Annotated in this window: 52 protein-coding genes and 3 pseudogenes (2 of these 55 cut by a window edge); 29 read left to right on the top strand and 26 right to left on the bottom strand. The window is 71.8% G+C overall.

Annotated features, from left to right (window positions below; genetic code table 11):
* Positions 1-1,043: the 5' portion of a hypothetical protein gene (locus tag ACFYO9_RS30165; protein WP_358776454.1), read on the bottom strand. 67 nt of this gene lie to the left of the window's left edge; only the first 1,043 of its 1,110 coding nucleotides appear in the window; it begins with the start codon at positions 1,041-1,043; its stop codon lies off the left edge, out of view.
* On the bottom strand, positions 1,040-2,098 hold the full coding sequence (locus ACFYO9_RS30160) for a hypothetical protein (RefSeq protein ID WP_358776452.1): 1,059 nt from the start codon (positions 2,096-2,098) through the stop codon (positions 1,040-1,042). Before ACFYO9_RS30160 ends, ACFYO9_RS30165 begins: the two co-directional genes overlap by 4 nt.
* Before the next feature lie 201 nt (positions 2,099-2,299).
* Between ACFYO9_RS30160 and ACFYO9_RS30155 the strand changes: the two genes are divergently transcribed.
* Positions 2,300-2,773, top strand: coding sequence for an ATP-binding protein (locus tag ACFYO9_RS30155; RefSeq protein WP_388666704.1), 474 nt, complete (start codon positions 2,300-2,302; stop codon positions 2,771-2,773).
* A gap of 61 nt (positions 2,774-2,834) precedes the next feature.
* Here the strand turns inward: ACFYO9_RS30155 and ACFYO9_RS30150 are convergent, their stop codons facing one another.
* Positions 2,835-3,347 (bottom strand): helix-turn-helix domain-containing protein, encoded by a 513-nt coding sequence (locus ACFYO9_RS30150; protein ID WP_358776576.1) that lies wholly within the window; start codon positions 3,345-3,347, stop codon positions 2,835-2,837.
* A gap of 326 nt (positions 3,348-3,673) precedes the next feature.
* Here ACFYO9_RS30150 and ACFYO9_RS30145 point away from each other — a divergent pair, with 326 nt between their 5' ends.
* Complete coding sequence (locus ACFYO9_RS30145; RefSeq protein ID WP_355815508.1) at positions 3,674-4,633, top strand: chlorophyllase; 960 nt, start codon at positions 3,674-3,676, stop codon at positions 4,631-4,633.
* 55 nt (positions 4,634-4,688) lie between these two features.
* Here the strand turns inward: ACFYO9_RS30145 and ACFYO9_RS30140 are convergent, their stop codons facing one another.
* A complete protein-coding gene (locus ACFYO9_RS30140) occupies positions 4,689-5,885 on the bottom strand; it encodes a fused response regulator/phosphatase (RefSeq protein ID WP_355815511.1) in 1,197 nt (398 codons plus the stop codon).
* Positions 5,882-7,492 carry an ATP-binding protein gene (locus tag ACFYO9_RS30135; protein WP_355815514.1) on the bottom strand — a complete coding sequence of 537 codons (1,611 nt, stop codon included), beginning with the start codon at positions 7,490-7,492 and terminating at the stop codon, positions 5,882-5,884. Before ACFYO9_RS30135 ends, ACFYO9_RS30140 begins: the two co-directional genes overlap by 4 nt.
* A gap of 108 nt (positions 7,493-7,600) precedes the next feature.
* On the opposite strand from ACFYO9_RS30135, the gene ACFYO9_RS30130 reads away from it, so the two are divergent.
* Positions 7,601-8,371: a response regulator gene (locus tag ACFYO9_RS30130; protein WP_355815517.1), complete on the top strand. Its 771-nt coding sequence runs from the start codon at positions 7,601-7,603 to the stop codon at positions 8,369-8,371.
* Positions 8,372-8,469: 98 nt separating this feature from the next.
* Here the strand turns inward: ACFYO9_RS30130 and ACFYO9_RS30125 are convergent, their stop codons facing one another.
* The 4 genes and pseudogenes from ACFYO9_RS30125 to ACFYO9_RS30110 all read right to left on the bottom strand — a co-directional run bounded on the left by ACFYO9_RS30125 (position 8,470) and on the right by ACFYO9_RS30110 (position 12,162).
* Complete coding sequence (locus ACFYO9_RS30125) at positions 8,470-8,841, bottom strand: hypothetical protein (protein WP_355815520.1); 372 nt, start codon at positions 8,839-8,841, stop codon at positions 8,470-8,472.
* 40 nt (positions 8,842-8,881) lie between these two features.
* Positions 8,882-9,732, bottom strand: a pseudogene (locus ACFYO9_RS30120) (aldo/keto reductase).
* Between the two features lie 175 nt (positions 9,733-9,907).
* Positions 9,908-11,149, bottom strand: coding sequence for a serine hydrolase domain-containing protein (locus ACFYO9_RS30115; protein WP_355815527.1), 1,242 nt, complete (start codon positions 11,147-11,149; stop codon positions 9,908-9,910).
* A gap of 200 nt (positions 11,150-11,349) precedes the next feature.
* Positions 11,350-12,162: a maleylpyruvate isomerase family mycothiol-dependent enzyme gene (locus ACFYO9_RS30110; protein WP_355815530.1), complete on the bottom strand. Its 813-nt coding sequence runs from the start codon at positions 12,160-12,162 to the stop codon at positions 11,350-11,352.
* A gap of 174 nt (positions 12,163-12,336) precedes the next feature.
* Between ACFYO9_RS30110 and ACFYO9_RS30105 the strand changes: the two genes are divergently transcribed.
* Positions 12,337-13,257 carry a LysR family transcriptional regulator gene (locus ACFYO9_RS30105; RefSeq protein WP_358776449.1) on the top strand — a complete coding sequence of 307 codons (921 nt, stop codon included), beginning with the start codon at positions 12,337-12,339 and terminating at the stop codon, positions 13,255-13,257.
* Positions 13,258-13,416: 159 nt separating this feature from the next.
* On the opposite strand, the gene ACFYO9_RS30100 is transcribed toward ACFYO9_RS30105, so the two are convergent.
* Entirely contained in the window at positions 13,417-14,205 is a 789-nt protein-coding gene (locus ACFYO9_RS30100) for an SDR family oxidoreductase (RefSeq protein ID WP_358776447.1), read from the bottom strand.
* A gap of 124 nt (positions 14,206-14,329) precedes the next feature.
* Positions 14,330-15,658 (bottom strand): ROK family protein, encoded by a 1,329-nt coding sequence (locus tag ACFYO9_RS30095; protein WP_358776445.1) that lies wholly within the window; start codon positions 15,656-15,658, stop codon positions 14,330-14,332.
* Positions 15,659-15,829: 171 nt separating this feature from the next.
* Between ACFYO9_RS30095 and ACFYO9_RS30090 the strand changes: the two genes are divergently transcribed.
* The 6 genes from ACFYO9_RS30090 (at position 15,830) to ACFYO9_RS30065 (ending at position 21,658) form a co-directional block, all read left to right on the top strand.
* Positions 15,830-17,152: a sugar ABC transporter substrate-binding protein gene (locus ACFYO9_RS30090; RefSeq protein ID WP_358776443.1), complete on the top strand. Its 1,323-nt coding sequence runs from the start codon at positions 15,830-15,832 to the stop codon at positions 17,150-17,152.
* 10 nt (positions 17,153-17,162) lie between these two features.
* Positions 17,163-18,158, top strand: coding sequence for a sugar ABC transporter permease (locus ACFYO9_RS30085; protein WP_358776441.1), 996 nt, complete (start codon positions 17,163-17,165; stop codon positions 18,156-18,158).
* Complete coding sequence (locus ACFYO9_RS30080) at positions 18,151-19,008, top strand: carbohydrate ABC transporter permease (RefSeq protein ID WP_355815547.1); 858 nt, start codon at positions 18,151-18,153, stop codon at positions 19,006-19,008. Before ACFYO9_RS30085 ends, ACFYO9_RS30080 begins: the two co-directional genes overlap by 8 nt.
* A 20-nt stretch (positions 19,009-19,028) precedes the next feature.
* Complete coding sequence (locus ACFYO9_RS30075; protein WP_358776439.1) at positions 19,029-20,417, top strand: GH1 family beta-glucosidase; 1,389 nt, start codon at positions 19,029-19,031, stop codon at positions 20,415-20,417.
* 198 nt (positions 20,418-20,615) lie between these two features.
* Complete coding sequence (locus tag ACFYO9_RS30070) at positions 20,616-21,206, top strand: hypothetical protein (RefSeq protein ID WP_358776438.1); 591 nt, start codon at positions 20,616-20,618, stop codon at positions 21,204-21,206.
* Positions 21,203-21,658 carry a hypothetical protein gene (locus ACFYO9_RS30065; protein WP_355815556.1) on the top strand — a complete coding sequence of 152 codons (456 nt, stop codon included), beginning with the start codon at positions 21,203-21,205 and terminating at the stop codon, positions 21,656-21,658. The genes ACFYO9_RS30070 and ACFYO9_RS30065 overlap by 4 nt, the downstream gene beginning before the upstream one ends.
* Positions 21,659-21,686: 28 nt before the next feature.
* Here the strand turns inward: ACFYO9_RS30065 and ACFYO9_RS30060 are convergent, their stop codons facing one another.
* On the bottom strand, positions 21,687-22,298 hold the full coding sequence (locus ACFYO9_RS30060; protein ID WP_358776436.1) for a helix-turn-helix domain-containing protein: 612 nt from the start codon (positions 22,296-22,298) through the stop codon (positions 21,687-21,689).
* Between the two features lie 108 nt (positions 22,299-22,406).
* Here ACFYO9_RS30060 and ACFYO9_RS30055 point away from each other — a divergent pair, with 108 nt between their 5' ends.
* From ACFYO9_RS30055 to ACFYO9_RS30045, 3 genes are all read left to right on the top strand, one after another.
* Positions 22,407-23,909 (top strand): cytochrome P450, encoded by a 1,503-nt coding sequence (locus ACFYO9_RS30055; RefSeq protein WP_358776434.1) that lies wholly within the window; start codon positions 22,407-22,409, stop codon positions 23,907-23,909.
* A gap of 86 nt (positions 23,910-23,995) precedes the next feature.
* Positions 23,996-24,304: a hypothetical protein gene (locus tag ACFYO9_RS30050; RefSeq protein WP_358776432.1), complete on the top strand. Its 309-nt coding sequence runs from the start codon at positions 23,996-23,998 to the stop codon at positions 24,302-24,304.
* Positions 24,301-25,323 carry a glutathione S-transferase C-terminal domain-containing protein gene (locus ACFYO9_RS30045; protein WP_358776430.1) on the top strand — a complete coding sequence of 341 codons (1,023 nt, stop codon included), beginning with the start codon at positions 24,301-24,303 and terminating at the stop codon, positions 25,321-25,323. The genes ACFYO9_RS30050 and ACFYO9_RS30045 overlap by 4 nt, the downstream gene beginning before the upstream one ends.
* A gap of 83 nt (positions 25,324-25,406) precedes the next feature.
* Here ACFYO9_RS30045 and ACFYO9_RS30040 read toward each other — a convergent pair whose 3' ends face one another.
* On the bottom strand, positions 25,407-25,727 hold the full coding sequence (locus ACFYO9_RS30040) for a hypothetical protein (protein WP_358776428.1): 321 nt from the start codon (positions 25,725-25,727) through the stop codon (positions 25,407-25,409).
* A 56-nt stretch (positions 25,728-25,783) separates the two neighbouring features.
* Positions 25,784-26,365 carry a TetR/AcrR family transcriptional regulator gene (locus tag ACFYO9_RS30035; protein WP_355815804.1) on the bottom strand — a complete coding sequence of 194 codons (582 nt, stop codon included), beginning with the start codon at positions 26,363-26,365 and terminating at the stop codon, positions 25,784-25,786.
* Positions 26,366-26,568: 203 nt separating this feature from the next.
* Here ACFYO9_RS30035 and ACFYO9_RS30030 point away from each other — a divergent pair, with 203 nt between their 5' ends.
* Positions 26,569-27,990, top strand: coding sequence for a cytosine permease (locus tag ACFYO9_RS30030; RefSeq protein WP_355815570.1), 1,422 nt, complete (start codon positions 26,569-26,571; stop codon positions 27,988-27,990).
* A gap of 99 nt (positions 27,991-28,089) precedes the next feature.
* Complete coding sequence (locus ACFYO9_RS30025) at positions 28,090-29,757, top strand: amidohydrolase (protein ID WP_355815573.1); 1,668 nt, start codon at positions 28,090-28,092, stop codon at positions 29,755-29,757.
* Between the two features lie 56 nt (positions 29,758-29,813).
* On the opposite strand, the gene ACFYO9_RS30020 is transcribed toward ACFYO9_RS30025, so the two are convergent.
* Complete coding sequence (locus ACFYO9_RS30020) at positions 29,814-30,743, bottom strand: LysR family transcriptional regulator (protein ID WP_355815576.1); 930 nt, start codon at positions 30,741-30,743, stop codon at positions 29,814-29,816.
* Between the two features lie 164 nt (positions 30,744-30,907).
* Between ACFYO9_RS30020 and ACFYO9_RS30015 the strand changes: the two genes are divergently transcribed.
* Complete coding sequence (locus ACFYO9_RS30015) at positions 30,908-32,164, top strand: MFS transporter (RefSeq protein WP_358776425.1); 1,257 nt, start codon at positions 30,908-30,910, stop codon at positions 32,162-32,164.
* Between the two features lie 300 nt (positions 32,165-32,464).
* On the opposite strand, the gene ACFYO9_RS30010 is transcribed toward ACFYO9_RS30015, so the two are convergent.
* Positions 32,465-33,895: a glycosyltransferase family 39 protein gene (locus tag ACFYO9_RS30010; protein ID WP_358776423.1), complete on the bottom strand. Its 1,431-nt coding sequence runs from the start codon at positions 33,893-33,895 to the stop codon at positions 32,465-32,467.
* Between the two features lie 259 nt (positions 33,896-34,154).
* Between ACFYO9_RS30010 and ACFYO9_RS30005 the strand changes: the two are divergent.
* Positions 34,155-34,894 (top strand): annotated as a pseudogene (locus ACFYO9_RS30005) (IS5 family transposase).
* A 5-nt stretch (positions 34,895-34,899) separates the two neighbouring features.
* On the opposite strand, the gene ACFYO9_RS30000 reads toward ACFYO9_RS30005, so the two are convergent.
* The 5 genes and pseudogenes from ACFYO9_RS30000 to ACFYO9_RS29980 form a co-directional block, all read right to left on the bottom strand.
* Positions 34,900-36,111, bottom strand: a complete 1,212-nt coding sequence (locus ACFYO9_RS30000) for a glycosyltransferase (protein WP_358776421.1) — start codon at positions 36,109-36,111, stop codon at positions 34,900-34,902.
* Between the two features lie 239 nt (positions 36,112-36,350).
* Positions 36,351-37,121: pseudogene (locus ACFYO9_RS29995) on the bottom strand (MerR family transcriptional regulator); the annotation flags it as partial.
* A 70-nt stretch (positions 37,122-37,191) separates the two neighbouring features.
* Entirely contained in the window at positions 37,192-37,425 is a 234-nt protein-coding gene (locus ACFYO9_RS29990) for a hypothetical protein (protein ID WP_355815586.1), read from the bottom strand.
* 45 nt (positions 37,426-37,470) lie between these two features.
* Positions 37,471-38,166, bottom strand: coding sequence for a TNT domain-containing protein (locus ACFYO9_RS29985; protein WP_358776575.1), 696 nt, complete (start codon positions 38,164-38,166; stop codon positions 37,471-37,473).
* Between the two features lie 286 nt (positions 38,167-38,452).
* Positions 38,453-38,971, bottom strand: a complete 519-nt coding sequence (locus ACFYO9_RS29980; protein WP_358776420.1) for a hypothetical protein — start codon at positions 38,969-38,971, stop codon at positions 38,453-38,455.
* 141 nt (positions 38,972-39,112) lie between these two features.
* On the opposite strand from ACFYO9_RS29980, the gene ACFYO9_RS29975 reads away from it, so the two are divergent.
* The 3 genes from ACFYO9_RS29975 (at position 39,113) to ACFYO9_RS29965 (ending at position 42,951) form a co-directional block, all read left to right on the top strand.
* Complete coding sequence (locus tag ACFYO9_RS29975; protein ID WP_358776418.1) at positions 39,113-40,192, top strand: hypothetical protein; 1,080 nt, start codon at positions 39,113-39,115, stop codon at positions 40,190-40,192.
* Positions 40,193-40,300: 108 nt separating this feature from the next.
* Entirely contained in the window at positions 40,301-41,368 is a 1,068-nt protein-coding gene (locus ACFYO9_RS29970) for a hypothetical protein (RefSeq protein ID WP_355815594.1), read from the top strand.
* Between the two features lie 338 nt (positions 41,369-41,706).
* Complete coding sequence (locus ACFYO9_RS29965) at positions 41,707-42,951, top strand: lactonase family protein (protein WP_358776417.1); 1,245 nt, start codon at positions 41,707-41,709, stop codon at positions 42,949-42,951.
* Positions 42,952-42,972: 21 nt separating this feature from the next.
* On the opposite strand, the gene ACFYO9_RS29960 is transcribed toward ACFYO9_RS29965, so the two are convergent.
* Positions 42,973-43,746 carry a glucose 1-dehydrogenase gene (locus tag ACFYO9_RS29960; RefSeq protein ID WP_358776415.1) on the bottom strand — a complete coding sequence of 258 codons (774 nt, stop codon included), beginning with the start codon at positions 43,744-43,746 and terminating at the stop codon, positions 42,973-42,975.
* A gap of 166 nt (positions 43,747-43,912) precedes the next feature.
* On the opposite strand from ACFYO9_RS29960, the gene ACFYO9_RS29955 reads away from it, so the two are divergent.
* The 3 genes from ACFYO9_RS29955 (at position 43,913) to ACFYO9_RS29945 (ending at position 46,020) form a co-directional block, all read left to right on the top strand.
* Positions 43,913-44,758 (top strand): inositol monophosphatase family protein, encoded by an 846-nt coding sequence (locus tag ACFYO9_RS29955; protein WP_388666701.1) that lies wholly within the window; start codon positions 43,913-43,915, stop codon positions 44,756-44,758.
* Positions 44,755-45,642 carry an ankyrin repeat domain-containing protein gene (locus ACFYO9_RS29950; RefSeq protein ID WP_358776413.1) on the top strand — a complete coding sequence of 296 codons (888 nt, stop codon included), beginning with the start codon at positions 44,755-44,757 and terminating at the stop codon, positions 45,640-45,642. The genes ACFYO9_RS29955 and ACFYO9_RS29950 overlap by 4 nt, the downstream gene beginning before the upstream one ends.
* A gap of 90 nt (positions 45,643-45,732) precedes the next feature.
* Entirely contained in the window at positions 45,733-46,020 is a 288-nt protein-coding gene (locus ACFYO9_RS29945; RefSeq protein WP_355815606.1) for a DUF1232 domain-containing protein, read from the top strand.
* On the opposite strand, the gene ACFYO9_RS29940 is transcribed toward ACFYO9_RS29945, so the two are convergent.
* From ACFYO9_RS29940 to ACFYO9_RS29930, 3 genes are all read right to left on the bottom strand, one after another.
* A complete protein-coding gene (locus ACFYO9_RS29940) occupies positions 45,985-46,698 on the bottom strand; it encodes a DUF2470 domain-containing protein (protein ID WP_355815609.1) in 714 nt (237 codons plus the stop codon). The genes ACFYO9_RS29945 and ACFYO9_RS29940 overlap by 36 nt on opposite strands.
* 169 nt (positions 46,699-46,867) lie before the next feature.
* Positions 46,868-47,524 carry an MBL fold metallo-hydrolase gene (locus ACFYO9_RS29935; protein WP_358776411.1) on the bottom strand — a complete coding sequence of 219 codons (657 nt, stop codon included), beginning with the start codon at positions 47,522-47,524 and terminating at the stop codon, positions 46,868-46,870.
* Positions 47,524-48,609 (bottom strand): S-(hydroxymethyl)mycothiol dehydrogenase, encoded by a 1,086-nt coding sequence (locus ACFYO9_RS29930; protein ID WP_355815615.1) that lies wholly within the window; start codon positions 48,607-48,609, stop codon positions 47,524-47,526. The genes ACFYO9_RS29935 and ACFYO9_RS29930 overlap by 1 nt, the downstream gene beginning before the upstream one ends.
* 84 nt (positions 48,610-48,693) lie before the next feature.
* Between ACFYO9_RS29930 and ACFYO9_RS29925 the strand changes: the two genes are divergently transcribed.
* The 4 genes from ACFYO9_RS29925 to ACFYO9_RS29910 all read left to right on the top strand — a co-directional run bounded on the left by ACFYO9_RS29925 (position 48,694) and on the right by ACFYO9_RS29910 (position 52,493).
* A complete protein-coding gene (locus ACFYO9_RS29925) occupies positions 48,694-49,470 on the top strand; it encodes an ABC transporter permease (protein ID WP_358776409.1) in 777 nt (258 codons plus the stop codon).
* 11 nt (positions 49,471-49,481) lie between these two features.
* On the top strand, positions 49,482-49,970 hold the full coding sequence (locus tag ACFYO9_RS29920) for a glutathione peroxidase (RefSeq protein WP_355815620.1): 489 nt from the start codon (positions 49,482-49,484) through the stop codon (positions 49,968-49,970).
* A 245-nt stretch (positions 49,971-50,215) separates the two neighbouring features.
* A complete protein-coding gene (locus ACFYO9_RS29915) occupies positions 50,216-51,418 on the top strand; it encodes a serine hydrolase (protein WP_358776408.1) in 1,203 nt (400 codons plus the stop codon).
* Between the two features lie 22 nt (positions 51,419-51,440).
* Entirely contained in the window at positions 51,441-52,493 is a 1,053-nt protein-coding gene (locus tag ACFYO9_RS29910; RefSeq protein ID WP_358776407.1) for a Gfo/Idh/MocA family oxidoreductase, read from the top strand.
* Positions 52,494-52,501: 8 nt separating this feature from the next.
* Here ACFYO9_RS29910 and ACFYO9_RS29905 read toward each other — a convergent pair whose 3' ends face one another.
* Complete coding sequence (locus ACFYO9_RS29905) at positions 52,502-52,915, bottom strand: SsgA family sporulation/cell division regulator (protein ID WP_355815628.1); 414 nt, start codon at positions 52,913-52,915, stop codon at positions 52,502-52,504.
* Between the two features lie 457 nt (positions 52,916-53,372).
* On the opposite strand from ACFYO9_RS29905, the gene ACFYO9_RS29900 reads away from it, so the two are divergent.
* Positions 53,373-53,906 carry a cupin domain-containing protein gene (locus tag ACFYO9_RS29900; protein WP_358776405.1) on the top strand — a complete coding sequence of 178 codons (534 nt, stop codon included), beginning with the start codon at positions 53,373-53,375 and terminating at the stop codon, positions 53,904-53,906.
* Positions 53,907-53,970: 64 nt separating this feature from the next.
* A protein-coding gene (locus ACFYO9_RS29895; protein ID WP_358776403.1) for an ATP-dependent DNA ligase crosses the window boundary here: on the top strand, positions 53,971-54,485 show its start. Its footprint extends 1,036 nt past the window's final position; 515 of the gene's 1,551 nt are visible here — the first part of the coding sequence; it begins with the start codon at positions 53,971-53,973; its stop codon lies beyond the right edge, outside the window.

The following is a 54,485-nucleotide window of genomic DNA, read 5'->3' as shown; positions in this document are numbered from 1 at the left end:
ACCGCCTCCGTGCCCGGCACCGGTGCGAGGCGCAGGGTCGAGGACTCGCCCTCACCGGCCACCGCCGGCTCGCTGTACGGGGTGAACGACTGCCCGTCCCAGGCGAGGAAGTCCGGCCCCGGCACGATCGGCGGGAAGGTCCCGGGCGCGCCCAGCTTCTGCGAGCGGGCCACCGACACCCAGCCCAGGCCGCCGGAGGCGGCGGGAGCCAGGGAGCTGACCGAGCCGAAGTCGGTGGGCACGTCCACATGGCTCCACGACGTCCCGTCCCAGCGGACCAGCAGGGGCGGGATCGGCTTGCCCGGCGGGCCGCCGACGAAGCCTGCCGTGCCGCCCGCCCACACCTCCGTCGGCGAGACCGCGAGGACGCTGCCCACGGACGAGCGAGGGAATCCGTCCACGATCGTCTGCTGCCACGCCTGCCCGTTCCAGTGCGACACGGCGGCGCCCGACGCGGTGTCGCCCGCGGCCCACACGTCGTCCGCCGCCAGGACGTGCAGCCCGTACACGGACCCCGGCGGCACCGGCACGTCCTGCCAGCCGCCACCGGCCCGGCGCATCAGGACCTGCGCGCCGCCGCGCGAACCCATCAGCCAGGTCTCGCCGCCACCGGCGAAGACCTTGGTCAGGGTGGTACCGGCCGGTGGCCGGCTCTCGTGCCAGGCCTTGCCGTCGAAGCGGAGCAGACGGGCGGCGCCCGCCGTGTCACGGCCCGCCGCCCAGGCCGAGGTGGGTGAGGTCGCCGCGATGGAGAGCAGCTCCCCCTGCCACCGGGTGCCGGGCAGCGACTGGCGTCGCCAGTTCGTCCCGTCCCAGCGCAGCAGCAGCGGAAAGCCCGGCGCCTCGCGCCCCACCGCGTCGGTGCCCACCGCCCACGCCCCGTCCGCTCCGAACGCGACGGCCTCGTTCAGTCCGGCCTGCGGGCGCACCTGGGCCGGGACCGGAATGTGCCGCCAGGTCCGGGGTTCCGCCGCCGCCGATGCCAGGACGGTCACGACGGTCAGGGCGACGGCGAGGGCCGCGACGAGAAGTCTTCGCATCATGGTCGGCCTCCCAGCCGCTCGCTCATCAGGCTCGGCTTCGAGCCGTAGATCTCGACGGTGCCGAAGGACAGCAGGGAGCCCCCGGTCCTCGCCAGCGCGCGCGGGGCGACGTCGATCGCGTTCGTGCGCTTCGGTCCGTACGAGAAGGTGGTGCGGTCACCGTCGAGGCGCGCGTACCGGGACCGGAAGGCGCGGTCGCTGCGCACCGGCAGCCACAGGGCGCCGTCCGGGCCGCGCACCATGGCCTCCGTGTAGGTGTCGCCCAGCGGTGGGTAGCTGGTGCGCCAGGCCCGCCCGTCCCAGGTCATCAGGTACGTGCGGGCCGCCCCGTCCACGTACTGGCTGCCCCCGATCGTGGCCCGCCCCGCGGGTTCGAGCAGGATCGTGTGCACGTTGCTGTTGGACGGCAGCGGCACCTTCGCGTCCCGCCATGCCGTGCCGTCCCAGCGCAGGATCGCGGTGCCGGTGTCGGTGTCGGCCCACGCCCAGGCGTCGGTGGCGGTGCGCGCGGTGATCCCCATCAGGTACAGCACGCCGTCCGGCGTCGACTGGGTCGTCCAGCCCGAACCGTCGTAGTGCAGCACCTTCAGACCGGTGTCGTCCTCGCCGACCACCCACGCGGCGCCCGGCACCGCGGCGAAGTCCTGGTAGGTCCACAGGGTCCGCGGCAGCGGAACGGTGCTCCACACGCCGCCCGCCGACCGGCGCAGGATCTCCCCCTCGCCCGCGTGGTTGTGGAGGACCCACATCTGGTCGCCGACGAACTGCACCCTGCCGAGCCAGCCCGGCTCACCCGCCCCCGGGAAGGTCGTGTCCCGGCTCCACGCCGTGCCGTTCCACCGGTACAGCATCGGGAGCAGGCCGTCTGCGGTGTGCTCGTACCCCGTCGCCCACGCCTCGGCCGGGTCGCGGGCGGCGAGATCGGACACCGTCACGGGCGGGGCGGCCGCCGGCACCGGGAGCGCCGACCAGCCGGGGGTCGCGGCGACGGCCGGCGACACCGAAGCGGTACAGGCGAGCACGAGGCAGACGATGACCGCACGGAGACCGTTCACGAGACCCCCCAGAACGCGCCGGTACGCGAGAGTCGCACAGGCTATTGGCGTTCACGCGCGATGAACAGGGCCGCATCCGGCCGATGCGGGCGGAGGACGGGGCTCCGCGGAGGGAGCGAGAAAATCCGTGAAAATCACCTCGTGCCGAGACCACTGCCCCGACGATTTCCGGGTAGGCGGGGTCCTGTGAAACAGGAGTGCTTGGATGACAAGGCCGTCCGTGACCGGGCGGCGGGCGAGGGCGACCGGGAGTCGCTGGTGAGCGAGTTCCTATCGGTGTCTGCGGCGTTCGAGGACAGCGAGGAGATCGGTGCCGCCCGCGATCTGGCCCGCGGCTTCCTGACGGAAGTGCAGTCCGTGCACGGCCTTCCCGTGTCCGGCCGGGCGGTCGGCATGGTGGAGCTGGTGGTCAGCGAGCTGGTGACCAACGCCCGCAAGTACGCGCCGGGGCCGTCGCTGCTGACCCTGGACGTCCAGGGCGGCGCCGTCGAGGTGAGCGTGTGGGACAGCAGCACGGCTCTGCCCCTCATCCTGCCGCCGGATCCGAGCCGGGTGGGACAGCACGGGCTCGAGATCGTCATGGCCCTGTGCCAGAGCTTCGCGGTGCACCGCGAGCCCGTGGGCAAGCGGATCACCGCGGTGATCGCGCTGACGGAGAGCCCCGGCTGGTCGTAACCGGCGGCCACCGCCGCCCGGAAGAAGTACCCCCGCCGGTACGTGATGCCGCGCGCCGGCGTCAGGACGCCTGAAGCCCCCGCAGGAGAAGGGCGATCAGGCGGCGCGGATCGTAGCGGGGATCGTTGTCCCGCCCGACGCAGAGATTGCCGATCCCGCGCATCAGCTCGTAGGGCTGCGTCCCGGACCGGATGTCACCGGACTCGACCGCGGCGTCGAGCAGTTGGGCGCAGACGGGCAGCAGCCGGTCGAGGAAGTAGGCGTGCAGCGCGGCGAAGCGGTCGCTGTCGGACTGCAGCGCGTCGGCGAGCCCGTGCTTGGTGACCAGGAAGTCGACGAAGAGATCGATCCATTGGCGGAGCGCGTCGAACGGTGAGTCCGCGTCGGCCAGCAGGCTCGGACCGGCCTGCGCGCACGCCTCGATCTGATGGCGGTAGACGGCGGTGACGAGATCCGCCCGGGTCGGGAAGTGCCGGTAGATCGTCGCCATTCCGACGCCCGCGCGAGCCGCGATCTGCCGGATCGGCGCGTCCACCCCGGCGGTGACGAACACCTCCGCGGCAGCCTGGAGCACCGTCTGCCGGTTCCGCTGGGCGTCCGCCCGCTTGCCGCGGGGCGGGGTCGGTCCCGTACCGCTCTCCCCCGCACCGTCCTCCGTCGACGCACCGTCCTCCGTCACAGCTTCCGCACGGCCATCGGTGGCCACCACGCACCCCTTCTCGTCGACAGGCGTCGGTCGACATCGATCGATGTCGATTGACAAAGCGGAACAGCGCTCCGGATACTAAGTGGAGCGGCGTTCCGTTTCAGCTTAGCCGAAACGGCACCCCCTGCCCGTCGTGCCCGCCACCGGTCCAGGAGACCGGAAGGCGGCAGGCGTTACCCAAAGGGAGCCACCTCGTGAGCCCATCCACCCTTGCCGATGCCCAGGTCACGACCGTTCCGGTGCTGTCCTTCAGCCCGGTCGTCCTGCCCATAGCCGGGCGCCCCGTCGACCTCCAGCTGCGCGTCACCGCGCCCGCGACCGGAACCGGCCTGCCCGTCATCCTCCTCTCGCACGGTCACGGCCCCTCGAACCACCTCTCCTCGCTGCACGGCTACGCCCCGCTCGCCGACCGCTGGGCGGCCCTCGGGTTCGTCGTCATCCAGCCCACCCACCTGACCTCAAGGACCCTGGCCGAGCTGGTCGCCGATGCTCCCGGCGCCCCCGGCTTCTGGCGCTCGCGCGCCGCGGACATGAGCGACATCCTCGACCGGCTCGACGTCGTCGAGAACGCCGTGCCCCAGCTCGCCGGCCGTATCGACCCCGACAAGATCACCCTGGCCGGGCACTCGCTCGGCGGCTTCACCGCCTCCCTCCTCCTGGGCGCCGGTCTCACCGACCCCGAGACCGGGGACCTGGTGCGTCTCGCCGAACCCCGCATCAAGGCGGGCGTGCTGCTCGCCCCGCCCGGCAGGGGCGGCGACGTCTACAACGGACCCGCGGCCGAGCAGTGGCCGGCCATCGGGGCCGTCGACTTCACCACCATGACCACGCCCGCGCTGGTCGTCACCGGCGACAAGGACGACCCCCGGCACTTCACGGACATGGGCCCTGACTGGCACGCCGACCCCTACACGCTCGCGCCGGGCCCCAAGACCCTGCTCACCCTGTTCGACGCGGAGCACGGCCTCGGCGGGATCTCCGGGTACGACGCCGCAGAGACCACCGACGAGAACCCCGCGCGCGTGGCCGCCGTCGCCCGGCTCACCGCGGCCTACCTGCACAGCCGGCTCCACCCCGGCGCGCCGACCTGGCAGAACGCGGCCGAAGCGCTGACCACGGGACCCGACGCGGTGGGCCGGGTCGAGTCCAAGTAGCCGCGCCCCGGCGGCCGTCGGGTCACGTCACACCGGAACGGACCGGGCGGCCAGCTCATGCACGGCGGCTCGGCTGGTTCCCCCAGTCCAGGCGGAGCACCGCGAGGTCGTCGGAGTGCCGCCCCGCGTTCAGCGCGTTCGTCTCCTCGATGAGCAGGTCGACGTGGGCGGCCGGGTCCGCCGTCGGCAGGTTCCCGATCAGCGTCAGCAAGCCGTCCACGCCGAGCCGCTCGCCGGTGGCGCCGTTGTGCCCCTCGGTCAGCCCGTCCGTGTAGAGCGTCAGGGCGCCGGAGGCCGGCAGCGGGACGACCGTGGAGGGCCACTTGCGCAGCCCCGGGACGACGCCGAGGGCGATGCCGTGCGCGGCCGCCAGCTCCTGGGTCCCGTCCGGCGTGGTGAGGAGGGGCTCGTGGTGACCGGCCAGGTGGAGGGTGGCGGTGGCGGCGCCCTGGTCGAGAGTGAGGATCGTGCACGTGGCGAACAGGTTCTGGCTGCCGCGTTCCGCTATCAGGATGCGCTCCATCAGGTGCAGCAGTTCGTTGCCGCGATGCCCGCCGAGCACGAGCGAGCGCCAGGCGATGCGCAGGAAGACGCCCAGCGCCGCCGCGTCGGGGCCGTGCCCGCTGACGTCGCCGACGACGGCGTGCAGCAGTCCCTCCTCGCCCTCCACCACGTCCAGGAAGTCCCCGCCGAGCAGCGCCCACGCGGCGCCGGGAAGGTAGCGGGTGGTCACCCTCACCGTGGAGGTGTCGAGGATGGGCTGGGGCAGCAGGCCGCGTTCGAGGCGGGCGTTCTCCTCGGCCCGCAGCCGGACGGCCTGCGCCTCGGAGTTCGTCCGCTCGGTCCGGCTGCGGTAGACGGCGTAGCGCACCGTGCGGTGCAGCAGGTCCCCGTCGACCTTTCCCTTGACGAGGTAGTCCTGGGCTCCGGCGGCCATTGCGTTGGCGCCCGCCTGGGCCTCGGACAGCCCGGTCAGGACGATGACCGCGGTGTGCGGGGCCAGGCCGCGGACCGCGGTGACGGCGTCGATGCCCGACACGTCGGGCAGGTGCAGGTCGAGGAGGACGCAGTCGACCGATCCGCCGACCAGGTCGGCGCGGGCCTCGTTCAGCGTCGTACGGACGGTCAGCTCGCAACGAAGTCCGGTGTCGTGGAGGAGTTCCTCGACGAGCAGGGCGTCCCCCAGGTCGTCCTCGATCAGCAGGATCCGGTACAGCTGCCCGTCCGGAGCGGCCGGCATGACTGCGGTCATCGCGCGGGCTCCGCGTCGGTGCGGCGGGTCGCCTCCGGCAGGGTCGAGGGGCCGTGGTTCTCCGGCGGTTCGGGCGCCAGCGTGAAGGTGATGCGTGCGCCCTTCGCGTAGTCGGGGTCGACGCCGATGGTGCCGCCGTGGAACTCCACGATCTTCTTGCACATCGCGAGGCCGATGCCGCTGCCGGAGTAGGTGTCCTTGGTGTGCAGCCGCTGGAAGATCACGAAGACCTTCTCGGCGTACTCCGCTTCGATGCCGATGCCGTTGTCGGTGACGGTGAACCGCCACAACTCGCCTTCCTCGGCCGCCGTGACGTGGATCTCCGGCGCCACTCCCGGCCTGCGGAACTTGACGGCGTTGCCGATTAGGTTCTGCCAGAGCATGCCCATCTGGGTGGGGTCGGCGACCAGCGTGGGGAGCGGGTCGTGGGTGATCGTCGCCTCGGACTCCTCGATGCTCACGCTCAGCGCGGACAGCGTCCCCTCCAGCACGGTGTCGAGGTCGACGCTCTGGTGGGCGTGGTGCAGCCGGCCCACCCGGGAGAAGTCCAGCAGATCGTTGATGAGGGTCTGCATGCGGTTCGCCCCGTCGACCGCGAAGTCGATGTACTGGTCGGCCCGGCTGTCCAGTTGTCCGGCGTAACGGCGCTGCAGGAGCTGGGTGAAGCTGGAGACCTTGCGCAGCGGCTCCTGCAGGTCGTGGGAGGCCACGTAGGCGAACTGCTCCAGCTCGGCGTTGGAGCGCTGCAGATCCGCGGCCTGTGCGTCGAGGCGCAGCCGCGCCTCCTCACTGAAGGCCAGCTCCCGCACCAGGCGTCGGCGCATGAAGTCGATCTCGCCGCTGAGGTGGCGCAGGTCGGCGGGTCCCGTCGGGGTGATGGGGTGGTCGAAGTCACCGCCGGCGATGGTGCGGGCCTCGGCGCCGAGTTGTTCGAGCGGCCGGTTGATGCCGCGCCGCAGCCCCTCGAAGATGAGCGCCGTCAGCAGCAGGATGACCAGGCCGATGGCGGAGAACACCCAGTTGCGCAGGGTGATGTTGGCCATCAGGTCGTCCCTGACCTGGGCGCGCTCCGAGCGCAGCCGCTCCTGCTGGCGGTCGAGGGCCTTGCGGACGTGGTCGAAGGACTCCTTGCCCTCCGCCGCCCGGTCCATCGCCAACTGCGAGGGCGCGCCGGACGGTTCGGCGGCGACCGGCCGGGCGATCCTGTCCTGCCAGCGCGCCATGGCCTTCTGCACGGCCTTGAGGTCGTTCTCGCCCGCGGTGTCGCCGTCCAGCAGGGCCTGGAGCCGGCGGGCGTTCTCCCGCTGCTCGGCGACCCCGCGCCGGTAGGGGTCTATGAACGCGGGCGTTCCGGTGAGGCCGTAACCCCGTATGCCGGTCTCCTGGTTGAGAATGGCGGCCTCGAGGCGGATCGCGGTGGTCAACGTGGGAGAGCGCACATCCACCAGATCTTCGCTGATGGCCGCGGTACGCGCGAGAACCCATGCTCCCGTGACGCCGAGCAGCGCCAGAACCACCAGGGACGCGGCCACTCCCACGCGGAGCCACCTTCGGGTCGTCCACGTAGAGAGCGTCCGCATGCCCGGTTGCCTTTCCTCGCCGGTCATCCTGTGGACTCCTTGTTGCGAAAGCCGCGCCGGATGTGCGGCCCGCACACTCTAAGGGCTGACAACAGTTGTTGTCGCCAGCGGTCCCGGGGACCTAGAGTGCCTGACATGTCAGGCAAGCACTTCGAGTTGCGGGCGACCCCGCAAGAGACGGCCGCCATCGCGGACACGGCGGTCGGCGACGTCGCGCAGCGCCTCGCCTGGCAGTTGCTGGACGGCCCCGCACAACCCGCGTCGAACGACCCGGCGCAGGCCCTGTTGCTGCTCCACGTGCTGGACCACCTTCAGCAGGCCACCGAGCGACTCCAGCGGGAGGCGGCCGGGGCCGCCGCCCAAGCCGGTGCCGGGTACCCCCAGATCGGCGCCGCATGCGGCATGACCCGCCAAGGCGCACGACGCCGCTGGCCGGGGCTCTTCAACCACTCCCACGAGAAACGCACGGAGCGTTCCATGATGACGACCCCCGCCCGCCCCTTCGACGTCCTGCTCGTCGAGGACGACGTCGCCGACGCGATGCTCATCGAGGAAGCCCTCTCCGAGCGTGGGGCGCGCAACCTGGTCCAGGTCACCGACGGGGTCGCCGCGCTGGAGCACCTGCGCACACCGGGCGCACCGCGTCCCGACCTGATCGTCCTCGACCTGAACATGCCCCGGATGAACGGCCGGGACCTGCTGAAGGTCCTCAAGGCCGACGAGGACCTGCAGACCATTCCCGTCGTCGTCCTCACCACGTCCACCGCCCCGGAGGACGTGACCGGCGCGTACAGCAGTCACGCCAACGCGTACGTGACGAAGCCGGTCAACCTCGAGGAGTTCGAGACGGCCGTCCAGAGCATCGACGCCTTCTACCTCGACACGGCGGCGCGCCCCCGCCCCTGAACCCCGCGCGGCCCGGTCCACGGGGCCGCCAGGATCGCCGACGGGCGGCCGCGGATCCCTCCGCGGCCGCCCCGTCGGCGTGTGCTCCTCGTACCCCCCTAGTCCTCGCTCTCGTCGCTCTCGTCGCTGTCCTCGTGCTCGAAGTGCAAGGCGATGGACCGGAGCACGTCCGCGGACGACACCTCCGTGTGCCCCTCGTCGTGGACCTCGGCCAGCTGGGCGAAGGAGAGGGCGAAGGCGGAGGTGATCTGTTCGATGACGGGTCCCAGCTCCTGCCCCACCACCGCGGCCACTTCGATGGGGGTCGCGTCGGAGGGGATCTCGATGCGTGGCAGCATCTCCTCGAGCATCGCCCCCACCGCGCCGCTGTTCTCGATCTCGCCGTCCGGGTTCTCGCGGGCCTGGCGGCGCATTTCCAGCGCCTCGGTCAGGATGCCGACGACTCGTTGCATGATCTCGCGCTGCTCCATGCCTGGAAGCCTAAACGCTGGCGGAACGGCGATGGCCGGTTCAGCCGTCCATGCGTCGCCGGGCGAGTTGGGCGACCATCTCGGGGTCGTGGTGGTCGAAGAACAGCGACTCCCCGGCGTCGAGCGTGCTGATCTGGGCCATCTGGTGGTCGGAGAGTTCGAAGTCGAAGACGTCGATGTTCTCCGCCATGCGCTCCGCCCGGACCGACTTGGGGATCGCGACGATGCCCCGCTGGATCAGCCAGCGCAGGACGACCTGGGCGACGGACTTGCCGTACTGCCGGCCGATCTCCCGCAGCAGCGGGGTGGAGAACAGGTCGTTCCTGCCCTCCGCGAAGCCGCCCCACGACTGGAGCTGCACACCGTGCTCACGCATGAGGTGGTGGTCCGCGGAGCGCTGGAAGAACGGGTGGGTCTCGATCTGGTCGACCGCGGGCGTGACCTCGTTGTTGAGGATGAGGTCGAGCAGCCGGTCGGGGTAGAAGTTGGCGACGCCGATCGCCCTGACCCGGCCCTCCCGGGTGAGGGCCTCCATGGCGCGCCACTGCCCGTACACGTCACCGTAGGGCTGGTGCATCAGGTACAGGTCGAGGTGGTCGAGGCCGAGCCTGTTCAGCGAGGCGTCGAAGGCGCGCCGGGTGTTCTCCTCGGCGGGGGCGTCCTGGACCCACAGCTTGGTGGTGACGAACAGTTCCTCGCGCGGGATGCCACTGCTTCTGATCGCCCGTCCCACGGCCTCTTCGTTGCGGTAAGCCTCGGCGGTGTCGAGCAGCCGGTAGCCGGCGGCGAGCGCCTCGGTGACGCCCTCTCGGTGTCCTCCGGCGGGATCTGGTAGACACCGAATCCGAGGATCGGCATCTCGACGCCGTTGTCCAGGGTGACGTGCTGCATGCGCCTTCCTTCGGTTGCCGGGGCGGAGGCGGGCCGGCGGTTCCTCGACCGCTCATGGATCCACTGTGACCCGCGCTCCCGGCCCGCGCTCGCCCAGACGGCCGACCGGGCTGCGGACGGCTGCCTGCGGCGCTCATTGCCGCACGCTCACTTCCGCGCGCTCACTTCCGCGCGCTCACTTCCGCGCGCACAGCGCGTCGTCCACGAGCCGGTCGGTGCGGATGTCGCGGTCCTCCGACGCGAGATTGGTGGAGCGCATCACGATGACGCCGCGCCTGCCCTTGTCGACGAAGCCGTTGGAGTTCAGGTGGCCGAGGGTGGTGCCGCCGTGCCCCCAGTAGCCCCCTCCGCAGCTGAGCTGCGTCCAGAAGATGCCGAGGCCCATCCGCTGGACCAGTTTGCTGCCGTCGTCGGGGGCGGGCACGGTGTCGAGCATCTGCGCCATCTGTCGGGGCGCGAGCAGCTCGCCTCCGAGGAGAGCGCGCCAGAAGCGGGTCAGGTCGTTCGAGGTGGTGACGAGATCGCCCGCCGAGCCGCCCCAGGTCATGCTCACCTCGGTGCTGTCGACCAGCCGGCCGCCCGGCTTGAACTGCTGGTAGCCCTTGGCGTGCGGCCAGGGCAGGCCGGTGCGCGTGCCCGCGGAGAAGGTGTGCCGGAGGCCGAGGGGCTCGATGACGCGTCGGCGGACCTCGTCGCTCCAGGTGCGCCCCGTCACCTTCTCGATGATCATCCCGGCGAGTATGTAGTTGGTGTTCGAGTAGCCCCAGCCCTTGCCCGGCTCGAAGAGGGGCCGGTGCCGCAGCGCCATGTCGACGAGGTCGCGCGGCTGGACGCGGTCGAAGCGGTGCTTCTGGAACTCCTTCTCGTCGGTGAGGGGCAGGTCGTCGTCGTAGTCGGGCAGGCCGCTGGTGTGCTGGAGCAGCTGGCGTACGGTGATGCGTCCGCCGTCGTTGCCGTTGCCCTCGACCACTCCGGACAGCCACCGGTCGACGGTGTCGTCGAGCCGTATGCGCCCCTCGGCGACCAGCTGCAGCACGACGGTGGAGACGAAGGTTTTCGTGTTGCTGCCCATCCGGAAGTAGCCCTGGCGCGGCATCGGGCGGGCGGTGCCGCGTTCGGCGCTCCCGCTCCGTACCGAGGTACGGCGGCCGCCCTCCACGGCGGTCGCCTCGGCGCCGACCACTCCGTCCTTGCGGACGATGTCGTCCAGGCCCCGCTGGAGCTCCGCACGGCCATACCCTGCGCCCCGGCCCGGGTCCGACCGGGCCCAGGCGCCGGAGACCGGCATCGCCAGCGTCGCGGCGACGGCGATCACCGCGACCGATCCGAGGGCGACGCGACGCCGGGCAGAGGTGGGTCGGGGGCGGACGGCGGTGGTGCCATCGGCGTCGGGTGCGGAGCTTCGAGGCTGCGTCATGGCGGATTCCTCACATCGCTGGGGGGCGCACGGCGCCCGCCAACTCGGCTTCTGGCAGGTCGAGTTGGAGGCGCCGTACGAGCGGTCGACCGTGCGGCCACCTGACGATCATTGACCCATGCGGCAGCGGCGGACGGCCATGGAGGAACCCCCCTGAGGGGAGGTGCGGATAACCCCACCCTGTGGGGCGGGCGCCCGGGTCAGCCCCGCAGCCAGTCCCCCGCGCCCCAGACCCAGTCCGTGAACAGCTTCTCGTCCCCCAGGACTTCGATGCCGTCGGCGACGGTCGCGCTGCGGCGCCGGTAGAGGAGGAGCAGCAGGTCGGCGAGGGTGCCTCGGGCGGCGGCCGTGGCCTTGGCGTGGCCGTGGGACCAGGTGACCGGCTCCCCGGTGAGGTCGATCAGCCACTCCCCCGTCCCCTCGGGGGCGTCCGTCGCGTGCAGATGGAGCGTGCGGCCGGGGCCGAGCAGCGCGCGGTGCGCCTCCTCGGACGCGTAGGCCTGGGGCAGGGTGCTGAACTCCATCCACTCGTCGAGGCCGTCCAGCGCGACGTCCGCGTCGAGCGTGTACGGGACGCCCACCGCGGCCGTGGCGTCGAAGCGGTGCACGACGGTCTCGTACGTCATCCGGCGGGCCCAAAAGAGCGGGGTGCCGCCCGGAGCGACCGTCCACACCTTGACCTCGGGACCCGCCTCGCGCAGCGTCTGCGCGAACCGGGCGGCGCCTTCCGTGAGCCACGCGGAGAGCCCGGGGACGTCGTCGTCCGCGTCGGGCGTGACGGCGTTGACCTCCTCGTCGGGGACGGGCTCGGTGGCCCGGGTCCGCACCACCGTCTCGGCCCAGCGGTGCGCGCCGCCCACGTGGCGCATCAGGTGGGCGAGGGTCCAGCCGGGGCACCCCGGCACGGGGGCGGTGGCCTCGGCGCCGGCGACGGCGGAGGTCAACAGGGCGGTCTGGTCGATGATTCGGTCGGCGTAGCGGTCGTGGACCGCGGCGGGGCTCGGACGCGTCATGCCGTCACGGTAGACCACGGCCCTCGGCGTACCGGGCGCGTTCCAGCGGTAGTTGAGGTTGCGTGCCGCCGCTTTGAGGACGCGCCGCGCGGATGCAGGGCGCCTTCGACCTATCATGACGACGTTGGCGCAGGAACACCGCAGGTCACTGCAGCGAGAGGGGCGGGGAACCCGATGAGCCTTCGTCAGTACGAGTACGCGCTCGCCGTCGCCGAGGCGGGCTCCGTGACGGCCGCGGCCGAGCAGCTGCACGTCGCCCAGCCGTCGATGTCCCAGCAGATCCGCGGCCTGGAGCGGGAGCTCGGCGTGCAGTTGTTCGCCCGGACGCCGACGGGTCTCGTGCCCACCGTGGTCGGCCGGGCGTTCCTGCGCGAGGCGCAGGTCGCGGTGAGCGCGTCGCGCCGGGCGCGGGCCACGGCGCGGGCCGGGGCCGACGAGCTCACGGGCGAGTTGACGGTCGCGGTGCAGATGGGCTTCGGCACGCGACAGCTGCCGGGCGCGCTCGCGGCGCTGCGGCGCCGCTATCCGCGGCTGGAGGTCACCGTCTTCGAGGAGCAGAGCTCCGCCGAGCTGGACCGGCTGTGCGGCAAGGGTGTGCTGGACCTCGCTCTGATGGCGGCCTGTGAGCGGACCCTCGCCGACGCCCACCGCCTGGGTGAGGAGGAGTTCGTGGTGGTGCTGGGCGACGGGTGCGCGCAGCTGGCCGCGGACCGGGTCGAGCTGCGCGATCTTGGCGGTGAGCCGTGGGTGAGGTTCGACCGCGACAGCGCGCTCGACGGCGTCCTGCTCAGCGTGTTGCGGGAGAACGATCTGGCGCCGGTCACGGCCGCCCGTGTCTCCCAGACGGCCACCGCCGTGCGCTGGGCGGCCCACGGGCTCGGGGTGACGCTTGTCCCGGCCTCCGCGGTGCCGCAGGGGTACGAGCACCTCGTGCGTCCGGCGTCACCGGCCGTGTTCCAGCCCGTCATCGCCGTACTGCGGCAGGAGGCGGGCCCGGCGGAGACGGCGCTGCTCGAACTCCTTCGTGAGGAGAACTGGTCCGAGTCCCGCTCGCCGTCCGCTTCCGGTTCCGCTTCCTTGTCGGCGGTGTCCTGACGGCCGAAAGGTGGGCGGGCGTCGCCGAGTTCTTCGCTCTTCCGTCGAATTCCGAGTCGCCGAATTGCGAGTCTCCCATCACCACATCAGGAATGGGGATTCACTTCTGCCGACAAGAAATGCGGAGGCATACCGGCGACGCCCATCGCCCTCTCCCCGTCAGCCCCGGGGGAATTCACCCCCGTCCACCACGAGATTGCTCGCCGTCAGCCAGCTCGCCCGGTCGGACACCAGGAACAGCACCGCCTGGGCGATGTCCTCGGGCAGTCCGTCGCGTCCCAGCGGCGTGCTGTCGTCGGCCTGGGTCATGGCCGGGCCCCCGCCCGTGCGTGCGGACACCTCCGCCCACTGCTCCCGCGTCTCCACGCCGCCGGGGGTGGCGGTCCTGCCCGGAGACACCGTGTTGACCCGGATACCGAACGAGGCCAGTTCCAGGGCCAGTCCCTTGCTGTAGTTCTCCAGGGCCGCCTTCGCCGCCGTGTAGTGCAGGAACGGCCCCAGCGGGGTGAGGACCGCGGCCGAGGAGACGTGAATGATCGCCCCGGACCGCCGCTCCCGCATCCCCGGCGCGAGCAGCGCGTCAAGCCGCACCGCCGCCAGGAAGTTCAGGTCCAGCGCGTCCTGCCACTCCTCGTCCGGGATGGCCGTGACACCCTCGTACGGCCGCGCTCCGCCCGCGTTGTGCACGACGATGTCGATGCCGCCGAGCTTCTCCTCCGCGGCCGAGGCGAGCGCCTCCACGCCGCTGTGCGTCCCTACGTCGGCCTTCACAAAAGTGGCCCCCTGCGGCAGCGTGCTCGTCTCCGACCTGGCGGTCGTGAGCACCTCGGCGCCGGCGTCAAGGAGATGACGTACGACGGCGGCGCCGATTCCGCGAGTACCGCCCGTGACCAACGCCCGCTTTCCCGCGAGTTCCTGCGTACGCTCAACGCTTTCCATTGTGGTCATGCCACCGGCCCTCTCAATTCCGTATGTGTTCCCGCTGCGATGTATTGACCGTACGTCCGGGCAACAGGGCGGGACAAAGACGTAAATTCAGCAGGGGGTATAGGGACGGCCTATGGCAGCGGGCTCAGCGCGCCCCCCGGCCCTCCAGCACCGCCTGCCAGTCCGGCACCCCGGCCACCGCGGACTCCGTGCGGGCCGGAACCGTCCTCCGGCGGCCACCGCGAGCGAAGAAGTCGGCCAGCGGAAGCGTCGCCGCCCCCACGGTGACCGCGTCCGGGCCGAGTTGGCCCAGCGTGACGGTGGCGCGGGCGGCGGGGTGGCGCAGGGAGTACGCGTCGGCGTACCGCCTGATCGCGGGCAGCAGGCGTGGGCCCAGTTGGAGGCCGGCCCAGCCGCCGACGAGGACACGCTCGGGGCCGAAGAGGTTGACGAGGTCGGAGATGCCCGCGCCGAGGTATTCGGCGGTCTCGTCGAGGACGGCCGTCGCGACCGGGTCCGGCGCGGTGCCGTCCTGCGGGTGGGCCGCCGCCAGCAGGGCGCTCACGCCCGTCTCCTCGTCCGCGCCCGCCGGCATCCTGCCGCCCTCCTCCCGCCACCGCGCAAGGAGCGCCTCGGCTCCCGCGTACGCCTCCAGGCAGCCCCGCGCCCCGCAGCGGCAGCGGCGGCCGCGGACGCTGACCGTCAAGTGGCCCCACTCGGCGGGCCCGCCGCGCGCACCGCCGTGGATCACGCCGCCGGTGACGACGCAGGCGCCGACGCCGGAACCGATCAGCACGATCGCCGCGTCGTGCACCCCGCGTCCGCCGCCGAACCACATCTCCGCCTGGCCGAGGGCGCGGGCGCCGTTGTCGACGAAGTAGGCGGTGTCGGCGGGCAGTTCGATCGTCTCGCGCAGCATGCGCTCCAGCGGGACGGCGTCCCAGCCGATGGTCTGGCCGTGCACCACGGTGCCGCCCGCGTCGTCGCGGTCGACGATGCCGGGCACGCCGACGCCCACGCCGATCAGGGAGCCGTACGGGGCGTCGGGTTCGATGCCCGCCTCCGCCGCGACCTGCGCCACGCCCTCGCCGATGTGCCGGACGATGGTCGCCACGTCGTAGCCGGACTCCGTCAACGGGTGTTCGGTGCGGGCCAGTTCGGTGAGGGCCAGGTCGAACGCCTCCACGCGGACCCGGGTCTCCCCGACGTCCACGCCGATGAGGCGTCCGCTGGACGGTGCGACGCGGAGCAGGGTGCGCGGGCGTCCGCCGTCGGACTCGACGCTGCCCGCCTCCTCCAGGACGCCGTCCGCGGTGAGTTCGGCGACGACGTTGCTCACGGAACCTGAACTCAGTCCGGTGGCGGGTCCGAGCGCCTGGCGGCTCATCGGGCCGTCGAAATACAACCGTTGCAGTACCGAGGCGCGGTTGCCCACGCGCAGGTCGCGCACCGTTCTGCTGCTCCGCTCGACCATGTGGCTCCTCTCCGTTCGGCAACATACCCGTGCGCCACCTCTTGACGCGACTATCTCTCAGGTTTTAACTCACGTCCTAAATTAAGTCGTGAATCCGTTCGGACGCCGAACTCGGCGCGCTCTCATGCCCGTTCATTCCCTGTCATCCACCACGAAAGGGACGGATCCGCCATGCGCAGACTCCGAGCCGTGGCAGCCCTTGCCACCGTGACCGCTCTCACCGGTGCCGCCCTCACGGCCTGCGGCGGCGGCACCAGCGGCGGCGGCGAGGGCAGTAATGCCTCGCCCAAGACCCTCACGTACTGGGCCTCCAACCAGGGCCCGAGCGTCACCGCGGACAAGAAGATCCTCACCCCCGAGCTGAAGAAGTTCGAGGAGGAGACGGGGATCAAGGTCAAGCTGGAGGTGGTCCCCTGGTCCGACCTGCTCAACCGGATCCTGGCGGCGACCACGTCGGGCCAGGGCCCCGACGTCCTCAACATCGGCAACACCTGGTCGTCCTCGCTCCAGGCCAGCGGCGCGCTGCTGCCCTGGGACGCCGAGAACTTCAAGGCGATCGGGGGCCGGGACCGCTTCGTCGACGCCGCGCTCGGCTCGACCGGCGCCGCGGGCAAGGACCCGGCGGCGGTGCCGCTGTACTCGCTGTCGTACGCCCTCTACTACAACAAGGCGATGTTCAAGGAGGCCGGCATCAGCAAGCCGCCGGCCACCTGGGACGAGCTGGTCACCGCCGGCAAGAAGCTCTCCAAGGGCGGCAAGTGGGCGCTGGGGGCCGAGGGTTCGAACCTGGTGAACAACATCCACCAGGCCTTCGCCCTCGGCAAGCAGCACGGCGCCGACTTCTTCGACGCGCAGGGCAAGCCGACGTTCACCTCGCACGGGGCGGTGGCCGCGGTGAAGCAGTACGTCGACTTCATGGCCAAGGACAAGATCATCGCGCCGGGCAACGCCGAGTACGCGCAGAACCAGTCGCTGCGGGACTTCGCCAAGGGCAAGACGGCGATGGTGCTCTGGCAGGCCGCGGCGACCACCTTCGCGGCGCAGGGCATGAAGCCCGACGAGTGGGGTGTCGCCCCGGTCCCGGTGCCGTCGGGCAAGCCCGGCGCGGACCGGCAGGTCAACTCGATGGTCGCGGGCATCAACATGGCCGTCTTCAAGAACACCGACAACCTCGACGGCGCCCGTAAGTTCGTGAAGTTCATGACGAGCGACGCCGAGCAGGCCCTGCTCAACAAGGCGTACGGATCGATCCCGCCGGTCAAGACCGCCCAGCAGGACGCCGCCTTCGACCGGGCCGACACGGCCGTGCTGCGCGACACCCTGCGCAAGAGCGCGGCGCCGCTGCCGCAGGTGCCCAACGAGTCGCAGTTCGAGACGACGGTGGGCACCGCCATCAAGGCGCTGTTCGCCGACGCGGCGGCCGGCAGGCCGGTCACCACGGCATCCGTGACGGCCGAACTGACCAAGGCCCAGCAGCAGATGCCGAAGAGCTGAGAGCGGCTCCATGACCACGCTCACCACTCCTCCCCCGGCCAAGGAGGGCGCCGCGCCGCTCTCCGGCCGACGTCCGAAGCGCCTGCGGCTGCCCGACCGGCTGCGCCGCGTCTCGCTCCCCTACCTCCTGCTGCTCCCCGCGCTGCTCCTCGAACTCGTCGTCCATCTCGTCCCGATGGGCGTCGGCATCGTGATGAGCTTCAAGGAGCTCACCCAGTTCTTCATCCGCGACTGGGGCTCCGCGCCGTGGAGCGGCCTGGACAACTACGAGATGGCGGTGGACTTCGACGCCCCGGTCGGCGAGGCGCTGCTGCACTCGTTCTTCGTCACCGTGGCGTTCACCACCCTGTCCGTGGGCCTGTGCTGGCTGCTCGGAACGGCGGCCGCCGTCTTCATGCAGGAGAACTTCCGCGGCCGCGGCCTGTTGCGGGCCATCTTCCTCACGCCGTACGCCCTGCCCGTGTACGCCGCCGTCATCACCTGGTCGTTCATGTTCCAGCGTGACACGGGGCTGATCAACCACCTCGTGCACGACCAGTTGGGGCTCACCGACAGCCCGCCGTTCTGGCTGATCGGCGACAACAGCTTCGTCGCCCTGCTGACCGTCTCGGTGTGGAAGGGCTGGCCGTTCGCCTTCCTGATCGTCATGGCGGGGCTGCAGAACATCCCCAAGGAGCTGTACGAGGCGGCGTCGATCGACGGCGCCGGGACATGGCAGCAGGTGCGGCGCATCACGCTGCCGTCGCTGCGGCCGGTGAACCAGGTGCTCGTCCTGGTGCTGTTCCTGTGGACGTTCAACGACTTCAACACGCCGTACGTGCTGTTCGGCAAGTCGGCGCCCGAGGCGGCGGACCTCATCTCCATCCACATCTACCAGTCGTCGTTCGTCACCTGGAACTTCGGTACGGGCTCCGCCATGTCGGTCCTGCTGCTGCTCTTCCTGCTCATGGTGACGGCCTGCTACCTCCTGGTCACCTCGCGGGGAAGGAAGACCGCCGATGTCTAGCCGCTCACCGATGGCCGCGCCCCGTTCGTTCCTGTGGTCACGGCGGATCTTCCTGACCCTCCTGACCGGCTTCGTCCTGCTGCCCGTCTACGTGATGGTGAGCAGCTCCCTGAAGCCGCTGGAGGACGTGTCGGGGTCGTTCCGCTGGATGCCCAGCGGGTTCACCGTGCGGCCGTACCTCGACATCTGGAAGACGGTGCCGCTGGCGGACTACTTCGTGAACTCGCTGATCGTGGCCGGCGCGGCGACGCTGTGCTCGGTGGTCGTCGCGGTGTTCGCGGCGTACGCCGTCAGCCGGTACCGCTTCCGCGGCAAGCGGGTGTTCACGGTGACCGTCCTGTCGACGCAGATGTTCCCCGGCATCCTCTTCCTGCTGCCGCTGTTCCTCATCTACGTCAACGTCGGCGACGCCACCGGCATCGCCCTGTTCGGCTCGCGGGCCGGGCTCATCCTCACGTACCTCACGTTCTCCCTGCCGTTCTCCATCTGGATGCTGATCGGCTACTTCGACTCGGTGCCGCGGGAGTTGGACGAGGCGGCGCTGGTCGACGGCTGCGGGCCGCTGGGCGCGCTGTTCCGGGTCGTGGTGCCCGCCGCGATCCCCGGCATCGTCGCCGTCGCCGTCTACGCCTTCATGACCGCCTGGGGAGAAGTGCTCTTCGCCTCCGTCATGACCAACGAGACCACGCGCACGCTCGCCGTGGGCCTGCAGGGCTACGCCACCCAGAACGACGTGTACTGGAACCAGGTCATGGCCGCCTCGCTCGTCGTGAGCGTCCCCGTCGTCGCCGGCTTCCTGCTGCTGCAGCGCTACCTCGTCGCCGGACTCACCGCAGGAGCCGTCAAGTGACCCTCCCCGAAAGGAATTCCGTGACCGACCCCTCCTCCCTCACCGAGCCCCCGTCCCTGGACCTCTCCGCGCTGCCGCAGGACTTCGCGTGGGGCGTGGCCACCTCGGCATACCAGATCGAGGGGGCCGTCGACGAGGACGGCAGGGCGCCCTCGATCTGGGACACCTTTTCCCGTGTGCCCGGCGCCGTCGACGGCGGCGACACCGGCGACGTGGCCTGCGACCACTACCACCGCTGGCCCGAGGACATCGCGCTGATGCGGGAGCTCGGCGTCGACTCCTACCGCTTCTCCCTCGCCTGGCCGCGCGTCGTGCCGGGCGGCGACGGACCGGTCAACACGGCGGGCCTGGACTTCTACGACCGGCTCGTCGACGCGCTCCTGGCGGCGGGCATCACCCCGAGCGCGACGGTCTACCACTGGGACCTTCCGCAGGCGCTGCAGGACCGCGGGGGCTGGCCGGAGCGCGAGACCGCGGAGCACTTCGCCTCCTACGCCTCGGTGGTGGCCGAGCGGCTCGGCGACCGGGTCGGCCACTGGGCCACGCTCAACGAGCCGCTGTGCTCCGCGTGGATCGGGCACCTGGAGGGCCGCATGGCGCCGGGGCTCACCGATCTGACGGCCGCCGTGCGCGCCTCGTACCACCTGCTGCTCGGGCACGGGCTCGCCACGCAGGCGATCCGCGCGGCCGCCCCGGGAGCGCAGGTCGGCATCGTCAACAACCTCTCCCCCGTGCGGCCCGCCTCCGGCCGGCCGGAGGACATCGCCGCGGCCCGGCGCGTCGACGGGCACACCAACCGGTGGTGGCTCGACCCGCTGCACGGGCTCGGCTTCCCCGCCGACATGCGGGAGGTGTACGGCGTCGACCTGCCGGAGCGGGCGGGCGACGCGGTGACCATCGCGCAGCCCCTGGACTGGCTGGGCCTCAACTACTACTTCCCGGCCGTGGTCGCCCACGACCCGGCGGGCCCCGCACCGTTCGCCCGTCAGGTGTACCGGCCCGAGGTGCCGCACACCGGCATGGACTGGGAGATCGACGCGAGCGGCCTGGAGAGCCTGCTGATGCGGCTGACCGAGGAGTACGGCGCACGCAGGCTGTACGTCACCGAGAACGGCTCGGCCTACCCCGACGTGGTCGGCGCCGACGGCACGGTCGACGACAAGGAGCGCACCCAGTACCTGCGCGAGCACCTGGCGGCCTGTGCCCGCGCCGCCCGCCGGGGTGCCCCGCTGGCCGGGTACTTCGCGTGGTCGCTCCTGGACAACTTCGAGTGGGCGTACGGCTACGACAAGCGCTTCGGCCTGGTCCACGTCGACTACGCGACGCAGCGCCGCACGGTGAAGTCCAGCGGCCGCCACTACGCGGACCTCGTCCGGTCACACCGGCACCGCGCGGCACGGGCGGCCTGAGCGGCCGGCCCCGCCGACCGCCGCCCGGCCCCGCCTCCCCGGGCCGGGCGGCGTCCGCCGTGGCCGCACGTTCTTTGCCGAGGTCACACGGTCACCCGGACGCCCCGCTCGACACGCGCGCGGGGCCACGCCTTCCCGCCGTAACGTCCGATTCGTCCCCCGGCCGTCGTGACTCAGGCGAAGGAAGACCCCTCCCCCATGCCCTCATGTGTACCCGTGTGTGCCGGACCGCCGGCCCACCGTGCGGCCCCGCTGACCCGCTCCCTCACCCTGTTCCTTCTCGCGCTGCTCACCGCGGCGAGCGGCTTCCTCGTCGCCCCGGGACAGGCGCACGCCGCCCAGGTGCCCGCCGTGGACCGGGTGTCGACGGTCTCGGCCGCCGTCGACGAAGCCTGCACCAGCAAGGACCCGGCCGTCTGCATGATCCGGGAGATGACCCCGGAACAGCGCGAGCAGGCGCGTGAGGTCCGGATCCGCTATCACGGGCTCCTCGACGAGATGGAGCGCGTGGCCGACGAGATGCGGGCCGCGGGCGCCTCGGACGAGGAGATCGCCCGCAGACTGGTCGACATGCGCAACGACGCGAAGGACATCACCCGCGCGGGCATGTCCCCCGAGGCGGTGAAGGCCCTGGAGGAGCGGAACATGAAGAAGTACGGCAACCCGCTGGGCCCGACGGCGGACCAGCAGTTCGCCCGGTACGGCAGTTGGGGCGCGGTCATCGAGGCCGCCACCCGCAGCAGCGCGGCCGTGGACCAGGAACTCGGTCTGGCGCCCCGCGGCCGATGACCCTCGTGGCGGACTACGACCGGCACGGCCGGGTGTGGGACCTGGCCCCCGCGACGGGGCTCCTCTCCCCCGCACCCGGCGGACGCTGCCACGGGTTCGTCCACCTGCCGGGGCACGACGAGCACGCGGCCACCGCCGTGTACGCGACGGGCCCCGGCGCCGGGACGCTCTGGCTGCAGTACGGGGCGCGGCGCTGGGACGGCGCGACGGTGACCGTCCGGCAGCTCTCCCTCCCGGACGGCGGCCGCCGGTTCACCGTGACCGGGCCCGACGGCGCCACGCACTTCGAACTCCCCTACCCCGCACCGGATCCGGGCCCCTTCGACCCGGCGTACGACTGGCTCGACGCGGTCGCCGACGACTTCTTCCTGTGGGCGGCGGACCGCCTGGCCACCGAAGGGTCCCGCCGTACGCTCCTGGACCACTTCCTGACGGGCTTCGCCCCGCCGTGAGCCCGGTGCCGCCCGCCGCGGCCCGCCCTCAGCGGGTGATCGCGCCGAGCAGCGCCTTCGCGCACAGGTCCCGCACCTGCTCCCGGGTCAGCCCGGCGGGCTCCGCCAGCCACTCCAGGCAGACGGCCACCATGAACGCGAGCCAGCCCCGCACGGCCAGGCGCAGTGCGGACATGTCCTGGGTGAGGTCCGCGGCGCCCGGGTCCGCGGCGAGGGCCGCGAGGATCTGCCGCTCCTGGGCGGCGAGGCCGTTGCGGTAGACCTCGCGGACCAGCGGGTCGCCCGCCGCCTCGGCCCGGTGGAAGGCGCGGAACCCCTCGGCGTGGCTCTCCACGTAGCCGAGGAACGCGTCGAGGCCCGCGGTGATCTGCTCGTCCACCGGAAGACCGGGTTCGGCCTCGGTCAGGCGCAGCATGCGCTCGCTCTCGCGGCGCACGACGGCGGCGAAGAAGTCCCTTTTGGTGGGGAAGTAGTGGTACAGGAGTCCGCGTGAGACGCCCGCGATCTCCGCGACCCGCTCGATCCACACGTCGTCGTAGGGCTTCTGCGCGAACAACCGCGCCCCGACCGAAAGCAGCTGCTCACGGCGCTCTTCGGTGCTCAGTCTGCGGCGGGTGCGCTCCTGGGGGTTCGCGGCCATGCGGGCACTTTACTTGACGCGAATTCAATAGCGGTACCAGACTGGGATCTCCTGTTGAATCCACGTACAACAGGCCCAACGGGCCCGTCGGACAAGGGAGATGGGCAGATGGCGCAGACGACGCGGTCCGCGGCGGCACCGGGTTCCGGCGGACCGGGCGGGCAGGGGGCGCCCGCCGCCCCGGAGAAGGGGTTCCGCAGCGCCGAGCTGGGCTGGCCCGAGCTGCACCGGATCCCGCACCCGCCGCGCCGTATCCCGCTGCTCGGCGACATCCTGGGCGCCGACATCCGTACGCCCCTGCAGGATTCGATGAAGATGGCGCGTGCTCTGGGGCCCATCTTCCGGCGCAAGGCGTTCGGCAAGGAGTTCGTGTTCGTGTGGGGCGCCGAGCTCGCGGCGGACATGGCCGACGAGTCGCGGTTCGCCAAGCACGTGGGCCTCGGCGTCGCCAATCTCCGGCCGGTGGCGGGCGACGGGCTCTTCACGGCGTACAACCACGAGCCCAACTGGCAGCTGGCCCACGACATCCTCGCCCCCGGGTTCAGCCGTGAGGCGATGGCCGGGTACCACCCGCTGATGCTGGACGTGGCCCGGCAGTTGACGGCGCGCTGGGACGAGCGGGAGTCGGCGGGCCGCGCGGTGGACGTGCCGGGCGACATGACGAAGCTGACCCTGGAGACGATCGCCCGCACCGGTTTCGGGCACGACTTCGGCTCTTTCGAACGGTCCGCGCCGCACCCCTTCGTCTCGGCGATGGTCGGCACCCTCTCCTTCGCGCAGCGGCGCAACGTCGTGCCGCCCCTGCTGACCCCGCTGCTGTTGCGCGGCGCCGACCGGCGCAACGACGCCGACATGGCCTACCTCAACCGCACCGTGGACGCGGTGGTCGCCGCCCGTCGCGCGGCGGCCGGCGCGGGCGGCCACGGTGACCTGCTCGACCGCATGCTGGAGGTCGCCCACCCCGACACGGGCGAGCGGCTCACCCCGGAGAACATCCGCCGTCAGGTCATCACGTTCCTGGTCGCCGGGCACGAGACGACCTCCGGCGCCCTGTCGTTCGCGCTGCACTACTTGTCGCGCCACCCGGAGGTGCTCGCCCGCGCGCGGGCCGAGGTCGACGAGGTCTGGGGCGCCGAGGGCGAACCCGCGTACGAACAGGTGGCCAAACTGCGGTACGTACGCCGGGTGCTCGACGAGTCCTTGCGGCTGTGGCCGACGGCGCCGGCGTTCGCCCGCGAGGCGCGCGGGGACACCGTCCTCGGAGGCGTCCATCCGATGCGCCGCGGCGCGTGGGCGCTGGTGCTCGCGACGATGCTGCACCGGGACCCGGCGACCTGGGGCGAGAACGCCGAGGAGTTCGACCCCGACCGGTTCGCCCCCGCGGCGGTACGCGCCCGGCCCGCCCATGTCTTCAAGCCGTTCGGCACCGGCGCGCGCGCCTGTATCGGACGTCAGTTCGCCCTGCACGAGGCGACCTTGGTGCTCGGCCTGCTGCTGCGCCGCTACGACCTGCACGCCGAACCCGCCTACCGGCTGCGCGTCGCGGAGCGGCTCACCCTGATGCCGGACGGCCTCACGTTGCGGCTCACCCGCCGCGCCCCGGCCGCGTAGAGCGCCGTTGTCAGACCCGTGCGCGAGAGTGGTGGTGGCATCCCGCAATGCCGCACACGCCACCCAGCGCAGAGGAGTCGCACGACATGACCGGCACGACGTCCGAGGAACTGCTCGCCGCCCAGGCCTGCTTGCGTCTGCTGCACACGGCGCGCGCCGCGCTCTCCGACTCCGCGTCGGTCTCCCCCGTGACCGCGGCGACACTGCTGGCGGGCCCGATCGCGGAGGCCGACGAGGCGCTGCGCCGCGCGGGCCTCGCGGGCAACGAGGCGGTGCTGATCGACCGCATCTACGATCTGGCCCCGCCTCCGCCGTCGCGCGCCGCCGGCGAGGACACTGGTCATCAGCGGGTACCGATGACCCGGTCCTGCGCGCGAGAGGGGAGCCAGTCATGAGTCCGGAGCAGGGCAACGCCTCGTACGGGCACAAGGAGTTCAAGCGGTCCAAGAGCCATTTCGCGGACCGCGTCACCGCGGACGGCGCGGACGGCTGGCCCGTGGAGGCGGGGCGTTACCGCCTGGTGGTGAGCCGGGCCTGCCCCTGGGCGGGCCGCGCGATGGTGGCGCGCAGGCTGCTGGGCCTGGAGGACGCGCTCTCCCTCGGCGTCACCGACCCGGTGCAGGACGACCGCAGCTGGCGCTTCACGCTGGATCCGGACGACCGGGACCCGGTCCTCGGCATCCGCTTCCTCAGCGAGGCGTACGAGGCCCGTGAGACCGGGTATCCCGGCGGGGTCAGCGTCCCGGCGATCGTGGACGTGCCGAGCGGCAAGCTGGTCACCAACGACTTCCAGCAGATCACGCTGGACCTCGCCACGGAGTGGTCCGCGCTGCATCGCGAGGGGGCGCCTGATCTGTACCCCGAGCCGCTGCGCGACGAGATCGACACCGTCATGGAGGGCATCTACCGCGACGTCAACAACGGCGTGTACCGCGCGGGCTTCGCCCCCGACCAGTCGACGTACGAGTCGGCGTACCGCGATCTCTTCCGCCGCCTGGAGCTCACCTCGGAGCGTCTGGCGAGCCGCCGCTATCTGGTCGGGGACACCATCACGGAGGCGGACATCCGCCTGTTCAGCACGCTGGTGCGGTTCGACGCGGTCTACCACGGCCACTTCAAGTGCAACCGCAGGAAGCTGTCCGAGGACCCGGTCCTGTGGGCGTACGCCCGGGATCTGTTCCAGACCCCGGGGTTCGGCGACACCATCGACTTCGACCACATCAAGCGGCACTACTACCAGGTGCACACCGGCATCAACCCGACGGCCATCGTGCCGCTGGGCCCGGACCTCTCCGGGTGGCTGACGCCGCATCACCGGGAGGAGCTCGGCGGGCGGCCCTTCGGCGACGGGACGCCGCCGGGGCCGGTGCCCGCCGGTGAGGAGGTGCCGGCCACGGGGCGGCCCGGGGCCTGAGTCCTTCCGGCGGCCTCGGGCCCCGTCGCGCGGGCGGCGGCGCAGGGGCCGCCCATGGCACCCCCACGTCCGTCCCGTCGGTCTCAGCCCGTCGCGTTGCCCGGGTCCGCGAGCGGTCCCTGCACCGGGTCGACGAGCCGTTCCCGGTCCCGTTCAGGGAACGGCTCCGTGCCGGGACGCCAGGTGAACTTGTCGCCGCCCACCCACCGCACCGCGTCCGGGTCGTCGAGGTCGTGCACGGTGATGCCCGCCATCGCGGCCGCGTCCAGGACGTCCGTCACGGTCTTCGCCTTCCCGACGACCTCACCGTCGATCTCCACGATGCGGAACGGCGGGTGTCCGGGCTGGACACCGAGCACCGTGATCCGGGGTTTCGCCATGTACAGATACGCGCTTTCGGTCATGTCCTGCACTCTTCCACTCCGACCCGCGTCAGCGCCTCGTCACTCGGCCGCTCGGGCTAGGGTCTTGCGTTTGTCGCCCCTTCGGCCGCCTGTCCGAGCAGCCGGGCCGCCGCGGACCGGGCGGAGGCGAGGGCCCGCGCGCGGTCCGCGTCCCGCTGGCCGAGCACCACGCGCGTGCTCAACCCGTCGAGGAGTGCGAGGAGTTCGCCGGCGCGGTCCGCGTCCGCGTCGGGCGCGAAGACGTCCGCGGCCACGCCTTGGGCGAGGAGTGCCGTCAGGTCCTCCTGCCAGCCCCGGTCCAGTTCCTCCTGGGCCGCGCGCAGCGATGCGTTGGCCCCGGCGCGTGCCCAGAGTTCGATCCACAGCATCCAGCGGGGATCGCGCGGCCCCGTCGGCAGATACAACCGCAGAAAGCGCTCCAGCTTGCGGGCGGGTGCCGCCCGCCCGGCGAGCAGCGCGCGCCGCTCCTCGGTGAGCGCCGCCTCGCTCCAGCGCAGCGCCTCCAGGAACAGCCGGTCCTTGCTGCCGAAGTAGTACAGGATGTGGCCGCCGCTGGTGCCGAGACGGTCGGCGAGCGCCGACATGGTGAGCGCGGCGAGGCCCTGCTCCGCGATCGCCGTCATCGCCTCGTCCAGCATCCGGTCCCGCGCGACCTGGCCGTCCCGCCGTCGTGCCACGTGTGTGCTCCCGCCTCTCCCTGCATGCCGACCCTATCCCCGCGCGGCGCCGGGTCGATTTCGGCCGGGGTCTTGACGGCACCGGGGGACGTGCCGCACTTTGAATGCCGTTCTAACTCATAGAACGGCATTCAAACTCTGGATGCCGGAGAGCGAGGTCCCGCATGGCGCAACAAGCCCCGGTGTCCGCCGGGATGGGCACGGGAGTCACCAGCGACGAGGTGTTCCGGGTCGAGACGCACGGCATCGACCCGATCCCCGCGGCGGACCGGCACGGCAGCGCCAAGGACCTGTTCTGGCTCTGGTTCGGCTCCAACCTGACCTTCACGTACGTGATCAACGGCGCCCTCGCCGTCTCCTTCGGCCTCAGCTTCTGGCAGGCCACGGCCGTCGTCGTCATCGGGGGTCTGTCGTTCTTCGCCATCAGCGCGGCCGGCCTCAGCGGCGTGCGCACCGGCACCGCCACGCTGGTGATCTCGCGGGCCGCCTTCGGCATGCGCGGGAACTTCCCCGCCGGCCTGCTCAACTGGGTCGTCTCGATCGGCTACACCATCGTCAACACGGTCGTGGGCACGCTGGCCCTGGAGGCCCTCTTCGCCGACCTCGGCCTCGGCGGCGGGGACACGGCACGGGCCCTCGCCCTCGCGGTCACCCTCGCCATGACCTTCGCCGTCGCCATGTGGGGCCACGCCACGGTGCAGCTCGCCGAGCGGTGGATGGCCTACGTCCTCGCGGTGGGGTTCGGCGTCCTGCTGGTCCTGCTCCTGCCGGACGCCGACCTCGGCGCGGCCGGTGCCGGGGGCGGGGCGGGCTTCTCCGGGTGGACGCTCGCCTTCGTCGTGATGCTCGCGGGCCCGTTCTCGTATCTGCCGATGCCCGCCGACTACACGCGCTATCTGCCGCCGGAGACCTCACTGCGCTCGATCACGGTGGCCGGGGCGCTCGGCGGATTCGTCTCGTCCGTCGCGCTCGGCGTGGCCGGTGCCGCCGCGGCGAGCCAGGCCGACATGACGGACGCGGTCGCCGGGGTGGAGGGGCTGCTGCCGGGCTGGTTCCGGCCGGTGTTCCTGCTGCTGGTGCTCGGCGGTTCGGTGACCAACTCGATCCTCACCCTGTACTCCTCCAGCCTCAACCTCCAGGTCCTCGGCATCCCCTGGAGCCGGGCCAAGGCCATCGTCATCAGCGTCGCCGTGACGGCGCTGGGCTCGCTGGGCGCCCTGTTCCTGACGGACTTCACCGAGTCCCTGCTCAGCTTCCTCTCCCTGCTGATCATCGTGTTCGCGCCCTGGGGCGGAGTCTTCCTCGCCGACATGCTGCTGCGCCGCTGCCACTACGACACCGGCGCGCTGCACACGCGAGGGCGGGACGGCGCGTACTGGTACCGCGCCGGTTTCCACCCCGCCGGGATGGCCGCGCTCGCCCTCGGCATGGCCTTCGCCGCGCTGACCTGCGACTCCGAGCTCTGGACCGGCCCGCTGGTGGCGCCGCTCGGCGGGGGCGACCTCACCCTCCTCGGCTCGGTCGTCTCCGGCCTCGCCTACTGGGGCCTGGCCCGGCGTTCCGTGCGGGCCGCGATGACCGTGTGACGTCACCCGCGCCCCGGCCCCCTTTCTCTTCCCCGTACGACACGACCTTCTTTCCCGTACGACACGAACCACCCGCACCAGCCCAGGAGCTCGCCCCTCATGCCCCGCACCACCACCGCCATCACCCCCTCTCCCGCCGACCTGGTCCTGCGCAACGCCCGTATCCACACCGTCGACCCGGAACTGCCCGCCGCCGAGGCGCTCGCGGTGCGGGGCGGCCGGATCGTGTGGCTGGGCCCCGACGCGGAGGCCGAGGCGTGGACGGGACCCGCCACCCGTGTCGTCGACGGGCGCGGGCGGCTCGTCCTGCCCGGGTTCATCGACGCCCACAACCACGTCCGGCTCGGCTCCGACGACGCCTGTGTGCAACTCGCCGGCGCCGACAGCCTCGACGAGATCCACGCCCGGATCGGCGCCTGGCGCGCCGACCACCCCGACGCCCCGTGGATCGAGGCGGAGGCCTTCGACTACTCCACGATCCCCGACGGCCGCATGCCCCGCGCCACCGACCTCGACCCGGCCACCGGCGACACCCCCGCGTTCGTCCTGAGTTACGACGTGCACACCGCCTGGCTCAACACGGCCGCCCTGCGCCGCCTCGGCGTCGACCGCGACCACACGACGCTGCCGTTCGGGCGGGCGGAGACCGATCCGGCCACCGGCGAGCCCACCGGCTTCGTCAAGGACTTCGCGGTGCGCGGCCTGAGCAGGGACGGCCACCGGGCGCTGCGCGCGCTGGGCGTTCCGTGGGCCTCGCCCGACCGGCAGTACGGGCGCCTCGCCAAGAGCCTGGACGACGCGATCGGCTTCGGCATCACCACGGTGGTCGAGCCACAGAACTCCCTGGACGACCTGGCGCTCTTCGAGCGGGCACGTGCCGAGGGGCGGCTGCGCTCGCGGATCGTTGCCGCCCTCTTCCATCCGCGCGGCACCACGGACGCGGATCTGGACGACTTCGCCGAGGCGGCGGAGCGTTTCGCCGACGAGCGGCTGCGGGTGGGGCCGCTGAAGCTGTACATCGACGACGTCGTGGAGCCTCGTACGGCCGCACTCCTCGCCCCGTACGCCGGGTGCGGGCGCCACCGGGGCGACACCTTCTACCCGGCCGAGGAGTTCGCGGAGCTCCTGACGAAGCTGGACGCCCGCGGTTTCCAGTGCTTCGTGCACGCGACGGGAGACCGGGGCATCCGCACCGTCCTGGACGCGGTGGAGCGGGCCCGCGCCGTGAACGGGCCGCGCGACGCCCGCCACCAGGTCGTCCACGTCGAGTGCCTGGACCCGCGGGACACCCCGCGCTTCGCGGACCTGGGCGTCGTCGCCTGTATGCAGCCCCGGCACTGCGCCCCCGACATCGCGGGGCCCGGCAAGGACTGGGCGGAGAACATCGGCGCCGACCGCTGGCACAAGGCCTGGCCGATGCGCAGCCTCCACGAGGCGGGGGCCGTCCTCGCCCTGTCCAGCGACTGGAACGTCGCCGAGATGGACCCGATGGCGGGCATCTACACCGCCGTCACGCGCCGCCCGCTCGGCGGCGGCGCGCCCTGGCAGCCCGGCGAGACCCTGGACGTGGCGACCGCCGTGCACGGCTACACGATGGGCTCCGCGTACGCCAACTTCCTTGAGGACGAACGCGGTTCACTGACCGTCGGCAAGCTCGCCGACTTCGTCGTGCTCTCCCGGGACATTCTGCGCGTACGCCCCGAGGAAATCCCCGGGACCGTGGCCGAGGTGGTCGTGGTGGGCGGGGAGATGGTCGTCGAACGGTAGGCGGCGGCCGCGACGAGGCGGGGCCGGCCGGGGCGGGGCCGGGCGGGTCCGGCTGGTCACCGCGCCCAGGCGGGGGTCCAGGTTCCGGCCCCGTCGTCGGCTTCCCTCGCGGCACGGAGATGACCCCGGAGCGCCGTCAGCGCGGGGTGCAGGTTGTCGGCGCGCCAGATCAGGGAGTGCGGGTAGACCGGCGTCGGATCGTGCAGCACGATGCGGCGCAGGTCGTCGTCGGCGGGCCAGACGAGACGGGTCTGCTGCCCGACCAGGGTGGCGAGGCCCGGGGACTCGGCGATGGTGTCGAGGAGCGGCTCGGTGCCGAAGTCCGGTCCGGTCGCCTCGATGGTGAGACCGAACGTGTCGGCGAGCGCCTCGTAATAGGCCGCCCATTCGGTCCCGCTGACGATGCCGGGCATCCAGATGCGGTGCCCGGCCAGTTGGTCGGGGGTGACCGCACGAGCTCCGGCCAGGGCGTGCCGCGGTCCGGTGAGGAGCTGGATGGGCTCGTCGTGGACCCGCTCGGCCTCGATGCCGTCGGGCAACTGGCGCACGGGCCGGGTGACGGCGCGGAAGGCCGCGTCGATGGTGCCGGCCTTGATGGCGGCGACGGCAGCGTCGGCGTCGAAGAGCGTCACGACGTCGAGCGGGGTCTCGGGAAGTGCGCGGTGGAAGTCGCGCAGCAGGTCGGCGGGTGCGAGCCTGCGGCCGATCACGTCGACGCGCAGCGCGCGGCTGCCGGGCCGTACGGAGGCGGCGGCGCGCTCCTCGGCCTGCAGGAGGTCTCGGGCGTGGGGCAGGAAGGCCTGTCCGTCGATGGTGAGGACGACGCCGCGCGAGGCGCGCGTGAACAGCCGTACCGCCAGCTCCTTCTCGAGCCCCGCGACGCGCTTCGACACGGCCTGCTGGGTGATCGCCAGATCCGCGGCGGCGCCCTGGAACTGGCCGGCGTCCGCGGCGACGACGAAGGCGCGCACAGCATCGAGATCCATGGCCGCCACCCTAAACAGATCCGCGGGTCGGTCGGGACTCCCCACAACCGTCGGTTGTGGCGTGTGGGCGGATCGGTTGTTTGATCGGCCGGCGGGTCGCCCGCTTGGATGGCACCCGGCGACGCGGGGTTGTCCGGTGAGATGGGTGCGGGGAGCGGCGAGGCATGACGGGCAGGCGAAGCTTGGGGCGGCGGTTCGGGTGGCTCTGGGCGGCGTACGCGGTCAGCTCGTTCGGGACGCGGCTCGCGTTCGACGCGTTCGCCATGATCGCGATCCTGGTCCTCGACGCGGGCACGGCTCAGGTCGCGCTCCTCGCGTCCGCGGGTCTCGCGGTGGGGGCGGTGGCAGCGGTGTCGCTCGGGCCGTGGGTGGAGCGTCGCCGCAAGCGGCCGGTGATGGTGGCGATGGACCTGGTGCGGTGCGCGGCGCTGCTGAGCGTCCCCGCCGCGTTCGCGCTCGGCGCGCTGGGCTTCACCCAGCTCCTGGTCGTGTCGGTGGTGGTCGCCGCGGCCGACATCACGTTCGGGGCGGCGAGCGGCGCGTATCTCAAGGCGCTCGTACCGCCGGAGGATCTGCTGGTCGCCAATGGCCGGCTGGAGTCGACGACCTGGACCGCGACCATGCTGGGACCGCCGCTCGGCGGGGCCGCGGTCGGCCTTTTCGGCCCCCTCCTGACCGTGGTGGCCGATGCCGTCAGCTATCTGCTCTCGGCGGTGGGGCTCCGCGCGATCGGCCCGTCGGACCGCGACGAGCCGCGCCCGGTCCGCACCGGCGAGGCGCCCCGGCTCCGCGCGGGTGACCTGCTCGACGGCTGGCGGTTCATCCTCGCCGACCCCGTGCTGCGCCGGCTGTTCTTCAACACCGTCCTGGTCAGCGGCCTCATCATGGCGGCCTCGCCGCCGCTGGCCGTCCTCATGCTCGGCCCGCTCGGCTTCGCGCCGTGGCAGTACGGCCTGGCGTTCGCGCTGCCCTGCGTGGGCGGCCTCATCGGCTCACGGCTGTCCCGGCCCCTGGTCGCCCGGTTCGGACAGCGGACGGTCATGCTCACCGCCGGCACGTTGCGCGCGTGCTGGTCCGTCGGGCTCGCCTTCGTCGGCCCCGGTCCGGCCGGGCTCGTACTCGTCGTCGTCCTGGAACTCGGGCTCATCACCAGCATGGGCGTCTTCAACCCGGTGTACGCGACCTACCGGCTCGCGCAGACCCCGACGGACCGGGTCGCGCGCACGCTGTCCGCCTGGTCGGTGAGCAGCAAGGCTAGCGTCGCCGCCATGACCGGCCTGTGGGGAGTGCTCGCCGGGCTCACGGGCCCGCGCACGGCCATCGCCGTCGCCGGTCTCCTCCTGCTGGCCACCCCGCTGTTGCTGCCGCGGGGCAGGCGGTGGGCGGGGCGGGAGGCGGCGGTCGGGGTTCCGGCCGAGTAGGACGGCGGCGCCGCGCTCGCTCTCGACCGGGCGGCGCGGCTCGGCCCCAGCCTCGACCAGGAAGGCGCCGCTCAGCCTCGGTGAGAGGCCCTGGGCTTGGGCTTGGGGCTTTCTGACAAACGAGGTAGTCGGGTGCGGATAGGTGTCGTGTGGTGGAGCCCGGTCAGGTAGCGGAAGGCGAGTTTGTCGCGGGTTGCGATGGCACAGAATCGCTTGAGCCCGGTCGAAGCAGCTTTACGACTACGTTGCGAGCCTCGTATGGATCACGGCCGAAGGCCAGTGGGCTGCTTGCTGCTGGCATCACTGAAGTGTCGTAGACCTGTGTCTGACTGAGTCGCACGAGCGACGTTGGTAGACCGTGACCTGGCGGCCGTGACCTCTCGATTCTGTGCAACGAACGAACTGGTCGGCGAGGACTTGCCGTTTGACTCGGTCTCGGCCTGTCGTGGGGGTAGACATCTGATCGTCGCTGACAACGATGATGCGGTCCGCGGCCAGCATGGCATCGGCAATCTCCCGCGGCGACCTCTCTCGTCCGTACAGGGTGCCCGAAGCATACGGATCTTGGGCCAGCGCAACGTCTCTGGTATCGGTGAACGCGGTCGGCGAGACGAGGGCGGTGTCCCGACGCGCCGCGGGTATGTACAGGACCGCGTCTCCCGGCCCACGCGCGGCCGCAACGTCGTGGGCCGTGAACAGGACGTCGTCAATGCGGCTGCCCGCGCTGCGCATCGATATCTGAACCGGAAGCAGGCCGACGAAGGTGATGACCAGGACCGCTGCACCGATGCGCTCGGAGGATGCCTGAAAGCGCTTCGCCAATCCCTGGCAGGCTCCCCCGATGAGCAGCGCGAGTCCCAGGTAACTGAAGAGGATGTACCGAGTCTGGTAGACGGGCTGAGCGAATGACACTGCCAGGAGAAGGAGCGGCGGAAGGACGAGGAGCGGCAGGGCGACGGCTATGAGTGTGGGTTGCGGGCCATGAGCAGTGCGGTCGGCCGTCTCGGATCGAGCAGCCCCCGCGCACGCCAGCCCTGCGAACAGGGTCAGGAGTAGGCCGAGGAGGGTACTCGGCTTGACCGAAGGTATCCAGGCGATCTGTTGGGATTGCGTCTGGCTTGCGACGATGAGGGGCGAAGCGCACAGCACCACGGTGCAGGCGGTGACCGCCCAGCGTCGAGCAATGGCGCTTGCCGGTCTGGCCATGACGATGGTGCCCGCGTGCGCGGTCACCATCAGGAGCGAGAACCAGTTGAGCAGCGCCGCTGTCAGCGCAACGGCGCCGTACGCTGCCCAACGACCTGGGGTCGGCTCGTCAATCGCCACAACAAGCAGCCAAGTGGCCAGGGCCGCACAGAGCATGACCAACGCGTACGGGCGTCCCTCTTGTGCGTACTGCTGAACGGCAGGGATAAGAGCGAAGGACAGGCCGGCCGTGAGTCCCGCATACCGGCCTGCCAGGCGAGACCCCACGAGGACGACCACCGCAGCGGTGCACGTGGTGGCGATGACAGAAGGCAGGCGCAGCGTGTAGAGACTGTCTCCGAAGAGCTGGAAGACGCCGTGCATGAACAGGTAGTAGAGACCATGAACGACGTCAATCTGCCCCAGCATGCCCTCGAGCTGGGGCACGGTCCGGTGGACCGCCGCCCACGTCGCCGCCTCATCACGCCACATGCTGTTCTCGCGGGCGATCCCCCAAAGACCGAGGACCAGCGTCAGGGCTGACACGCACAGCACGTGAAGGCGCGGTTGTGGCACGGCGGAACTCGAAGGCATGGGGACTCCAGGAAACGGGCATCAACGCGCCGCTCCGATCACGGCTGCAAGCAACGCTAGAGTCAGGAATGATCTTGATCGCCCCCTGCCGGGACGAGTCCCGACGTCCCTCACAAGTACCGGGATGCCCCCGCATCACCGCGGAGTCGTACATCTCAAGTACCGGGCCGCACGCGACGAAAGAGCCAGGCGCCGCCTGTTGATTGATCTTGTGGTGAGTCGCGGTGAGCTGAGGAACGCGGCAAGGGAGCGGATTGCGCCGCTGTTGCCTGCCGGTGACGGGCGGGGCCGCCCGTGGCGGGATCACCAGCACGTGATCAACGCGGTGTTGTCGCGGTTGTGGACGGGGGCGCCAAGGCGAGACCGCTGGTGACCGCAAAAGGGGGGCGGCGACGGAGCACGAATTGGATGATTTGGAACGCACGCAAGCTGGTCAAGCACTCGGCCGATCACGCGGCGGGTTGACCCCCAAGGTCCACCTTGCCTGTGACGGCCGGGGCCTGCCCCTGGCCGTTCTCGTCACACCGGGCAACGTCAACGACTCCACCGCCTTCGAAGAGGTTCTGAACGCCGTGAGAGTGCCGCGGACCCGCGTTGGTCGGCCACTCTGCAGGCCCGGTGTAGTGATTGCCGACAAGGCGTATGCGTCACGGGGCATCCGTCAGTCGCTGCGGCGCCGGGGTATAAGGGCGGTGATCCCGGAGAGGGCGAATCAGAAGGCCAACCGGATGCGGCGTGGCCGTGCCGGCGGCAGACCACAGGCCTTCGACCGTGGTCTCTACAAGGCCCGCAATGCAGTGGGAACGCTGCTTCAACCGGCTTAAGCAATTTCGTGCCGTTGCGACCCGTTTTGGCAGACTCGCCGTCCGCTACCGGACCGGACTTCACCTCGCGGCAATCATCCTCTGGCTCCGCGAGCCCCGACCAGCTCGTGTGTCAGACAGGCTCTAGGGGCCCTAGGCCAACCGCTCGACCGCCTTCAGCACGTGCCCGGCGCCGTCCTCCGCTGCCATGGCGTGGGCGAGACGTCCCGCGGAACGCGCGTACGTCTCGTCTCGGACCGCGCGACCGAGGGCCTCCGCGAGACGGGGCGCGGTCAGGTCCTTGAAGGGGATGGGGGCGGTCGCCGCGCCGAGGGCGGCGAGACGGGCCGCCCAGAAGGGCTGGTCCGCCGTGACCGGGACGGGGACGGCGGGGATGCCCGCGCGCAGCGCCGCCGCCGACGTGCCCGCGCCCGCGTGGTGCACCACGGCCGCCACCTCGGGGAAGAGCAGGGCGTGCGGCACCTCATCGACCGTCAGGATGTCGTCGCCGGACGCCGCGAGACCTGCCCGCCCCGCCTGCAGCACGCCGCGCAGCCCGGCCGCGCGCAGGGCCGACACCGCGAGCTCGCTCAGCCGTGCGCCCTCACCGCCCGCCATGCTCCCGAAGCCGATGAAGGCCGGAGGCGGCCCCGCCCGCAGAAAGGCGTCGAGTTCCGGCGGCAGGGTGGTCTCGCGGTCGTGGTACGGCCACCAGTTGCCGACGACGTCGAGGCCGGCGCGCCAGTCCGCGGGCCGGGGCACCACGGCCGGGCTGAACCCGTGCAGCACCGGCCACCCCGCCCGCTCCTGCCGGGCGCGGACCGTGCCCGGCGCGGCGGCGGGGAGCGAGAGGCGGGCGCGCAGGTCGCGCACCGCGTCGGCGTAGACGCGGTCGACCATGCGCAGTGAGAAGCCCCCGAGAGCTCGGTTGCCGAGGCCTCCGAGCGAGCGCGTACCGCCGACCACGGGCGGGAAGGCCCGGGTGGGGTGCGCCGGTTGGAGATAGGCCCCCAGCGTGGGGATGCTCATCGCCTCGGCCAGCTGCCAGCCGAGCGGTGCGGTGGTCGTGGAGAGCACCAGCAGGTCGGCGCCCCGTACGGCCGCGTCGACGAGTCCGCCCCCGAGCTCGCGGACGAAGCCTGCCGCGGCGCGCATCAGCTCCTTGCGCCCGTCGGCGCGCCGCTGGGCCTGCGTGTCGGCCGGCAGCTCGCGGAACCGCAGGCCGGCGGCCTCGACGAGCGGCGCGAAGGTGTCGTGGGTGGCGAGCGCGACGTCGTATCCGGCCTCGCGGAGCCGGGCGCCGAGACCGGTGTAGGGGGCGACGTCGCCGTACGAGCCGGCTGCGGCGATCAGAATCCGGGTCATCGGCTTCCTCCGGGGCTGAGGGCGGGGTCGGGGGCGGGGCTCGTCGCGGGTGCGGGGCTCGACGAGGGTGCGGGCCTCGACCCGAGTCCGGGGCCGGAGTCTGGGCAGGGGCCTAGGCCTGGGTCGTCCACGGAGCTCGGCGCGGCCCCGGCCGACCGGCATGCCTCAACCTCACCTTTAGCGTGAGGGTTGACCTCAGGTTCAGGTCGAGCGTGCGGGCTCACCCCGCTCGCGTGACGTCCCGACCGGTTCTCCGCGTTGGCGTGTACGGCGGTACGGAGATACGCGGCGAGCCCTTGGCGCTGCTGGGGCGGCGGCACGACGAGGGCGAAGGCCCGGGGGTCGTCCGCGAAGTCGTCCGCGATGCGCTGATGCATCTCGGGCGGGCAGGGCGTGAACCACCGGGCGATGTGCTGCCGGTGGGCTTCCGCCACGTCCCGGGCCCGCTCGCTCTCCGCGGGCTCCCCGGCGTCGAAGGCGGCGAGCAGTTCCTCGCGCCACCGCGCGGCCTCGCCCATGAGCCGCGCCCAGTCCTCCTTGGAGTGCGCGGCGGCGCTCGCCATGGCCGCCCGATGGCCCGCGCTGTCCTGCCACTTCAACTCGGCCTCGGTGGCGTAGCTCAGGTCGAAGGTGATCTCGCCGAACACCTCGAACCGTTCCTCGGGGCTGAGGCGCACCCCGGTCTGCTGCACCTCCATGGCCCGTTCGGCCACCTTCACGAGCCGCTCCAGCTTGCCGATCTGCTCGCGCAGCGACCGGCGTCTCGCCTTGAGCTGGGCGAGGGCGTTGGCCTGCGGGTCGGCCAGGATCTCGGCTATCTCGTCGAGGGCGAAGCCGAGTTCGCGGTAGAAGAGGATTTGTTGCAGCCGCGCCAGATCGGCGTCTCCGTAAAGACGGTATCCGCCGGGGCTGCGCTCGCCGGGCGTGAGGAGCCCGGCACGGTCGTAGTGGTGCAGGGTGCGGACGGTGATGCCTGCGAAGCCGGCGACCTGACCGACGGTGTAGCTCATGGATCTCGCCTTTCGTCGACGTTCAGCCTGCAGCCTGACGTGACGTGAGGGTCAATTCCGTGTGTACGAGTTATACGAGCTGACGGAGCAGCTGGTCGCAGGCCGCCGCCTCGTCGTCGTGCCGGGCGAGGGGGTGGTGGGCGCCCCGCTCGTACGTACCGACCTCCCACTCCCCTCCCTCGACCCTGCGCAGATAGACGAAGTCAGGGGGTGTGGGCGCCGGTTCGTGGACGCCCTCGATCCAGTAGTAACCGTCGGCGACGTGGGCGTCGCGCAGGGCCGCAGCGAGTTCTCGGACGTCCACGGGCCGCTCTCCGTTGCTCCGGGCCCTCGCCCGGTTCTCGTGGACCTAGGCGCGGGCGGGCTTGAGGTAGCCGTGGTCCAGCAGCCACTTGACGTTGAGGCGCTGTCCGTCGCCGGGGTTCAGGAAGGTCGGGTCCAGCTTGATCTGCCGGCCGCCGCCGGGCTGTGCGAACCAGGGGGCGATGCTTCCCTGCCAGACGCGGAACGGCTTGGCCACCTTGTAGACGTGGTAGTCACAGGTGAAGGCGGCGTCGCGGGTGTTGAGGTTCTGCGGGGGCAGAGCGCGTGCGGCGTAGGAGTCTCCGGCGGGCGCGAGGTATCCCCCGTACTCGGAGCCGAAGCGGTCGAGCCGCTCGCCGCGCCGCAGACGCTCGGGGTGCTTGTCGACCTTGCCGTCGACGGACCCGAAGCCGTCGTTGGGCGGGTACTTCCAGCTGCCGGTGTCCGCGGGACCCTCCCAGTACTTCTTCAGGAAGTCCTTCGACGAGAGCTTCCCGGTCCGCTTCCAGTGCTTCAGGAGCGGTCCCACAGGGCGCTGCCCCGACCTGGGAAGCCAGGCCGGGCCGAGCCGTGAGTCACCGTGGAACTCCCCCGTGCAGGGCTCGTGCGCGGCGGCCGCACCCACCGGGGGCGCGGGCACGACGGAGGCCGCCCCGACAGGAGCCGAGGCGCTCGCGGCGGGCGCGGCCGCCATGACACCGGCGACTCCCAGCGCGGCCAGAACGGTACGGATCCGGATCACACGGCTGTGCTCCACTCGGCAACTCCTCGTAGGTGTGCGTGCAGTCGACATAAATCGATCGCACACCGTATACGCACGATCGCTCTCAGTGTCCGCAAGGGCGGCCTCCACTCCTTCGTATGGCGAGAACCGGACCCTGGAGGGGGAGTTCCCCTTCGTGGTGGTGCCAGGCTGGGCAATGGGTCAGGCGCGCGTGGACTCCGTCCCATGCCTGGGGTGCTGGGCAGGCGAACATTCCGTACCGGCCGCAAGTACGAGGTTGGTTCGACCGATCGGGCAGCAGCGCTCAGCGGCGCAACTCGTGGCGGACGTAATCCGGGTGGGCCGCATCGACCTCGATGCGGTTCTCGTCCAGGCCGTTGACGATTCGCAGGCAGCCGTCGGCGAAGGCGAACTCCACCGCCACCGTGCCGGCCGCCAGGTCACGTTCCTCCGGCCGCCACTCGAGGAGCGTGACCTCTCGCAGTTCCTGGCCTACGAACGGTTCGAGGCGGTCATCTCTGTGGGACCAGTAGGGCGTGAGCTCGAAAGACTCCCAGCCGGTGATGGTGGCCGCGGTCTCGATCGTGTTCCAGTCGATCGAGAGTTCGTCGAGCTTCCAGTGGCAGACCTCCACCTGGATGCCGTCGAAGGCCAGCACCACCGGACACTCGGCGTACCAGTCGCCGTCCTCGACGAACCGCACCAGTGCGAACCCCGTCAGCCGTCTGCCAGCCAGCGCCGCCAGGCGCGATCCGTGCGCCTGTTGAATCGCGTCGACCCCCGTCAGGTATGACGGCTCGAAAAAAGAGATGCCCAAGTCCACAGCCTGTGAGTCTCCCGGGCTTCAGGTCAGTCTGTAAATAAGGACAAGGGACACCGGGCGCGGCCGGAACTTATGCGGGCTTTAGAGTTGCCTCGGACGCAACGGAAGTTGCGGGGAACCACAGGAGCAACGGGGGTTGCAGTGCAGCGCGCAGAACGCCGGATCACGACCATCGCCGGAGCAGGCCTCATCGCCCTGCTGCTGGCCGGCTGCGGGGATGCGGACCCGGCCGACGGCCACCGCGACGACAAGCCGAAGACGGACAGGGCCGCCTCCGCCGGCACGCCCCTGCCGCTCGACACCGCCGCGCGACAGGCGAAGTACACCGACAGCGACGAGAGGGCGGTCGACCTGAAGGTCGCGCCCACCTCCGTCAAGCGCGGAACGACCGCTGATGTCGCGCACGTTCACCTCGACGACGACGTGAAGGGGATGGTGCCGCACTACCTGACCGTGTCCGTCACCAACACCGGCACCGACACCGTCGACGCGGGCGCTGCCACCGACCAGTTCGCGCTCGTGCTCGCCGACGGCACCCGCGGCCGGACCATGTCGTTCTACAACAGCAACCCACTGGCATCACCCGGCACCGGTCCACTGGAAACGTGCAACGGCACCAAGGCACCCGTCAAGCTGCCCCCGGGACAGACCGCCACGGGCTGCCAGGTCGTCATGCTGCCCAAGGGCGCCAAGCCGTCCGCCGTCTCCTACAGCGACGACGCGGGCACCCGGACCTGGAAGGTCAAGGGCGGCGACGACGCGGACAGCGGCCTCCTGCCCGTCGGCAAGCCCGCCAAGACGACGTGGAGGGACGTGCACGACAAGGACTTCCCCCTCACCGTCACGCCGAAGAACGTGCGCAAGGTCGGCCCCGAGGCACTCGCCGGCTACGACCTCGACGACGACCAGAAGAAGGCGGACTTCTACTTCGTCACGTACGAGTACCGCAACGACGGAACGACCAAGCTGTACCCGGACATGGACGAGGCGGTGGTCCTTCGGACCGAGGCCGGCCGGACGGTGGAGAAGATGACCCTGCTCTCCATGGGCAGCTCCGGCCCCAAGGGATGCGAGTCCGCCGTGCCCTACGGCATGGTCCCGGCCGGCAAGACGGTGCGGCAGTGCGGTGTCTACCTCCTGGGCAAGGGCGACAAGCCCCTCACGGCGACCTTCACGCCCAGCGCCAAGGGAGCCCGGACTCTGACGTGGAAGACGTCCTGAACATCCTGAGCGGTCCCGTGCTCCAGAAACCGGACGGTGTTCGAGTACGTCCTGAGGGTCGATAGGCTCGTTCGTTGTTTTGTTGCACCGCACGCACACGGGGGATGCATGAGCCAGACGCTCTACAAGGAACAGTCGTGGAATCCGCTGGCGCGGACCGTCGAGCTGACGGACGAGGAACTGCGACGCGGCGGCAAGGTGACGCCGCTCGGTGAGTTGAACCTGCCGGCCATGGCCGAGGCGTTCCTGCGGGGACACTGGCTCGGCGGCGGCGGTACGGAGCGCCCGCTGGACCGGCTGCCCGCCGACAACGGCGTCGTCCCGGTCACCCGCGTCACCGGCACCACCGTCCCCGTGAAGGTGCGCCGGGCGGCCGAATTCACGCAGGAACTGGGCGCGTTCGCGGTACGACACAGCGGCGGTCCCGCCCAGCTGAACGCCCTGGCCGAGCAGGCGCGGGCGACGGGCGTGCCGTTGTGGATGGCCCGACGGTACGCCGACGGGCCCGCCGGCCCCATAGCCGTCGCGGTGGACCGCCGCCTGGTGCGTGTGGACGTGTGGGGGCCCGACGCTCCCCCCGTACGGATACGGGCGCCCCGCGGGCTCCTGCCCAGCACCGCCGACCAGAGTCAGGGACTGCGGATGGCCGTCGGTGACGTACGGGCCTCTCTCGTCCTCAAGAAGAAGGTGCGCAAGTCCAAGAGCTTCGCGCGGGTGCAGCTGCCCCTCGGCGTCTGGACGCTGCGCCGGGAGAACTCCACGAGCTCCTGGCTGCTGCGCGACGACCGGCGGGTCGCCTTGCTGGAGCGGCCGCCGCGCCGCCCCGACCTCGACCCCGACGCGGTGCTGCTCCCCCTCTCCCCCGTGCGCCACGAGAGCGCGGACCCGCTGGACGCCGTCATGGCCCAGGCCTTCGCGGTCGCCTTCGGCCTCGGCAACACCACGGGCACGGCCCGCTTCCGGATCCGGCGCCCGCAGTCGAGCAGCGGCGAACCCATCGCCGCGGACCACGCCTGGGACCGCCCCTGGTTCAGCAACCTGGGCATCGGCGGCGACGACAACGAGCCGGGCGGCTCGGACGGCTGGGGCTCCGACGGCGGTGACGGCGGGGATGGCAGCGACGGTGGCGGAGACGGGGGCGACGGTGGCGGTGGGGATGGGGGCGGCGGGGACTAGGGGGAGCGGGCTGAGCGGCGGGGACTAGGGGAGCGGGCCGAGCAGGGGCGCGGCTCTCAAGGGTGGGTGCGCGCCGTTGGTCGGCGGCTGTGGATCTCCGTTCCGCCGAACCGGTCGCCGCCCCGGTCACCTCGACCATCTCGGCCACCCCGATCACCAGCCGCCCCCGGCCGCCAAGCCCTCGGACCCCGCCGCCTCTCCCCCTCCCGCTTAGTCCGCACCCGTTAGTCCACCCGGCCCCCCACCGAACGCGACAGCCTCGTCCCCCTTGCCCCTCCCCCCTCGTACGCGACACTGTGTCTGCCACATCCGTCACCATCGACGCACGAGGTGCAGGCATGAACAGCGGAGCAGGGTCGGATACGGGGGACGGGAGCGGTCCGGGGCGGCGGCGGTTCGTCGGAGGGCTGCTGGGCGCGGCCGCCGCGGGTGCGCTGTCCTCCGTATCGGCCTGTGGCTCACCAGCACCGCCGGAGCAGCTGCGTCCCGACCGCACCCTCCGCACCGCGGCCTCCTCGACGGGTCGATCGAGTCACCGGCCGCGCAGCACGGGGCAGTTGTTCCTGGGCACGTACACCTCGCAGCAGGGAGGTGGTCGGGGCATCGGCCTGGCGACGTACGACGACGCGACCGGTCACGTCACCGTCACCGGCACACTCACCGGCGTCCCGGACCCCTCCTACCTGGCGGTGCACCCCTCGGGCCGCACCCTCTACGCCGTCGACGAGCGCGAGAAGGGCGGCGTCACCGCCGTCGCGCTCTCCCCCACCGGTGAGCCCGAAGTCCTCGGCACCCGGGACACGGGCGGCGCCGGCCCCTGCCACCTCTCCGTGCACCCCGGCGGGCGCTGGCTGCTCAGCGCCAACTACGGCTCCGGCAGCGTGGCCGTCCACCCCATCGCGGAGTCCGGCGCGTTGGGCGAGCGCACCGACCTGGTCACGCACTCCGCGCCACCGCCGGGCCCGGGGCAGGACGGCCCGCACGCGCACCAGATCAGCACGTCCCCGGACGGCCGCCACGTCCTCGCGGTCGACCTCGGCAACGACACCGTCTACACGTACCGGCTCGACGAGAAAGCGGGCACGCTCCGCCAGGTCTCGTACGCGAGCCTGCGACCGGGCGCGGGCCCGCGCCACCTCACCTTCCACCCCTCGGGGCAATTCGCCTACCTCGCCAACGAGTTGGACGACACGATGGTCGTCTGCGCGTACGACCCCGCCACCGGCCGCCTCACTCCGGGCGAACCGCAGTCGACCGGCACCGGCGAGGGCACCAACTACCCGGCCCAGATCGTGGTGACCCGCGAGGGGCGCTTCGCGTTCCTCGCCAACCGCGGGCACAACAGCATCACGCGCTACGCGATCGAAGGGGACGGAGCGCGACTGCGACTCCTGGACACGATCTCCGTATCCGGGGACTTCCCCCGCCAGCTCGCGTTCTCCCCGTCGCAACGGCTGCTGTTCACGGCGAACCAGAAGTCGAGCTCAGTGAGCGTGTTCCACGTCGACGCAGCGAGCGGCGAACTGCGCCTGGCGGGCAAGCCGTTCGCAGCCCCGATCGCGGTGTGCGCACTACCGCTCTGAGCAACGGGGTGGCAGCGCCCTTCAGTTGGACGTCAACCCGCCGTCCACCGCCAGCGCCGCCCCCGTGGAGAACGACGCGCGGTCGCTGCACAGCCACAGGGCCGCCTGGGCGATCTCCACCGGCTCGGCCATCCGCTTCTGCATCTGCCGGGCGACGAAGGCCTCTTCGAGCTCCGGCCTGGCCTCGACGACCTCGCTGATCATCTCCGTGCGCGTGGTGCCCACGACGAGCGTGTTGATGCGGATGTCGTGCGCGGCGTACTCGGCCGCCGCGGCCCTGGTCATGCCGAGCACGGCGTGCTTCGCGGCGACGTACGGCACCGGGGCGCCGGTGGCCACCATGGCCGCCGTGCTCGCCGTGTTGACGATCGCGCCCTTGCCGGCCTCCAGCATCACCGGGATCTGGGAGCGCAGACAGTTCCAGGTGCCGCGGACGTTGACGTCCATCGTGCGGTCGAAGGTCTTCTGGTCGAGCTTGTGCAGCGGCTGCAGGTCCTGGCCCGCGTAGCCCGCGTTGTTGAACGCCGCGTCCAGGGCGCCGAAGTGTTCGCGCGTCGCGTCGACGGCGCGCTGGACGTCCTCGGCCACCGAGACGTCGCCCACGCTGACCGCCGCCTTGCCGCCCGCGTCGTTTATTTCCCGGGCGATGCGACGCAGTGTGTCCGCGCGGCGCGCCATCAGGAGGACCGCCGCCCCCTCGGCGGCGAACAGGCGGGCCGCCGCCTCACCGATTCCGCTCGACGCACCCGTGATCATGACGGCCTTGCCGGCCAGCAGTCCATTCGTTTCGGTCATGGCGTGATTAAAGCCGCTGCGGCCGCGGACCGCACCCCTCGGTGATCATGAGATCTCCCACAATGTCCCACAGAGCTCCACCAACCGTCGCAGAACTTCACGGTCGGCCACAGAAGCGCCACATCCTCTGACCGGGGCCCGAGTTCGGCTCGCTATCCTGCCCGGCGTGATCAACTCAGCGGCGGCACACGCCACATCAGGGGTACACGCGACATCAGGGGACACCGACGTGGCGACGGCCGCCGCACGCGCGGGCGCTGACGTGGTGCGTTCCCTGTACGGCCGGCAACTCACCCGCATCGACAAGGGCGCCGGCGACTTCGCCACCGCCGCGGACGTGGCGACCGAGAAGGCGATCCTCGACGTCATCCGTGCCGCCCGCCCCGACGACGGGGTGCTCGGCGAGGAAGGCGGACAGCGGGGTGGCGCCGACGCCGCACGCCAGTGGCTGGTGGACCCCTTGTGCGGCACCCTGAACTACGCCGTCGGCAACTTGCTCGTGGCCGTGAACGTGGCGCTGCGCGACGGTCCTGCCGCGGTGGCCGACCCCTTCGGCGGCGAGGTCTTCTTCACCGACGGCACGACCGCCCGGGTGCGGCACGAGGGCGTCGAGGCCCCGCTGGCCCCCTCCGCCGCGACCCGCCTGGTGGACGTCAACCTGGACCCGCCGTTTCCGGGCGCGCCCGGGTTCCGGGGCGTGGATCTGCTGGCCCACCCCGAGTTCGTGGCACGGTTCCGGCCGCGCGTCGTGTCGACCACGCTGGCCCTGGCATGGGTCGCCGCCGGCAAGCGCGCCGCGTACGTCACCGACGGCGGTGACCTCTCGGAGAGCGTCCACTTCGCCGCCGGCATCGCCCTGTGCCGGGCCGCCGGCTGTGTCGTCACCGGAATCGACGGCCTTCCCGTCGGCGATGGGGGCCGGGGCCTCGTGGCGGCGGCCGACGCCGAGACGCACGACCTCCTGATGTCGATGATGCGCGACCTGTCCGCGAGCCGCGGAATCGGAGGGTGACGTCCGTGCGTCGGGCCGACGAGGGGCTCGGCACGCGGCTCGTGGCTGCGGTGCGTGCCGGGGAAGTCGAGGCGGTGCGGCGCCTGTTGGAGTCGGGCACCGATCCCGATACGAGGACCGCGGACGGGTTGCCGGTGCTGTGTCTCACCGTGGCGGGCCACGACCCGGCGGTCGCCGAAGCGCTGGTGGAGGCGGGAGCCGACCCCGACCGGCCGTTGCCGGACGGAACCACCCCTCTATGGCGGGCCGTTGACGGCGGCTCTCCGGCCGTCGTCGCCGCCGTACTGGGCAAGGAACCGCGACTGCGGCTGCCGGCGCCCGCCCGCGAGCGGCTCGTCGCGCTGGCCCGCCGCCGGTACGAGGAGGGAGTGGCCGCCGAACTGCGGCGCAGGACCGGCGCGGCGGGGTCCGCCGTCACGGAACGGGTCATGGACGACGCGTACGACTGGGTCGAACAGGTCACGCTCGGCGGACTCACCCTTCGATCCGGGCACGGCGCCATCCTGACCTCGCTCGAGTGGGCCTTCCGCATCCTGACGCCCGTGGACGAACTCGTCGACCGTGCGGTCCGCGCGCCCGACGAGGACCACGTGGACTGGTCGGCGGTCTGCTGGATCCTCGCCGAACGGCCCAGCGACGAGACCCGGTCGGCCGTCGTGGCCCACCGCCACCACCCCGATCCGGTACACCGCCGGTTCGTCGCCGACTACCTGCGGCGGAAGTCGTTCGTCATCACCGGCAGTCCCCGCCACGCAGAGCAGGACGCCGAGCTTCTGACCGCCTGGGCCGCCGAGGAGACGGACGGCGCGCTACTGGCCAAGGTGCTGGAGGCGCTCACCGAGTACGGCCACCCCGGCCAAGCGGGCGTCCCGCGGGGCGCGTGAGGCGGGGCGAGGTGTGTGGGTTCGGCGCCTCGGTCAGCCCACCGTCAGCTTGCGGGACGCGAGGCCTCCGGGTGATTAACGTACGGGGGTATGAGCACGGATCTGACCGCACTTCTCGTCGGCGCAGCCGTTCTGGTCGCCGCGACCCTCGCCGTCGCGGTGGTACTGCTCGTCCGTCTCGTCCGGGCCCGGCGCGCGCTGCGCAGAGCCGGGCTTCCCGTCGAGCGGCAGTGGGTGTTCTGGGCCGCGATCGCCTATCTCGTGCTGCCCACCGATCTGTTGCCGGATCCCATCTTTCTGGATGACATCGGGGTGCTTGTGCTGGCCCTGCGGGCGATGGGGTCAGCCTCCGACGGGCCGGCCGCGCCGCGCGGCTGACAGGCGCGCCTTCATCAGGAGTGCGTGCATGCACTCCGTCACCTGGGTGACGTCCTCCACCACCTGATGGAACGGCAGCCGCACGTCCGCCTGGCCGCGGGCGCGTTCGAGGCGCAGACAGATGCCGTGCATGTCGATGGCGAGCGGGCGCACCCGCACCACACCCTGCAGGCTGTCCGGGCCGATGAGGCGGGTCAGCTGCTCGACGGCGTCCGGATGGGCGTCGGCGAGGTGGGTGAGCAGGCGCGACTCCGCCTCGGCGAGCGGGTCGGGTACGGACAGGGCGAGCTCGTCGAGCTCGATGCCCTGGCGCTCCCCGGTGGAGTCGTGCAGGACGGCGCAGGTCGGCTCGAAGATGAGCTCCTCCCCGTCGTACGAGAGCGACCCGGACAGCCACAGCCGTGCGCGGATCCGGTCCCTGAGCGGCACCGGCGCGACGTCGGCGAACTCGACCAGGGTGGACGGTTCACCGCGGGGCGCGCAGATGAGGGCGGCGGCGAGCGCGCTGTCCTCGGGCGGCGACAACCGGATCCTGCCGTCCTGCGTGACGCTGTGCGCGCCCACGAGTTCGTCCCTGCCGATCTCCGTGGTCACCGCGCATGACCAGGCGGTGGCGAGCACTGAACGCGCCCGTACCGCCGCTGAGGGCACGGTCGTGCTGCTGTGACGGACACCCATTCCCAACCTCCATTAGGTAAGCCTTGCCTAACTTATCCGAGATCGCGGAACAGGGCCAGTACGCGACCCGGTACGACGCATGGCCCCGCGCGGCGAACCACGCGAGGCCATGCGATGTACGTCAGTGATGTCCGTCGGAGGAGCAGACGGTCGAAGAGCGGACGGAGCGTCAGTGCCCGCGGGCGATCCACTCCTCCAGCTGCGGCGCCTCGGCACCGACCGTCGTACTGTCGCCGTGGCCCGTGCACACCACCGTCGCCGGCGGCAGGGTCAACAGCCGCTCCTTGATGGACTCCACGATCGTCGGGAAGTCGCTGAAGGAACGGCCCGTCGCACCCGGGCCTCCGGCGAAGAGCGTGTCGCCGGTGAAGACGGTGCCGAGGCCCGGGGCGTGCAGGCTGACCGCGCCGCGGCAGTGACCGGGCGTGTGCAGGACCTTCAGGACCGTGCCCGCGACGGCCAGTTCCTGGCCGTCGTGCAGCTCACCGTCGGGCGCGCGGTCGGGATGGGTCAGCTTCCACAGTTCCGTGTCGGCCGGGTGCAGCAGGATGGGGGCGCCCGTACGGTCGGCGAGCGCGGGCGCCGCGTCGACGTGGTCGTCGTGGGCATGTGTGCAGACGATCGCGATGAGCCTGCGCTCCCCCACCGCCTCCGCGATGGCGTCCGCGTCGTGCGCGGCGTCGATGACGAGGCACTCGCTGTCGTCCCCGACGATCCAGACGTTGTTGTCGACGTCCCAGGTGCCGCCGTCCAGCGAGAACGTCCCGGAGGTCACGAGGTGGTCGACGCGCGGCGCGCGACCGCCCGATGTGGTCCCGGCCGCCATCAGAACACCACCACCGAACGGAGCACGTCGCCGTGGTGCATGCGCTCGAACGCCTTCTCCACGTCCTCCAGGGCGATGGTCTCCGTGACGAACGCGTCCAGGTCCAGACGGCCCTGCCGGTAGAGATCGATGAGCATCGGGAAGTCGCGGGACGGCAGGCAGTCCCCGTACCAGCTCGACTTGAGCGCGCCGCCGCGCCCGAAGACGTCGAGCAGCGGCAGCTCGATCTTCATGTCCGGGGTCGGCACCCCGACCAGGACGACCGTGCCCGCCAGGTCGCGGGCGTAGAAGGCCTGCTCGTACGTCTCGGGGCGGCCGACCGCCTCGATGACGACGTCGGCGCCGTTGCCGCCGGTCAGCTCGCGCACGGCCTCGACGGGGTCGGCGGAGCGGGAGTTGACCGTGTGCGTGGCGCCCAGGCTCTTCGCCGTCTCCAGCTTCTTGTCGTCGATGTCCACGGCGATGATCCGGGCGGCGCCCGCGAGCCGGGCGCCCACCACCGCGGCGTTGCCGACGCCGCCGCAGCCGATGACGGCGACCGAGTCGCCGCGGCCGACGTTGCCGGTGTTGATGGCGGCGCCGATGCCCGCCATCACGCCGCAGCCGAGGAGCCCGGCCGCGGCCGGCGAGGCGTCCGGGTCGACCTTGGTGCACTGCCCCGCGGCAACGAGGGTCTTCTCGGCGAAGGCGCCGATGCCGAGCGCGGGCGAGAGCTCGGTGCCGTCCGCCAGGGTCATCTTCTGCCGGGCGTTGTGCGTGTCGAAGCAGTACTGCGGGCGGCCGCGCAGACACGCGCGGCACTGGCCGCACACCGCTCGCCAGTTGAGGATCACGAAGTCGCCGGGGGCGACCTCGGTGACGCCGTCGCCGACCGACTCCACGACGCCCGCGGCCTCGTGCCCGAGCAGGAACGGGAAGTCGTCGTTGATGCCGCCCTCCCGGTAGTGCAGGTCGGTGTGGCAGACGCCGCACGCCTGGATCTTCACCACGGCCTCTCCCGGCCCCGGATCCGGGACGGTGATCGTCTCGATCCGTACCGGCTCGCCCTTCGCGCGTGCGATCACGCCCCGCACCTGCTGCGCCATGACTCCAGCCCTTCTCTCGCTGCACGTCTTACCCACCCATCGTTACAGGTCGAGCACTCCGGCAGGGCGATCTAGGGTGAGCCCGTGCGCAACCTCGCCGCCCAGGCCCTTCTGCCGGTCAACACCGCGCTCGCCGTGGCGCTGCTCGTGCTGCTGCTGGCCGCCGCGACGACGGCCGCCGTCTTCCGGCTCGCCCCGGACGGCTCGCGCGGCCGGGCGCGCGAGATCCTGGTCGCCGGGGTCCGCGCGAGCGCCCAACTGGCGGTGGTCTCCCTGGCGATCGGCTGGGTGGTGCACCACACGCCGGCGCTGTTCGGGTTCCTGCTCCTGATGTGCGCCGTCGCCGTCCGCACCGCGGGGCGGCGGGTCACGCCGAACGGCACGTGGTGGTGGACGGTGCTGCCGATCGCGGGACCCGTCGTGCCGGTGGTCACCGGCCTCGCTCTGGCCGGCCTCGTTCCCGTACGGGGCATCGCCATGATCCCCGTGGCGGGCATCCTGATCGGCGGGGCGCTCACCGCGACCGTCCTGGCGGGGCGCCGGTCCCTGGACGAACTGCACACCAGGCTCGGCGAGTTCGAGGCCGGCATCGCCCTGGGCCTCGACGACCGCGACGCCCGTCTGGAGGTGATCCGCCCGGCCGCGTCGGACGCGCTGCTCCCCGGCCTCGACCAGACCCGCACGGTCGGCCTGGTCACCCTCCCCGGCGCGTTCGTCGGCATGCTGCTCGGCGGCGCCTCGCCGGTCCTCGCCGGCGCCGTGCAGCTGTTCGTCCTGATCGCCCTCATGGCGGTCCAGGCAGTCGCCGTGGCGCTCACGGTCGAGCTGGTCGCCCGGGGCAGGCTGCACCGCGAGGCGTAGGCTCGGTCACTATGTCTGTCTACGAAGAAGAAATCGGCGCCCTGCAGGGTGGCCCCGCCGACCTGCGCCAGTACGAGGGCAAGGCCGTCCTGATCGTCAACGTCGCCTCCAAGTGCGGGCTCACCCCGCAGTACGCGAGCCTGGAGCGGCTGCACGAGCAGTACGCGGGGCGCGGGTTCAGCGTCCTCGGCGTGCCCTGCAACCAGTTCATGGGCCAGGAGCCCGGCACGTCCGACGAGATCGCCGAGTTCTGCTCGGCGACGTACGGCGTGACGTTCCCGATGACGGAGAAGGTCGACGTCAACGGCGGCGACCGGCACCCGCTGTACGGGAAGCTCGTCGGCACGGCGGACGCGGAGGGCCACACCGGTGACATCCGTTGGAACTTCGAGAAGTTCCTGATCGGCCCGGCGGGTGACGTGGTGGCCCGCTTCTCGCCGCAGACCGAGCCCGACGCGCCGGAGCTCGTCGCCGCCGTGGAGAAGAACCTGCCGGCCTGATCCACGCCCGCCGGGTCCGGAACCTTCGGCCGTCGCGGGTACCGGACCCGGCGACGGCCGGGACCGCCGCGGTGCATCGAGCATCGGGCATCGGGCCACCGCCCCGTCGTACGCCGCCCGGCTCCCAGCAGCGCGAGGCGCCCCGGGCCGGCCCCGACCGCAGGTGACCGGGCTCCCGCCCCCGCATACATCCAGCCGGACCAAGCCGATCTGCGGACTTCGGATGGCGCTCATACGGTGACTGAATGGTCATCAGGTACCTTCCGCGCCCCTCCTCCGTACGCACCGCGGCCCTAGCGCTCGGTGCTCTGGTCCTCCTGTCCTCGCCGGCCGCCGCCACCGACGTCCCGGCCGAACCGGCGCCGCCGCGGCCCCTGCCCGCCTACTCGTCCGCCCTCCTGGACCGGCCCGGCGTCCAGGTCAGGCCGGGCCCCGGCGCCCCCGGTCTGCCGAGCAGCGTGTCCGCGCTCGCCTGGGTGGTGGCGGACGCCCAGACGGGCGAGGTGCTCGCCGCCCGGGACGCGCACCGCCAGCTGCCGCCCGCCTCGACGCTGAAGTCGCTCTTCGCCCTGGCGACGCTCCCCCGTCTGGACGCCCGGATGCAGCACGTCGTCGACGAGCACGAGCTGGAGGACATCGGCGAGGGCAGCAGCATGGTGGGCGTGGCGGCGGGCCGCACCTACCAGGTGTCCGATCTGTGGCGCGGCGTCTTCCTCAGCTCGGGGAACGACGCGGTGCACGTCCTCGCGGGGCTCAACGGCGGCCTGGACACGACCGTGCGGCAGATGCGCGTCAAGGCCCGCGAGCTCGGCGCGCGGGACACCCACGTCGTCTCTCCCGACGGTTACGACGCCCCGGGCCAGGTCTCGTCGGCGTACGACCTGGCGGTGTTCGGGCGGGCGGGGCTCGCCGACCCGCAGTTCGCGAGCTACTGCTCGACCCGGACCGCGAAGTTCCCGGCGGGCGGCTGGTCGTACCCCATCCAGAACACCAACCGGCTGCTGACCGGCGCGGACGGCGTGACGCCCTACCCGGGCCTGCTCGGCGTGAAGAACGGCTACACCAGCCACGCGGGGTCCACGCTGATCAGCGCCGCCCAGCGGGACGGCCGCACCCTCGTCGTGACGGTGATGAACCCCCAGGCGGGCGGCGGGCGTGCCGTGTACGAGGAGGCGAGGTCGCTGCTGGACTGGGGGTTCGCGGCGGCCGGCAAGGTGGGCCCGGTCGGCTCGCTGCTGCCGCCGCCGAAGGCGGACCGGACGGGGCCGCAGCCCGCGCACGCCGCCGGCAAGGCCGCCCTGAGCGCGCAGTCGGACGACTCCGACTGGCCCGCGATGCTGATGGTCGGCGCGGGCGCGGCAGCCCTGCTCGCCGGCTGCGTCGTGGTGGTCCGGCGTCGGGCGGCTACGGTGGCCCGACGCACGCGCGCGGGAGGCCGCGGCGACTGATCGGGCATCGGGAGGGCGTCGGATGGGCGAGTTGCTGGGGGTGGCCGTCCTCGGGGCCGGCCACATGGGCGCCGACCATGTGCACCGGATCGGCACGACGGTGGGCGGGGCCCGGGTGGTCGCGGTCGCCGACCCCGACGTGGCGCGGGCCGAGGCGGCGGTGGCGGGGCGCGCCGGAGTGTCCGTGCACCGGGATGCGGCGGCCGCGCTGGCCGCTCCCGGGGTGGACGCGGTCCTGGTGGCCTCGCCGGAGGGGGCGCACGAGGAGGCCCTGCTCGCGGCCTGTGCGCGCGGCCTCCCGGTGCTCTGCGAGAAGCCGCTGACCCCCGACTCGACGTCGGCGCTCAGGATCGTGGAGGCCGAGGCCCGGCTGGGCCGCAGGCTGATCCAGGTGGGGTTCATGCGCCGGTACGACACCGAATACGCGGACCTGAAATCCCTGCTGGACTCCGGGCGGCTCGGCCGCCCCCTGCTGCTGCACTGCCGCCACCGGAATGTGTCGTCGCCGCCGCACTTCACCTCGTCGATGCTGATCAGCAGCTCGGTCTCACACGAGATCGACGCGGCGCGCTGGCTGCTCGGCCAGGAGATCACCGCGGTGACGGTGGTGCGTCCGGCGCCGTCTGCGGACGCCCCGCGCGGGCTGCTCGACCCCCAGCTGGTGATCTTCGAGACGTCCGGGGGCGCCGTCGTCGACGTGGAGATCTTCGTGAACAGCGGATGCGGTTACGAGGTGCGGTGCGAGGCGGTCTGCGAGCGGGGCAGCGCCGCGCTGGGCGACGCGCACACGATGGTCGTGCGGGAGTCGGGGCGCGCGCAGGAGGAGGTGACGCAGGACTACCTGGTGCGGTTCGCCGACGCGTACGACCGTGAGGTGCGGGCGTGGGTGGCCGCCACCCGCGAGGGCCGGGTCACGGGCCCGAGCGCGTGGGACGGATACGCGGCGGCGGCCGTCGCCGAGGCCGGTGTGGCGGCGCTGCGCACCGGCGTGCGCACCGCGGTGGATATGAGCGAGCGGCCGGCGCTGTACGCCGCGGGAGTCCCCGGCGCCGCGCCCGCGCTGCCGTCGCGCTGATCGCTCACTCACACACCGCCGAGCAGCCGCGACAGACCGCTGTCGAGATCCATGCTCTCGTCCTCGGCGCCCGCGGGCACCACGCCGTACGACCGCACCAGGAAGCGGCGCAGCACCATCGTGTCGAACTGCACGAGGGCCAGTCCCTGGTAGGCGTGGAACTCCAGGACCGTCCGGGCCCGCCCGCACGGCCAGATGTGCACGTCACCGCCGCCCGCCGGGGCGCTGAGCCCCTCTTCCAGAAGCTGACGGGCGAAGATCCAGGTGACCTCGACGCCGTCGAGCGATGCCTCCGCGGGGAAGATCATCTGGACGGCCAGGGGGTCTTCCGCCGAGTAGCGCAGGACCACGGCCAGCCCACGTTCGCGGCCCTCGGGGGTGACGAGACGGGCGCGTACGTGCTGTTCGAGGGTGACGGCCATGGTCGGGCTCCACTTCTGGTGCTGCATGTCTCGGCGGTGCGGTCGCGGGTGCTCCTGTGTCCTTAGGACCCGGGACAAAGGGCTCTCATTACGCAAATCCGCCGACAAATCCATGTGACCTGCATCACTCACCTTTCAAGATTCGGAACGTCTGCCGTCCGGGTGCCCGCCACAGGCGCCTGCACGCGTCTCCCTGAGCAACATCACCCTCGCCGAACGGCGACCTCGCGACCGCTCCGGCGAGACCCTTGGAATACCGGCCTCCATTTCCCTCCTCGTCACCCGTCGGTGATCGTCTCGGTCAAATGTCCTAGGACCCACGGCCTCCTCCCGACCCCCTCCGGGATCAGTCGCGGGCCCGATGCCGCCCACCCGGCGCGGGCGGCACGATGCCGGTGCAGAGCCGCCCACGGGCCGGAGGAGCCGGCCGGCGGGGGGCCCACCGAAGGAGCGCGTCATGTCGTACCCGCGCGATCTCTCGTATCCGCAGCCCCGCTACCACGGCACAAAAGGCGAGGTGAACGCCTCCTTCCGCACGGCCGGCACACCGGCGGAGATCTCCTCTCCCGGCGGATCCACGCACTACCTCGCCACCCATGCGTCGACCGGCGGCGAGTTCGGTCTGTACAAATCGGAGCTGGCCCCACGCTCCGCGGGGGCCAAACCCCATTTCCACCGGGCGATGTCCGAGTCCTTCTACGTCCTCTCCGGCGAGCTGGAGCTCTTCGACGGCGACAAGTGGGTGACGGGCCGGGAGGGGGACTTCCTGTACGTCCCCGTCGGCGGTCTGCACGCCTTCAGGAACGTCACGGACGAGCCGACGTCCATGCTCATGCTCTTCTCGCCGGGTGCCCCGCGTGAGGAGTACTTCGAGCGGGTCGCGGAGATGTCGCGACGCGGCCCCGAGGAGCTCAAGGAGTTCCGCATCCGGCACGACAGCTACTTCACCGAGGACTTCGACGGTCCCGAGGGCTTCGACGACTTCGAATAGGAGGACGGCGGACGCAAGTGAGGGCGCACATGCGCCGTGCCCGGCGCCGGTGCAGGATGGCCCCATGCTGCTTGCCCGGCTCGCGGACGTGTCCAAGGAAGTGGCCGCCACCTCGGCGCGGTCCAAGAAGATCGCGCTGCTCGCCGAGTTGTTCCGGGCCGCCGAGCCGGACGACGTGCCCATCGTCATCCCGTACCTGGCGGGCAGGCTTCCGCAGGGGCGGCTCGGCATCGGCTGGAGCCTGCTGAAGGACGCGGGCCCGCCCGCCGACGAGCCGACGCTGACGGTGCGCGGCGTGGACGAGTCCCTCACCGCGATCGGCGCGGTGTCCGGCGCCGGGTCGCAGACCGAACGCAAGCGGTTCGTCGGCGCGTTGATGGGCGCCGCCACCGCCGACGAGCAGCGGTTCCTGATCGGCCTGCTCACCGGTGAGGTGCGCCAGGGCGCGCTGGACGCGGTGGCCGTCGAAGGGCTCGCGCTCGCCACGGAGACCCCGGCGGACGCCGTGCGGCGATCGGTGATGCTCGCCGGCTCCGTCAGCCCGGTGGCGCAGGCGCTCCTGTCGCGCGGCGCCGAGGC

Origin of the sequence: Streptomyces sp. NPDC005863 (assembly GCF_042871345.1) — a bacterium.
In the GTDB taxonomy this organism is placed as follows: domain Bacteria; phylum Actinomycetota; class Actinomycetes; order Streptomycetales; family Streptomycetaceae; genus Streptomyces.
Note: the sequence above shows the minus strand (reverse complement) of the source record. Positions and strands in the feature narration are given on the sequence as shown.

Excerpts from the sequence above, each read along its gene's own strand:
- ACFYO9_RS30025 (WP_355815573.1), top strand. The coding sequence starts at position 28,090 with ATGCCCCGCACCACCACCGCCATCACCCCCTCTCCCGCCGACCTGGTC.
- ACFYO9_RS30100 (WP_358776447.1), bottom strand. The coding sequence starts at position 14,205 with ATGACCACAATGGAAAGCGTTGAGCGTACGCAGGAACTCGCGGGAAAG.
- ACFYO9_RS29965 (WP_358776417.1), top strand. The coding sequence starts at position 41,707 with ATGAACAGCGGAGCAGGGTCGGATACGGGGGACGGGAGCGGTCCGGGG.
- ACFYO9_RS30040 (WP_358776428.1), bottom strand. The coding sequence starts at position 25,727 with ATGACCGAAAGCGCGTATCTGTACATGGCGAAACCCCGGATCACGGTG.
- ACFYO9_RS29910 (WP_358776407.1), top strand. The coding sequence starts at position 51,441 with ATGGGCGAGTTGCTGGGGGTGGCCGTCCTCGGGGCCGGCCACATGGGC.
- ACFYO9_RS30035 (WP_355815804.1), bottom strand. The coding sequence starts at position 26,365 with ATGCTGGACGAGGCGATGACGGCGATCGCGGAGCAGGGCCTCGCCGCG.
- ACFYO9_RS29935 (WP_358776411.1), bottom strand. The coding sequence starts at position 47,524 with ATGGCGGCCGGGACCACATCGGGCGGTCGCGCGCCGCGCGTCGACCAC.
- ACFYO9_RS30095 (WP_358776445.1), bottom strand. The coding sequence starts at position 15,658 with ATGGTCGAGCGGAGCAGCAGAACGGTGCGCGACCTGCGCGTGGGCAAC.
- ACFYO9_RS30080 (WP_355815547.1), top strand. The coding sequence starts at position 18,151 with ATGTCTAGCCGCTCACCGATGGCCGCGCCCCGTTCGTTCCTGTGGTCA.
- ACFYO9_RS30090 (WP_358776443.1), top strand. The coding sequence starts at position 15,830 with ATGCGCAGACTCCGAGCCGTGGCAGCCCTTGCCACCGTGACCGCTCTC.
- ACFYO9_RS30015 (WP_358776425.1), top strand. The coding sequence starts at position 30,908 with ATGACGGGCAGGCGAAGCTTGGGGCGGCGGTTCGGGTGGCTCTGGGCG.
- ACFYO9_RS30070 (WP_358776438.1), top strand. The coding sequence starts at position 20,616 with ATGCCCTCATGTGTACCCGTGTGTGCCGGACCGCCGGCCCACCGTGCG.
- ACFYO9_RS29970 (WP_355815594.1), top strand. The coding sequence starts at position 40,301 with ATGAGCCAGACGCTCTACAAGGAACAGTCGTGGAATCCGCTGGCGCGG.
- ACFYO9_RS30000 (WP_358776421.1), bottom strand. The coding sequence starts at position 36,111 with ATGACCCGGATTCTGATCGCCGCAGCCGGCTCGTACGGCGACGTCGCC.
- ACFYO9_RS29940 (WP_355815609.1), bottom strand. The coding sequence starts at position 46,698 with ATGGGTGTCCGTCACAGCAGCACGACCGTGCCCTCAGCGGCGGTACGG.
- ACFYO9_RS30085 (WP_358776441.1), top strand. The coding sequence starts at position 17,163 with ATGACCACGCTCACCACTCCTCCCCCGGCCAAGGAGGGCGCCGCGCCG.
- ACFYO9_RS29960 (WP_358776415.1), bottom strand. The coding sequence starts at position 43,746 with ATGACCGAAACGAATGGACTGCTGGCCGGCAAGGCCGTCATGATCACG.
- ACFYO9_RS30140 (WP_355815511.1), bottom strand. The coding sequence starts at position 5,885 with ATGACCGCAGTCATGCCGGCCGCTCCGGACGGGCAGCTGTACCGGATC.
- ACFYO9_RS29945 (WP_355815606.1), top strand. The coding sequence starts at position 45,733 with ATGAGCACGGATCTGACCGCACTTCTCGTCGGCGCAGCCGTTCTGGTC.
- ACFYO9_RS29930 (WP_355815615.1), bottom strand. The coding sequence starts at position 48,609 with ATGGCGCAGCAGGTGCGGGGCGTGATCGCACGCGCGAAGGGCGAGCCG.
- ACFYO9_RS30060 (WP_358776436.1), bottom strand. The coding sequence starts at position 22,298 with ATGGCCGCGAACCCCCAGGAGCGCACCCGCCGCAGACTGAGCACCGAA.
- ACFYO9_RS29900 (WP_358776405.1), top strand. The coding sequence starts at position 53,373 with ATGTCGTACCCGCGCGATCTCTCGTATCCGCAGCCCCGCTACCACGGC.
- ACFYO9_RS29915 (WP_358776408.1), top strand. The coding sequence starts at position 50,216 with ATGGTCATCAGGTACCTTCCGCGCCCCTCCTCCGTACGCACCGCGGCC.
- ACFYO9_RS30130 (WP_355815517.1), top strand. The coding sequence starts at position 7,601 with ATGTCAGGCAAGCACTTCGAGTTGCGGGCGACCCCGCAAGAGACGGCC.
- ACFYO9_RS30055 (WP_358776434.1), top strand. The coding sequence starts at position 22,407 with ATGGCGCAGACGACGCGGTCCGCGGCGGCACCGGGTTCCGGCGGACCG.
- ACFYO9_RS29920 (WP_355815620.1), top strand. The coding sequence starts at position 49,482 with ATGTCTGTCTACGAAGAAGAAATCGGCGCCCTGCAGGGTGGCCCCGCC.
- ACFYO9_RS30065 (WP_355815556.1), top strand. The coding sequence starts at position 21,203 with ATGACCCTCGTGGCGGACTACGACCGGCACGGCCGGGTGTGGGACCTG.
- ACFYO9_RS30020 (WP_355815576.1), bottom strand. The coding sequence starts at position 30,743 with ATGGATCTCGATGCTGTGCGCGCCTTCGTCGTCGCCGCGGACGCCGGC.
- ACFYO9_RS30105 (WP_358776449.1), top strand. The coding sequence starts at position 12,337 with ATGAGCCTTCGTCAGTACGAGTACGCGCTCGCCGTCGCCGAGGCGGGC.
- ACFYO9_RS30115 (WP_355815527.1), bottom strand. The coding sequence starts at position 11,149 with ATGACGCAGCCTCGAAGCTCCGCACCCGACGCCGATGGCACCACCGCC.
- ACFYO9_RS30110 (WP_355815530.1), bottom strand. The coding sequence starts at position 12,162 with ATGACGCGTCCGAGCCCCGCCGCGGTCCACGACCGCTACGCCGACCGA.
- ACFYO9_RS30135 (WP_355815514.1), bottom strand. The coding sequence starts at position 7,492 with ATGACCGGCGAGGAAAGGCAACCGGGCATGCGGACGCTCTCTACGTGG.
- ACFYO9_RS30050 (WP_358776432.1), top strand. The coding sequence starts at position 23,996 with ATGACCGGCACGACGTCCGAGGAACTGCTCGCCGCCCAGGCCTGCTTG.
- ACFYO9_RS30125 (WP_355815520.1), bottom strand. The coding sequence starts at position 8,841 with ATGGAGCAGCGCGAGATCATGCAACGAGTCGTCGGCATCCTGACCGAG.
- ACFYO9_RS30030 (WP_355815570.1), top strand. The coding sequence starts at position 26,569 with ATGGCGCAACAAGCCCCGGTGTCCGCCGGGATGGGCACGGGAGTCACC.
- ACFYO9_RS30045 (WP_358776430.1), top strand. The coding sequence starts at position 24,301 with ATGAGTCCGGAGCAGGGCAACGCCTCGTACGGGCACAAGGAGTTCAAG.
- ACFYO9_RS29905 (WP_355815628.1), bottom strand. The coding sequence starts at position 52,915 with ATGGCCGTCACCCTCGAACAGCACGTACGCGCCCGTCTCGTCACCCCC.